62 protein-coding genes are annotated in these 44,514 nt (G+C 61.0%); 21 read left to right on the top strand and 41 right to left on the bottom strand.

Features of this window, described 5'->3' with window-relative positions:
* From Q7C30_RS00475 to Q7C30_RS00300, 36 genes are all read right to left on the bottom strand, one after another.
* A partial coding sequence (locus Q7C30_RS00475; protein WP_317870230.1) for a phage tail protein occupies positions 1–3,225 on the bottom strand: 3,225 nt, incomplete at its 3' end.
* A gap of 54 nt (positions 3,226–3,279) precedes the next feature.
* Positions 3,280–3,864 (bottom strand): tail assembly protein, encoded by a 585-nt coding sequence (locus Q7C30_RS00470; protein WP_317870229.1) that lies wholly within the window; start codon positions 3,862–3,864, stop codon positions 3,280–3,282.
* On the bottom strand, positions 3,861–4,643 hold the full coding sequence (locus tag Q7C30_RS00465) for a C40 family peptidase (protein ID WP_317870228.1): 783 nt from the start codon (positions 4,641–4,643) through the stop codon (positions 3,861–3,863). Before Q7C30_RS00465 ends, Q7C30_RS00470 begins: the two co-directional genes overlap by 4 nt.
* A gap of 3 nt (positions 4,644–4,646) precedes the next feature.
* A complete protein-coding gene (locus tag Q7C30_RS00460) occupies positions 4,647–5,348 on the bottom strand; it encodes a phage minor tail protein L (protein ID WP_317870227.1) in 702 nt (233 codons plus the stop codon).
* A 37-nt stretch (positions 5,349–5,385) separates the two neighbouring features.
* A complete protein-coding gene (locus Q7C30_RS00455; RefSeq protein ID WP_317870225.1) occupies positions 5,386–5,733 on the bottom strand; it encodes a phage tail protein in 348 nt (115 codons plus the stop codon).
* Complete coding sequence (locus tag Q7C30_RS00450; protein WP_317870224.1) at positions 5,733–8,267, bottom strand: phage tail tape measure protein; 2,535 nt, start codon at positions 8,265–8,267, stop codon at positions 5,733–5,735. Before Q7C30_RS00450 ends, Q7C30_RS00455 begins: the two co-directional genes overlap by 1 nt.
* A gap of 643 nt (positions 8,268–8,910) precedes the next feature.
* Entirely contained in the window at positions 8,911–9,378 is a 468-nt protein-coding gene (locus tag Q7C30_RS00445) for a phage tail assembly chaperone family protein, TAC (RefSeq protein WP_317870223.1), read from the bottom strand.
* 8 nt (positions 9,379–9,386) lie between these two features.
* Positions 9,387–9,875 (bottom strand): phage tail tube protein, encoded by a 489-nt coding sequence (locus tag Q7C30_RS00440; protein WP_317870221.1) that lies wholly within the window; start codon positions 9,873–9,875, stop codon positions 9,387–9,389.
* Between the two features lie 52 nt (positions 9,876–9,927).
* On the bottom strand, positions 9,928–10,296 hold the full coding sequence (locus tag Q7C30_RS00435) for a DUF3168 domain-containing protein (RefSeq protein ID WP_317870219.1): 369 nt from the start codon (positions 10,294–10,296) through the stop codon (positions 9,928–9,930).
* Complete coding sequence (locus tag Q7C30_RS00430) at positions 10,293–10,781, bottom strand: HK97-gp10 family putative phage morphogenesis protein (protein ID WP_317870218.1); 489 nt, start codon at positions 10,779–10,781, stop codon at positions 10,293–10,295. The genes Q7C30_RS00435 and Q7C30_RS00430 overlap by 4 nt, the downstream gene beginning before the upstream one ends.
* Complete coding sequence (locus Q7C30_RS00425; RefSeq protein WP_317870235.1) at positions 10,774–11,115, bottom strand: phage head closure protein; 342 nt, start codon at positions 11,113–11,115, stop codon at positions 10,774–10,776. The genes Q7C30_RS00430 and Q7C30_RS00425 overlap by 8 nt, the downstream gene beginning before the upstream one ends.
* Complete coding sequence (locus Q7C30_RS00420; protein ID WP_317870217.1) at positions 11,115–11,591, bottom strand: head-tail connector protein; 477 nt, start codon at positions 11,589–11,591, stop codon at positions 11,115–11,117. The genes Q7C30_RS00425 and Q7C30_RS00420 overlap by 1 nt, the downstream gene beginning before the upstream one ends.
* 2 nt (positions 11,592–11,593) lie before the next feature.
* Positions 11,594–11,836 carry a hypothetical protein gene (locus Q7C30_RS00415; protein ID WP_317870215.1) on the bottom strand — a complete coding sequence of 81 codons (243 nt, stop codon included), beginning with the start codon at positions 11,834–11,836 and terminating at the stop codon, positions 11,594–11,596.
* Between the two features lie 52 nt (positions 11,837–11,888).
* Positions 11,889–13,076, bottom strand: a complete 1,188-nt coding sequence (locus Q7C30_RS00410; RefSeq protein WP_317870214.1) for a phage major capsid protein — start codon at positions 13,074–13,076, stop codon at positions 11,889–11,891.
* Positions 13,073–13,930: a head maturation protease, ClpP-related gene (locus Q7C30_RS00405; protein ID WP_317870213.1), complete on the bottom strand. Its 858-nt coding sequence runs from the start codon at positions 13,928–13,930 to the stop codon at positions 13,073–13,075. The genes Q7C30_RS00410 and Q7C30_RS00405 overlap by 4 nt, the downstream gene beginning before the upstream one ends.
* 3 nt (positions 13,931–13,933) lie before the next feature.
* Positions 13,934–15,244 (bottom strand): phage portal protein, encoded by a 1,311-nt coding sequence (locus tag Q7C30_RS00400; protein ID WP_317870212.1) that lies wholly within the window; start codon positions 15,242–15,244, stop codon positions 13,934–13,936.
* The gene (locus tag Q7C30_RS00395) at positions 15,237–15,401 is read right to left on the bottom strand and encodes a hypothetical protein (protein WP_317870211.1); all 165 of its coding nucleotides are present in this window, start codon (positions 15,399–15,401) and stop codon (positions 15,237–15,239) included. The genes Q7C30_RS00400 and Q7C30_RS00395 overlap by 8 nt, the downstream gene beginning before the upstream one ends.
* Positions 15,401–17,128, bottom strand: a complete 1,728-nt coding sequence (locus tag Q7C30_RS00390; protein ID WP_317870210.1) for a terminase large subunit — start codon at positions 17,126–17,128, stop codon at positions 15,401–15,403. Before Q7C30_RS00390 ends, Q7C30_RS00395 begins: the two co-directional genes overlap by 1 nt.
* The gene (locus Q7C30_RS00385) at positions 17,128–17,607 is read right to left on the bottom strand and encodes a phage terminase small subunit P27 family (protein ID WP_317870208.1); all 480 of its coding nucleotides are present in this window, start codon (positions 17,605–17,607) and stop codon (positions 17,128–17,130) included. The genes Q7C30_RS00390 and Q7C30_RS00385 overlap by 1 nt, the downstream gene beginning before the upstream one ends.
* Positions 17,608–17,895: 288 nt before the next feature.
* A complete protein-coding gene (locus tag Q7C30_RS00380) occupies positions 17,896–18,273 on the bottom strand; it encodes an HNH endonuclease (RefSeq protein ID WP_317870207.1) in 378 nt (125 codons plus the stop codon).
* Positions 18,264–18,443, bottom strand: coding sequence for a YebO family protein (locus Q7C30_RS00375; protein ID WP_317870205.1), 180 nt, complete (start codon positions 18,441–18,443; stop codon positions 18,264–18,266). Before Q7C30_RS00375 ends, Q7C30_RS00380 begins: the two co-directional genes overlap by 10 nt.
* 61 nt (positions 18,444–18,504) lie before the next feature.
* Complete coding sequence (locus Q7C30_RS00370; protein ID WP_317870204.1) at positions 18,505–18,732, bottom strand: hypothetical protein; 228 nt, start codon at positions 18,730–18,732, stop codon at positions 18,505–18,507.
* Positions 18,732–18,962 (bottom strand): hypothetical protein, encoded by a 231-nt coding sequence (locus Q7C30_RS00365; protein ID WP_317870203.1) that lies wholly within the window; start codon positions 18,960–18,962, stop codon positions 18,732–18,734. Before Q7C30_RS00365 ends, Q7C30_RS00370 begins: the two co-directional genes overlap by 1 nt.
* Positions 18,963–19,017: 55 nt before the next feature.
* Positions 19,018–19,248: a hypothetical protein gene (locus tag Q7C30_RS00360; protein WP_317870202.1), complete on the bottom strand. Its 231-nt coding sequence runs from the start codon at positions 19,246–19,248 to the stop codon at positions 19,018–19,020.
* Between the two features lie 46 nt (positions 19,249–19,294).
* Complete coding sequence (locus Q7C30_RS00355) at positions 19,295–19,612, bottom strand: hypothetical protein (RefSeq protein ID WP_317870201.1); 318 nt, start codon at positions 19,610–19,612, stop codon at positions 19,295–19,297.
* Entirely contained in the window at positions 19,612–19,983 is a 372-nt protein-coding gene (locus Q7C30_RS00350; RefSeq protein WP_317870199.1) for a chemotaxis protein, read from the bottom strand. Before Q7C30_RS00350 ends, Q7C30_RS00355 begins: the two co-directional genes overlap by 1 nt.
* Positions 19,984–20,209: 226 nt before the next feature.
* A complete protein-coding gene (locus Q7C30_RS00345) occupies positions 20,210–20,746 on the bottom strand; it encodes a hypothetical protein (RefSeq protein WP_317870197.1) in 537 nt (178 codons plus the stop codon).
* Positions 20,743–21,321, bottom strand: a complete 579-nt coding sequence (locus Q7C30_RS00340) for a hypothetical protein (protein ID WP_317870195.1) — start codon at positions 21,319–21,321, stop codon at positions 20,743–20,745. Before Q7C30_RS00340 ends, Q7C30_RS00345 begins: the two co-directional genes overlap by 4 nt.
* An 11-nt stretch (positions 21,322–21,332) precedes the next feature.
* The gene (locus Q7C30_RS00335) at positions 21,333–21,650 is read right to left on the bottom strand and encodes a hypothetical protein (RefSeq protein ID WP_317870194.1); all 318 of its coding nucleotides are present in this window, start codon (positions 21,648–21,650) and stop codon (positions 21,333–21,335) included.
* 208 nt (positions 21,651–21,858) lie between these two features.
* On the bottom strand, positions 21,859–23,157 hold the full coding sequence (locus tag Q7C30_RS00330) for a site-specific integrase (RefSeq protein WP_317870193.1): 1,299 nt from the start codon (positions 23,155–23,157) through the stop codon (positions 21,859–21,861).
* Entirely contained in the window at positions 23,154–23,582 is a 429-nt protein-coding gene (locus Q7C30_RS00325; RefSeq protein ID WP_317870192.1) for a VRR-NUC domain-containing protein, read from the bottom strand. Before Q7C30_RS00325 ends, Q7C30_RS00330 begins: the two co-directional genes overlap by 4 nt.
* Positions 23,579–23,875, bottom strand: coding sequence for a DUF1364 domain-containing protein (locus Q7C30_RS00320; protein ID WP_116888238.1), 297 nt, complete (start codon positions 23,873–23,875; stop codon positions 23,579–23,581). The genes Q7C30_RS00325 and Q7C30_RS00320 overlap by 4 nt, the downstream gene beginning before the upstream one ends.
* Positions 23,872–24,006, bottom strand: a complete 135-nt coding sequence (locus tag Q7C30_RS00315; RefSeq protein WP_317870190.1) for a hypothetical protein — start codon at positions 24,004–24,006, stop codon at positions 23,872–23,874. Before Q7C30_RS00315 ends, Q7C30_RS00320 begins: the two co-directional genes overlap by 4 nt.
* Positions 24,003–24,812: a hypothetical protein gene (locus Q7C30_RS00310; protein WP_317870189.1), complete on the bottom strand. Its 810-nt coding sequence runs from the start codon at positions 24,810–24,812 to the stop codon at positions 24,003–24,005. The genes Q7C30_RS00315 and Q7C30_RS00310 overlap by 4 nt, the downstream gene beginning before the upstream one ends.
* On the bottom strand, positions 24,769–25,737 hold the full coding sequence (locus Q7C30_RS00305) for a phage replication protein (RefSeq protein ID WP_317870234.1): 969 nt from the start codon (positions 25,735–25,737) through the stop codon (positions 24,769–24,771). The genes Q7C30_RS00310 and Q7C30_RS00305 overlap by 44 nt, the downstream gene beginning before the upstream one ends.
* 1 nt (position 25,738) lies before the next feature.
* A complete protein-coding gene (locus Q7C30_RS00300; RefSeq protein WP_317870188.1) occupies positions 25,739–26,611 on the bottom strand; it encodes a phage regulatory protein/antirepressor Ant in 873 nt (290 codons plus the stop codon).
* A gap of 26 nt (positions 26,612–26,637) precedes the next feature.
* Between Q7C30_RS00300 and Q7C30_RS00295 the strand changes: the two genes are divergently transcribed.
* Complete coding sequence (locus Q7C30_RS00295; protein WP_317870186.1) at positions 26,638–27,066, top strand: hypothetical protein; 429 nt, start codon at positions 26,638–26,640, stop codon at positions 27,064–27,066.
* Between the two features lie 411 nt (positions 27,067–27,477).
* Here the strand turns inward: Q7C30_RS00295 and Q7C30_RS00290 are convergent, their stop codons facing one another.
* On the bottom strand, positions 27,478–27,714 hold the full coding sequence (locus Q7C30_RS00290) for a hypothetical protein (RefSeq protein ID WP_317870185.1): 237 nt from the start codon (positions 27,712–27,714) through the stop codon (positions 27,478–27,480).
* Positions 27,715–27,827: 113 nt separating this feature from the next.
* On the opposite strand from Q7C30_RS00290, the gene Q7C30_RS00285 reads away from it, so the two are divergent.
* The 3 genes from Q7C30_RS00285 (at position 27,828) to Q7C30_RS00275 (ending at position 30,277) form a co-directional block, all read left to right on the top strand.
* On the top strand, positions 27,828–28,637 hold the full coding sequence (locus Q7C30_RS00285; RefSeq protein ID WP_317870184.1) for a S24 family peptidase: 810 nt from the start codon (positions 27,828–27,830) through the stop codon (positions 28,635–28,637).
* 2 nt (positions 28,638–28,639) lie between these two features.
* Positions 28,640–28,876: a hypothetical protein gene (locus Q7C30_RS00280; protein WP_317870233.1), complete on the top strand. Its 237-nt coding sequence runs from the start codon at positions 28,640–28,642 to the stop codon at positions 28,874–28,876.
* Positions 28,877–29,659: 783 nt separating this feature from the next.
* Positions 29,660–30,277, top strand: a complete 618-nt coding sequence (locus Q7C30_RS00275; protein ID WP_317870182.1) for a type VI secretion system-associated protein TagO — start codon at positions 29,660–29,662, stop codon at positions 30,275–30,277.
* A gap of 463 nt (positions 30,278–30,740) precedes the next feature.
* Here the strand turns inward: Q7C30_RS00275 and Q7C30_RS00270 are convergent, their stop codons facing one another.
* On the bottom strand, positions 30,741–31,070 hold the full coding sequence (locus Q7C30_RS00270; protein ID WP_317870181.1) for a DUF1654 domain-containing protein: 330 nt from the start codon (positions 31,068–31,070) through the stop codon (positions 30,741–30,743).
* A 574-nt stretch (positions 31,071–31,644) separates the two neighbouring features.
* Between Q7C30_RS00270 and Q7C30_RS00265 the strand changes: the two genes are divergently transcribed.
* From Q7C30_RS00265 to Q7C30_RS00230, 8 genes are all read left to right on the top strand, one after another.
* Positions 31,645–31,824, top strand: coding sequence for a hypothetical protein (locus Q7C30_RS00265; RefSeq protein ID WP_317870180.1), 180 nt, complete (start codon positions 31,645–31,647; stop codon positions 31,822–31,824).
* Positions 31,825–31,889: 65 nt separating this feature from the next.
* Entirely contained in the window at positions 31,890–32,672 is a 783-nt protein-coding gene (locus Q7C30_RS00260; RefSeq protein WP_317870179.1) for a hypothetical protein, read from the top strand.
* Between the two features lie 26 nt (positions 32,673–32,698).
* Positions 32,699–32,878 (top strand): carbon storage regulator CsrA, encoded by a 180-nt coding sequence (gene csrA / locus Q7C30_RS00255; protein WP_029614471.1) that lies wholly within the window; start codon positions 32,699–32,701, stop codon positions 32,876–32,878.
* Between the two features lie 382 nt (positions 32,879–33,260).
* Complete coding sequence (locus tag Q7C30_RS00250) at positions 33,261–33,644, top strand: helix-turn-helix transcriptional regulator (RefSeq protein WP_317870177.1); 384 nt, start codon at positions 33,261–33,263, stop codon at positions 33,642–33,644.
* 25 nt (positions 33,645–33,669) lie between these two features.
* Positions 33,670–33,918, top strand: coding sequence for a hypothetical protein (locus Q7C30_RS00245; RefSeq protein WP_317870232.1), 249 nt, complete (start codon positions 33,670–33,672; stop codon positions 33,916–33,918).
* On the top strand, positions 33,915–34,373 hold the full coding sequence (locus Q7C30_RS00240; protein WP_317870176.1) for a hypothetical protein: 459 nt from the start codon (positions 33,915–33,917) through the stop codon (positions 34,371–34,373). The genes Q7C30_RS00245 and Q7C30_RS00240 overlap by 4 nt, the downstream gene beginning before the upstream one ends.
* An 88-nt stretch (positions 34,374–34,461) precedes the next feature.
* Entirely contained in the window at positions 34,462–34,809 is a 348-nt protein-coding gene (locus Q7C30_RS00235; protein WP_038412811.1) for a hypothetical protein, read from the top strand.
* Between the two features lie 30 nt (positions 34,810–34,839).
* Positions 34,840–35,661, top strand: coding sequence for a DUF2303 family protein (locus Q7C30_RS00230; protein WP_317870175.1), 822 nt, complete (start codon positions 34,840–34,842; stop codon positions 35,659–35,661).
* Positions 35,662–35,743: 82 nt separating this feature from the next.
* Here Q7C30_RS00230 and Q7C30_RS00225 read toward each other — a convergent pair whose 3' ends face one another.
* The gene (locus tag Q7C30_RS00225) at positions 35,744–36,451 is read right to left on the bottom strand and encodes a hypothetical protein (RefSeq protein WP_317870174.1); all 708 of its coding nucleotides are present in this window, start codon (positions 36,449–36,451) and stop codon (positions 35,744–35,746) included.
* A gap of 125 nt (positions 36,452–36,576) precedes the next feature.
* Between Q7C30_RS00225 and Q7C30_RS00220 the strand changes: the two genes are divergently transcribed.
* The gene (locus tag Q7C30_RS00220; protein WP_317870231.1) at positions 36,577–38,676 is read left to right on the top strand and encodes a DNA cytosine methyltransferase; all 2,100 of its coding nucleotides are present in this window, start codon (positions 36,577–36,579) and stop codon (positions 38,674–38,676) included.
* A 59-nt stretch (positions 38,677–38,735) separates the two neighbouring features.
* Positions 38,736–39,605 (top strand): hypothetical protein, encoded by an 870-nt coding sequence (locus Q7C30_RS00215; protein ID WP_317870173.1) that lies wholly within the window; start codon positions 38,736–38,738, stop codon positions 39,603–39,605.
* On the opposite strand, the gene Q7C30_RS00210 is transcribed toward Q7C30_RS00215, so the two are convergent.
* Positions 39,602–40,135 carry a hypothetical protein gene (locus Q7C30_RS00210; protein ID WP_317870172.1) on the bottom strand — a complete coding sequence of 178 codons (534 nt, stop codon included), beginning with the start codon at positions 40,133–40,135 and terminating at the stop codon, positions 39,602–39,604. The two genes, Q7C30_RS00215 and Q7C30_RS00210, sit on opposite strands and share 4 nt — an antisense overlap.
* Positions 40,136–40,182: 47 nt before the next feature.
* Here Q7C30_RS00210 and Q7C30_RS00205 point away from each other — a divergent pair, with 47 nt between their 5' ends.
* Both Q7C30_RS00205 and Q7C30_RS00200 read left to right on the top strand, forming a co-directional pair.
* The gene (locus tag Q7C30_RS00205; RefSeq protein ID WP_317870169.1) at positions 40,183–41,070 is read left to right on the top strand and encodes a hypothetical protein; all 888 of its coding nucleotides are present in this window, start codon (positions 40,183–40,185) and stop codon (positions 41,068–41,070) included.
* Positions 41,067–41,792, top strand: coding sequence for a hypothetical protein (locus tag Q7C30_RS00200; RefSeq protein WP_317870168.1), 726 nt, complete (start codon positions 41,067–41,069; stop codon positions 41,790–41,792). The genes Q7C30_RS00205 and Q7C30_RS00200 overlap by 4 nt, the downstream gene beginning before the upstream one ends.
* Before the next feature lie 28 nt (positions 41,793–41,820).
* Here Q7C30_RS00200 and Q7C30_RS00195 read toward each other — a convergent pair whose 3' ends face one another.
* Entirely contained in the window at positions 41,821–42,135 is a 315-nt protein-coding gene (locus Q7C30_RS00195) for a hypothetical protein (RefSeq protein ID WP_317870167.1), read from the bottom strand.
* A gap of 205 nt (positions 42,136–42,340) precedes the next feature.
* Here Q7C30_RS00195 and Q7C30_RS00190 point away from each other — a divergent pair, with 205 nt between their 5' ends.
* From Q7C30_RS00190 to Q7C30_RS00170, 5 genes are all read left to right on the top strand, one after another.
* The gene (locus Q7C30_RS00190) at positions 42,341–42,976 is read left to right on the top strand and encodes a hypothetical protein (protein ID WP_317870166.1); all 636 of its coding nucleotides are present in this window, start codon (positions 42,341–42,343) and stop codon (positions 42,974–42,976) included.
* Positions 42,973–43,335 carry a hypothetical protein gene (locus Q7C30_RS00185; protein ID WP_317870165.1) on the top strand — a complete coding sequence of 121 codons (363 nt, stop codon included), beginning with the start codon at positions 42,973–42,975 and terminating at the stop codon, positions 43,333–43,335. Before Q7C30_RS00190 ends, Q7C30_RS00185 begins: the two co-directional genes overlap by 4 nt.
* Positions 43,332–43,862 carry a hypothetical protein gene (locus tag Q7C30_RS00180; RefSeq protein WP_317870164.1) on the top strand — a complete coding sequence of 177 codons (531 nt, stop codon included), beginning with the start codon at positions 43,332–43,334 and terminating at the stop codon, positions 43,860–43,862. The genes Q7C30_RS00185 and Q7C30_RS00180 overlap by 4 nt, the downstream gene beginning before the upstream one ends.
* Entirely contained in the window at positions 43,859–44,167 is a 309-nt protein-coding gene (locus Q7C30_RS00175) for a hypothetical protein (RefSeq protein ID WP_317870162.1), read from the top strand. The genes Q7C30_RS00180 and Q7C30_RS00175 overlap by 4 nt, the downstream gene beginning before the upstream one ends.
* The coding region (locus tag Q7C30_RS00170) for a phage protein NinX family protein (protein ID WP_317870160.1) at positions 44,164–44,514 on the top strand (351 nt) is incomplete at its 3' end. The genes Q7C30_RS00175 and Q7C30_RS00170, both read left to right, overlap by 4 nt.

Below are 44,514 nucleotides of genomic sequence, written 5' to 3'. Positions count from 1 at the left end.
GTCGGACAGCGAGTCGCTGACTTCCTGAATTCGCGTCGTGTTCGCCCCGAGCGCGGTCGACACCTGGCCGAAGCGCTGTGCCGTGGCCTGCTCGTTTGTGACCACCACCTGATCGAGTTGGCTGATGCTGGACTTGTTGTCGGCCACCTGCGCGTCGAGGGTCGTCAGTCGCGTGACTGCCGCCTCGTTCTGCGTTGCGCGGACGCGGACTTCGTCTGCAAACTTCGCCGTCGCATCCCAGCTTTTCATGGCGTCGGCCAGCTCGCCCTCGCCGTTGTCATCCCGCGCAGCGGCCTGCAGCGCAGTCAGCTGGCTGGCAGAAGCGGTGACCTTGCCATCGAGGTTCGTGATGTCAGCGGTGTTGCGCCGCACTTGGCTTGCCAGCGCATTGGCGGTCTCGAGGATCGTGCCAATGTCTGCCCAGTAGTTCGCGTCCGGCGGCGCCGCGCCCGCTGGCACATCACCAATGGCCTGGAAGAGTCTCTGTCCCTGACGCACCACGTCCCCACGGGTGTAGGTCGTTTCAGGGTTGTATGCCAGTGCATCAGTAAGCTCGTCGATGCGCTCGTACAGCTCTTTCTTGGCCTCATCAATTCGATCAGACACAGAGCCAGGTCCGTCGCCGGAAATGAGCTCGATCTCCTTTCGCAACTCCGGGTACAGCGCCCCCTTGGTGATCCTTTCCTTGAAGTACTTGTCGTACTCTGACTGATCAGCGCTTGACTGACCGTTGATGCCCACGCCTGCTGGATACCACGGCCCAACGTTGCCAGAGCGGTCAATGAGGCGGGCCCAGTAGAAGAACGACACGCCAGCCGCTAGGCCATGAATCTCGTGATCTGCCTGCGGGTAGGCGAAGTCCCCCAACTTGATCGCCTGATCGCGGCTGGTTGTTGCGCTCTGCCAGATCTCCGTGCGTTGTGTGTCATCTGCGCCAGGCGGGAAGCCCCAAGCCAGGCCGGTACCGAAGACCAAAGGCGTGGCACTGAGATGTGTCACCGCCGGCGGCGGCGTGGTCTTACCGGCCACGTTCGTCAGCGTCGAGGTCGTCGGGATAGACGCAACGTCTAGCGCGTTCACGGCGCGGACGCGGGCCAAATACTGGCCGGCATACACGCCCGTCACATCGACGGACAGCTCACCGGTGCGAGGCACTTTCACCCAGTCCCGAGCGCCCCAGCGCCACTCCACCTCGTAGGCCACCGCGCCGGGCGCCGCGTCCCAGCCGATGGTCATGGTGGTAACCGCGATGCCCTGCGACACAGACGAGTGGCTGCTGATCAGCACGCGCGCCGGCGCATCTTGCACGCTGGGCGGCAGAACGCTGATCGGCCGGTCATCAATCATCGTGCCGTGGTCGATGGCGTCGAACTTGTTCGGCTCGTGCTGGATCAGGTCCAGCTGAAACCGCGTCCACTCCGGCCGCGTCACGTTGCGGACGTAGAACTGCATCAGCTTGAGGTCGTCGTAGTCGATCGCCCAGGCGCACTCTGGCTCTGGCGTTTCGCTGAAATCGGCCATGACGGTGATCGCGCGACCCACCGCCGACTTCACCCGCCGCGCTTCGGCCTTGCCGCTGGGCAGGTTGACCAGCAGGCGCGCCCCGGCCGGCACCTCAGTGTCTCGGTCCAGCGTCACGACACGGCCCGCCACGGAGGCAATGCGACCCCCGTTGCCCCGGCCCGCGAGCAGCGGGTCGGACAAGGCGATCACTTTGCCGGGCTTCGGGATGTAGCCGTCGAGGCCCACGTTGATCGTCGCGCCGCGGATCTGCAATTGCTCACTGAGCAGCGCCCAGTTGCCGGCGCGCTGGGCTTGACTGCGCGAGGTGCAGCCGACCGCCTCAACCGACAATTCGCGCACGCCGTACTCGGCAATGGCGTCGTCGTCGAACACCGGCTCCTTGTCGGTCTCGAAGCCCTGGTCAGGATCGTCGAACGACACCATCGCTTGGCTGTGGCGGTCGCGCAGCTTGCTGCCGGTGTACTTGACCATCCCATCGCCGAGGATCTGCGACAGGGTGTAGGTGTAGGCCGGATCCTGCGGCATGTCCGCGTTGACGGTGATCTGGTTGCCATCCCAGTAAGCCAAGCCGTGGAAGATCGCGGCCAGGTCTTGCAGCACCGCCCAGGCATCGGCCTGCTTCTGCAGGTATAGGTTGCAGGTGAAGCGCGGCTCCTGGCCACCCTTCCCGTCCGGCACGAACTGGTCACAGTACTGCGCGATGCGGTAGAGCGACCAGCGGTTGATCATGCTCGCGTCGACGCGATCGCCCAGGCCGTAGTACGGATGCAGCACCAGGTCGTAGAAGATCCAAGCCGGGTTGTTGGTGTAGGCCTCTTTGAACGAGCCGTCCCACACGCCATTCGTGGTACCGGCGCCAGCGGTGGCGTAGGTGCGCGTCTCGGGATCGTAGTTCATCGGCACACGCACGATGCGCCCCCGCATCAGCACCGCGATCTTGGCGATGTCCCCGCCGAATTGCTGGGCGTCGTACTCGACGCAGCCCACGGCCGTCAGCGGGTACTCCTGATCGCTGTCGACCACCTCGGCGATGGCCTCGACGACCATCGCATCCTGCACCAGCGAGCTGTTTGCATTCGGCGTGATGCGGCGCGCGCGGATCGTCCAGCGGTTGCCGGCTGGCAGTTCGATGCGGTGTGAGCGCTCGTACTTGGTGACGTTCTTGCGGCTGACGCTTGAGGTCAGCAGTTCCTGGTACGGCCCGCCATCGGTGGCCACGTCCACGGCGTAGGCGATGGTCACGCCATCGATGTTACCGCCGCTGTCCTGCGACTGTAGCTGCGGCCAGGAGAATCGAACGCGCACGGCGTCGATCATTGCGTTGTTGATGCTGTAGACCCACGGGGTGGTGCTGCGCAGCTCCTGGCCGACCTTGATTTCGTTGCTCGCCTCGGTGACGCCGACCAGGCGCTCCTGGTGCAGCTCACCGGAGCGGAACTGCCATTTGACGCCTGGGTAGTTGAGGGTGCCGTCTTCGGCCATGACCGGCGTGCCGTCGAGTTTCACCGAGCGCAGGCCATTCACCGGCCCGACGATTGGCCCCCAGCTCCAGATGTATAGCATCTGCGCGGTCGCGATCGACGGCACGCTGTTGGTCGCGATGCTCGGTTGCTTCGGCTTCTTCGCGCCGCCTTTGGCGCCCACCACGGCCCGGCGCTTGATCGGCGCGCGCCGAGACGCCTGCTTCAGTGCTTGAGCCATCCAGTCCTCCAGATACGGAAAAACCCGCCGAAGCGGGTCTGTGTGCGCCAGCCGCTACAGCTGGTCTTGTGTGAGAATGCTGCCCGACTCAACGGCACCACCGATCTCACGCTCGCCGTACAGCAGCGGATAGGGGTTGCCCTGGGCGATGGTGGTGACCGCGCTGCCGAAGCCGTAGCTGGGATTGTTGCCGTCTTCGTTGCGATCAAGACTGCCGGTCTGCGCAGTGGGCGAGAGCATCTGCACAACGCCGCCCGCCGCCAGCGCGGCGCCCCCGGCGACCATCGCCAGGCCGACACCTGAGCTCAGGCCGCCGGTAAAGAAACCTGCGACGATCAGCACAGCGCCGAGCACAACCTGGAAGATGCCGCCCTGCTTGCTCCCTTGAATGATCGGGGCGATGCGGATCTCTTCCTGGTCCGAGCCCTGCAGATCGAACTCCTCCGGACCCAAGTTGCGCTTGCCAGAGAAGATCGTGAACACAAGCCCGCGCTCCTCGCCCGTGGTCAGGAACTTCTCGAAGCCCGGCACCATCGCGCACAGCGCCTGAACCGCGTCACGGGCGCTGTTCACCTCCAGCTCATACTCGCGGCCGAAGTGCTTGCGCAGCACGCCGTACAGCTTCACGGTCCGCTTCATGGTTGGTAGTCCTTGTGTCGGAGAATGAGCCGGCAACGGTTGGCCATCGACCAGCCGTAGACCTCGCGTGTCGAGACCCTGCCGGCCATGTGGTGGTAGATGAATGGCCCAGCACCGCCCAGCGTTGGGGCGTCCTCACTGGCCAGTGCCGGCTCGCTGCCGAGGTAGATCGCCGCGTGGTTGGGGTGAAAGCACGGACGGCCCGGTGACGACACCATGAACACCAGCATGTCGCCACGCTGTGGCTCGCCCACCTGGTAGAAGCCCGCACCCTCGAAGTTGTTTTCGTAGAGGCTCGGCCCATCGGCCTCCTCCCACCACAGGTCCTTGCGCTCGAAGTTGGGCAGCACCAGCCCCGCCTCGCGGGCATACCAGTCTCGGCAGGCGCCCCAGCAGTCGAGCAGGCCATGGGAGAACTCACGGCCCAGCAACGGCGCCTGATAGCCCGAGGGCTTGAACCACTCCATGTCACCGCCGGGCCATGCGACGATGCCCCAGGGCACCTCGTGCAACTCGCAACTGACGCGGTCGGCCATGCTCGGGCGCGGGCTCGCGTCCGGGTGGCTGTGGATGATCGCCAGCAGCGTGCCCCGGTCCTCGGCGTCGGCCAGATCCTCGTGGTGCAGCGTGAACTGGTCGCGGGACGTGCGGGCCAAGTTGCGGCATGGCACGTACTCACGGCCGGCTTCGGTCTTGATCAGCACGCCGCAAGCTTCTGCCGGGTGCTCGCGTTCGGCATGCTCGCGGATCGCGGCCTGCAGTTGTTGGTTGATGCGCATGGGTTACCTCGAACTGGCGATCAGACTCGCCCCCATTGAGCCGCCGAAGCGGCGGGTGTTGCCGCGCAGCTTGCAGCTGTTCCAGCGGCCTGCGCAGCGATCGAGCGCCGGGTTGTCGGTCGGCTCGTTCTGCTTTGTGAACATCGCCGCCCCGGTGTATGCGCAGGCCTCGCCTCGGTACCCGCCGCGGCAGGCCCAGCGGCACAGCTTGGTGATCTGCTGGCTGGGCAGTTGCACACCGCCAAAGTCCAGCGGGCTCGACAGCTGGAACGTGACTTGCTCGCGGTCTTCCTCGGTCTTCTGCTCGATGTACCAGAGGTTTTCGCGCGCCTGGTTGGACGCGTTCGGATTCCCCTCGGGGAAGTTGGCGGCATCCAGGAAGTGCCGGAAGGTTTCGATCACCCTCACCTTCGCCCCGGCCATGTCCTTGAGCGCCAGGCACAGGGCGCTGACCGCGCCGCGCACGCCAGCGATCTCGTTGGCCACTTGCAAGGTCGGCGTGGCGGGCCTGCCGTCGCCACGAATGTCGAAGCCCTTGGCCTCGATCTGGATGGGCTCATACAACTGGCCCTGCCAGATGATCGGCCTGTCCTGGGCATGCCCGTGGAAGCGCATGACGTTGCCGCCCAGGCGAGTCGTGTCCACTTCGTACAGCCGGATCTGGTTGCCCGGCTCCAGCTTCTGGATGTCGGATTCGAAAGTCATCGGGGCCTCAGAAAAAGCAAACCCCGCAAGGGCGGGGTCAGTACGGGGTGAATGTCTGCTTCATGGTGAAGCTGATCTTGAATTGCCCGGCGCCCTGCGGGTCGAGCTTGTAGCCGTTGACCTTGTAGCGCCCAGGCTTGCCACCAGGTGGGGTCCAGAGAAACGAGCGGTAGCCCTCGTGCCGATCCAGGAAGTCGCGCATCTGGCGCACCTCCTGCCCGTCGTCGAGGCTGCCCACGGCCTGGTGCGTCCACTCTTCCGACTTACCGTTGATGCCGGTACCGCCGGACTGACTGTAGCCGTCGCCGAAGTCGTTCTCCCACACCCGCTGCTTGATGTCGCCAGAGGCGCCAACGCGGGTGCAGAAGGTGAATGTCTCTGCCATTACCGCCTCCAAAGCAGGCCGCCCTGCTGAGTCTCCTGATACAACACATCGCGGACCTGCTCTACGAACGCTTGCCCGAAGACTTCTCCTTGTCGGCGCGCGTCTGCATCGCTCATTCCCTGCTGGGCCTGCACGGTGACCGGCGCTTGGATTGTGATGCCTCCACCACCTCGCCCCGCGCCAGCCCCCGCCTCGTTCGCGCTGCGCAGGTAGTGCGTCAGGTCGCGGTTCTGGTTGGGGTTCAGCACTCGCTCCCCGCCATCAAGCAGCCAGGTGCCTTCGCGGGGGATGTTGTCGATACCGTCGTGGGCCATACCCATGAGGGCTGTGGACGCCACGCCGGCGACCATCGGCGCGGTTGCGGCCGCAGCGGCGGCAGCAGCAGCAGGTGCAGCTGCCGGGCCAACGACCGGGATGGCTGCGGTGGACGCGAAAGCCGCCAACTGAGCTTGGAAGGCCGTCGCCTGGGCGTTGGCCACCATCGCCATTCCGGCGGTCGACTGCGTTGTCTTGCCCACCAGCAATTGCACTGCCTGATAGACCAGCCACTGCGCGGCCATGTCGGACAGGGCGCCGACGAATGACTTGCCGAAGCCGGTGATCATGTCCATCAGCGCATCGCCGGCATCCTTCGAGCCGGTGGACACGTCGGACAGGAACGAGCTCAGTTCGCTCTTGGCGCTGCCCAACACCGACGTTGTTGCGTCGGCAGCCATGGCCGAGTAGTCCGTCGCCGCATCAGCGAAGTTCTCCCAGGCACTGGTGACGCCATCCATCCAATCCGCCCGGGCCTCGTCCACTTGGTTGTAGTAGTCCTGCTGCAGCACCAGCCGCTGGGCCAAAGCCTCGCTCAGCACCTCGGTTTCCTGCTCGTACAGCTCGGCACTGATATCGCCGCTGTTGCGCTGGAGCACCAGTTCACGCTGCTGGCGATTGAAGTCCTCCTCGATGGCCAGGCGCTCTTTCAGCCGCTCCTTGTACTTGTCGCCGCGCCCAGCGCCAGCCAGTTCCAGGTCGAAGCCGTTCTTCGCGGTCAGGTAGTCCTCATTGGCATTCGACTTGAAGGCCGCGAGCTTCTTCGCATCCTCCTCGGCCTGCTTGATCTTCTTCAGGGAGTCGAGCTCGGCGGCCAGGCCTTCCAGGCGCTTGCGCTGCTTGTCGTTGATGCCATCAAGCTTGCCGCTTGATACCTCGAATGCCAGCTTCTCAACCTCGGTTGCGTCCTTGCGCTTGTCGGTCGAGGTGTTGATCAGCTCGATCTGGCGCTTGTAGTTCTCTTCGGTCGTTTCGAATGTCTGGTTGAGCTTCTTGGCGGCGGCGGCGGCAGCTTTGGCTGCGGCCTGTTCGGCCAGCGTGATGGCTTTGAATGATCCTGGTCCGCCTGTTTTGAGTCGATCCAGAAGATCGGCCAACTCTTTCACCTGGTTCGACGTACTACCATCGCCCGAATTCTTATCGAAGCTGGCCATCAGGTCGCCATAGCCAGTGATCAGAGAATCCATCTGCTCCTTTGTGCCGCCGATCACCTTGCCCATGGCGTCGACGTTCTTGAAGGCGTTGTAGATCCTTACCGGTGGAAGATATTTGTCATACCACTTCGCGTCCTGCCCTCCGACCATGGCGTTATCAAGTTCTGACAGGGATTTCAGGCCCACACCCAGCAAGTGGATGCCTGCCACCGTACCAATTGCGAACTTGGCCAGGGCCTGAAGGCTAGCTGCCAGATCATCCGTGACTTTCTTCGCGAGGACGCCGTTAATGCTGGAATCACTCAAGCGCCCAGCGAACTCTGACATACTCGGCAGTAGCTCGGCTGTGAGCTGATTAGTTATTCCAGAAATGGATTGATCGACTAACCAGTTTGCAGCTTGAAGCTCTTTAGCTGCCTTAATGGTTTTATCATCCATGATAGATCCGGCCGCTTCTGCAGCATCGCCGAATCTTTTAAATCCCTCACTATTGTTTCGAAGAAGAGGGAGCAGCACCGTAGCATCATTTGCAATGGCTTCCATGTAGAAAGTCATGTCGCTCTGGCTGACTTTGGCTTTTTCTAGGCTGGAAACATAAAGGCCGAGAGCCTGGCTTCCGCTCAGGTTTCTGAACTGATCAGCAGTCACCCCCACCTTTGGCGCGATCTGCTCGAAGAAATCCTTCATAGCACCGCCGCCGGTATTGAGGAAATCCCCGACTTTGTCGTTTACATCCTTCAGGATGTCAGAAAGCTTGTCCTGCTCTACCCCGACAATCTTGGCACCTGAGGCGAGCTTCTGAAAATCGGTTGTGCTGACGTTTGCCACTGATGCCAGCTTCGCCACTTCAGTTGCAGACCTGATAGCCGAAACGGTTATTGCTCCAAGAGCCGTAACGCCCGCCGCAAGGCCCCCACCTACAGCCGCGCCGAGCTTGGCAGCGCTATCGCTGATCTGCTTCATTCGCTTGCTGGCTGAGCGCTCAGCCTTTTCGAGACCCTGCTCGAAACCGCCGACCTTGGCAATGAGGTCGAGCGTTAAAGTTCCTAGCGACCGGCTTGCCATTTTAGCTCCCATAAAAAAGCCCGCTGATGCGGGCTTCGATCTATTCCAATAGTCTCTTCTTCTCTATCTCGTACTCGTTTTCTGTCAGGTTTCCTGAAGACTTTAACTTTGCGAGACGTTCTAGCTCTTCGTATTTGTTAAAATTCTGCACAGGACGCGGCTTGAGCCTCTGGCCAAAAATCGCCCATATAAGGCATACCAACCAAACAACTCCTGTCCAGCCAAGAAAAAGATTCAGCATGAAAATCGAAGTATAGCTCTCGTGCCTACGATAAAAAGCAATCATCATAGGCACGAAATAGACCACTACAGATATTGCTATACCAATCAAGTGTCCAGCGTAAAATAGTTCCAACTTGGCTCCCTCCTATAAGACATGAGGGCCAATTTAACACTTGACCGGCACCCGGCCAAATCATCCTCTAGCTCCACTCCTCCATCGCCTGCTCCAAGCTGACCGGAGCGCGGTCTGCGTGAGGAGTGAAATCATCAGGGGTGAAGGGTTGCGGCCGACGCTGCGGGTCACGACCCTGGTTCGCGAGGATCGAAGCCAGCAGCGCCACGCCGCGCTCCACTCTCATGCCGAGGTGGAGCGACCCTCTCCGCTCCCTGAACTTCAGCCAGGAGTGGAACTCGCGCAGGCTCAGGTTTTCTTGCGCTTGCGCGATGGTGCGGCCCCCGACTCCGGCGAGGACGAGCTCATGCCAGAACTCGTCGAGGGCGGTGAGCTCGGCGTCTTTCCCAGGTTGTTGACCTCATGGATGGCGGTGAGCAGCGCCACGGTGAGGTTGCCGTCGAGCGCGCCCATGCGCTTGGTGCTGTCCGGATCCTTGGCCAGCTCGGCGGTATCCAGCGGGCCATGCGTGATATCCAGCGCGGTGAACACCGGGTTACCTTCCTCGTCGCAGATGGCAGCAGCGATCCGCCCGGCGATGCTGTCCTGCTTGCCGCCGGCGGCGAGCACGTCGCTGACCGCGCTCTGGTAGCCGAGCGGGCGCACAAACACGGTGGCCGTGATCATGTCATCGCCCTGGCGCCACTGGACTTCTTTCTGCACAGGCCGGCCGGTGAAGGAACCCGACTGGCGCAGGCTTTCGATGTTGAGCTTCATGGTCTACCTCACGCCGACTTCTTGATCCAGGCGGAACCGCCCGAGCGCTGGATGGATGCGGCGGTGCTGACCACAGCGTTGGCGGCGAAGTCGAACGGGAAGTCGGCAACGTAGCCCTCGAAGATGTACCAGGTGCGCGTCGCGGGCAGTTCGAAGTCATCGCCATCCGCATTCACGGTCGGCGCGGCAGTGCCGTCAGACCAGCCCACCGCCCACTTCACGGTGGAATCGCCGTCCTCCTCCGACATCTGGTGCAGGCGCACATGACTGGCGTTGTTGGGATCGGCGTTGATGGTAAGCGATGCCTGGCCAGGGGTGCGCAATCCTGGCTTGTAGGTGCGCTCCTTGGAGCTGAGGCAGGTGTCCTCGATCTGCTCCTTAGGAGAGCCGCCGGGGTTGAAAGCGGTGGCGCACTCTACTTCCAGCACGGCGAGGCCGGTTCCGGAGGCAGCTTTCACCAGGGCATAGACCTGGGTGCCTTGAGTCAAGACGGACATAGGGGTCTCCTATCGAGCAAAAAAATACCCGCATTCGGCGGGCTGGGGTTGGTCAGCGGCGGACTATCCAGTCCACGTCGAAGCTGGTTCGGTAGTTCTTGGTGGTGGGGTCTCGGCTCTCGCCGCCCCAGCGAGTGATGTTTGCCCGGAGCTCGATAGCGTCCCGGATTGCGTCTCGCACGCTCCGGACAGAGGTACCGGTGGTGCCGTAGATATCGACCTGCAGCGTGAAGCTGTCGACATCCGGCCGGCCAGCCAGGTAGTTCTCAGGATCTCCGGTGATCAACTGCCAGACCGCGTATGGCTTGGCCACGCCCTCCTCGGCCTCGCCGAACGAGTAGAGGCGCATGTCCACGCCCGCCCCGAGCAAAGCCGTCACGGCAGCACTCGCGGCGCAGGCCTCAACGATTGGTGGTGTCATGAGGATGCCGCCTTCTTCTTCGCAGCGCGCCGGATAGCGCGGTCGATTGCCTTCTCGTACTCCGTCACGAAAGTGTTGGTGACCTGGGCGATGCTGTCGGCGAGCGCCGGCCGCATGAATGGCACGGCGGCCATCTTCTCGGTACCGAACTCGAGCAGGCGCCAGTGCGGCGTCGGTGAGTTCGGACTGAGGTCACCGCCATCCTTGAGCACGGCGCCATGCAGCACGCCGATCCGGAAGCCCAGGTCGCCGGTCCGCTTGAACAGTCGCCCGTTCCAGCGCAACGCAATGTTGTCCGCGATCGAGCGCCCGGTCGCCTTGTCGTCGATGCGCTCTGCGCGCTCCTTGGCGTTCTGCACCACCACCTGGGCGGCCTTGCGTAGCGCGGCCCGGCCACCCTTGCGGCGAACGTCGTAGCTGACGGAGTCCAGCTTGCCGAGCAGGGCGTCCAGGCCCGTGATGGAGAACTCGACCCCGTCAGCCATCTTTCACCCCCTTTGCGACCAGAATTGTCAGGTAGTCCAACCCCGACTTCGGGTCCGCCAGCGGAGGGCCAACGATGCTGTAAACCTCGCCCCGATACAGGATCCTCATCGTGGCCAGCACGCCAGGCCGGTACCGAATGACGATCCGACTTGTGGCCTCGGCCTGACCCGCCTGAGCTGCGAGAAACTCGCGGGTAGACAGATCCTCGACGCTGGCCGGGCACTTGGGCCAGAGGGTCACCCAGTCCTTTTCGCCATACTCCAGTGTCACGGGATCGCGGACGGCCTTGAACTCCTGAATGTCGATGCGATGCCGGAGCTTTCCGGCCTGCATCACACACCCATCCGGATGCGGTACGGCATCAGCAGGTGCTGGGAGGCCAGCGGCAGCTCGGTGGCCGAGCCGGTCGTGACGACCTCCTCCCGGTTGGCGAACAGGTGTCCCAGCTTCAGCAGGCACGCGGCCTGGATCGCTGGATTGAGCACCATCCCATAGGCAACCGCATCGGCCCGGTCGTATGCGTCGGCCAGCGCCTGTCGGGCATGCTCGAGCAGACGGCAGCGCAAGGTGTGATCTTGCTCTGCGTCGGCGGCGGTCACCGCAGCGGCATTCGCCGCGCGGGCCTGCTGCATCACCAGTTGGACGCCTGCCCGAGCCTGATCGAGCGACACCTGATCCAGGTAGAAACGGCGATTCAGGAACTGCATCGCCGCCTCCTCTGCCGCATCGAGTTGCGACTGCACCAGCACCTGGTCTTCGGGCTCGGCCAGCAGGTGGTGCATGGCAATGTCGATATCGATCACGGACATGCTCAGACCTCCAACGGCTGGCGGGACACCAGTCCGCGCTGCTCCAGTTCTTCGGCGTGCTGTCGCAACACCAGATAGCTGGGTCCGCCACGTCGACGCAATTCGCCATCGTCCATGAACGACCGCAGGGGGTAGACCTCGATCCTCGATGGATTCAGTTCGAGCGCACTGCCCGCGTCCTCTTCGCCTGGGGGCGGGCTTTCGGCGATCGTCCCACCCTTTTCCTGTTTCTTGGGGCTAGCCATGAAATCACTCCTGTAAGGCGTCACCGCTGACGCCTTCGTTGGTGGGCTGGGTTTACTTGGTGGTCAACGGGCCGGTGACGAACGCCTCACCGCGGTAGATGGCAAACGCCAGGCGCTCTTCTGCACGCAAGGTGGCCATGTTGTTCTCGAAGTCCTTGTCGTTCTCGGTCGAGATCAGCACCTCGATTTCCATACGGTCGAATATCTGAGCGCCCAGCTTGAAGGCGCCAACCAGGAAATCGTTTTGGGTCATGGCCTGAGTCGAGACGACGGGGCGATTCCACAGGCGTGCATTGGTCCCTTCCTGAGGCTGACCAATGATGTAGCGCCCTTCCCCGTCCTTGGTCAGCTCGATGGCGGCCCAGTCGATGGGGTTCAGGACGATGCCGTCCGATGGGAACTCGGCCAGCTCGGCCTGCAACAGCGCCAGACGCAGACGGTCGATGCGCTGCTCACCGGCCACGGTCACGCCGCCAGGTGCCGCATAGATTTGTGCAACGGTCATCAAACCTTGGAGGTTCGCGCCGGTGCCGTTGCCGTAGAGCAACTGCGCCTCTTCCGCCATCGTCAAGCCGTAGCGGGCACGGCCGTCGATGTAGCTCTGCAACGCCGGGGCGTCGTCCAGCATCTGGCGGCTGGCCTTGAACAGATGCGCGATGGTGCGGACGTTGGCAGTAGCCAGGGCAAACTCGATGTCCGAGTACGGCTTGGCGGTGTTTTCGGCAACGGTACGCGCGTTGTTGGTGAAGCCGGTTTCGCGGATGTACTCAATCGAGTTCGACTCGGTGGTGCCGGGTGCGACCAGATCGCGGATGGTCAGGCGACGCGGGGGCGGCGTCACGATGCCGGGCAGTCGCTGCGCAGGGACCAGGTCGCCACCGGTAGCGGTGGTGATCGCTGCACGCGGCACCGAAACACGGCGCGACCCTCGGAAGGGCGAGCTGATGTCCTTCATTTCGTCGCTGCCGACCACCAAGGCGCCCACCGATTTTTGCGGCTCGTCTTGATGCGAGTGATCGCGGTTGGCGTTGACCAGCTTCTGCTCGGCCTCGCCCAGGCGCGCCTGCAGCTCGCCCTGCGTCACCAGCATCTCGTCGACCTTCGCTCGAGTCTCCTCGCTCATCGCACCGGAAGCTTTGATCTGCTTCTCGGTGATCTCGGCCTGGCTTTTGATTTGGTCGCCGATACCCTTGAGCGCGGCGTTGATTTCTTTGACTTGGGCTTCATAGTCCACGGTCATTTTCCTTTCAGAGAGTTCAAGAGATTGGTTGCCGCGCTCAGAGAGGCGGTGAGGTCTGGCGCGACAGCGGTCGGCTTGTCGGTCGGGGCAGCGTTATGCGTGCCCCCGCCGGTAGCGCGGGGCGTACTGGACTTGAAAGTGGCGAACAGCTCACGGCGCTGGGAACGGGGCATGCCCGCTTTTGCCAGCGCGGTGTCCATGGCTTTGAGGGCATTGGTCTGAGCGGTGTCGTCAGTCTCGCGCTCGACGATTTCATTGGCCGCCAGGAGCCCAGTGGCCAGCCCCAGCTCAACCGCTCGCTTCCCACGGATGAAGGTCTCGTCGTCCATGAGCTCGGCCATATCCTTGACTGGCTGCCCGCTGGTTTCGGCGTAGAGGTCGGCCATTGCGGCGTCAAACTCCTCCATGTCGTCCGAGACATCGCGCAGGTAGTGGCGGTTGCCAGCCAGGAAAGTCCAGCAGTTGTGAATCATCAGGAAGGCGCTACTCGCGACCTGCCTTTCAGCGCCCGCAAGGTAGATGATCGACGCGGCGCTCGCAGCCATACCGAGCACCTTCGTGGTCACCTTCTGGCTGTGCTCGCGGAGGCGGTTGTAGATGGCGATACCTTCGAACATGTCGCCACCGGGCGAGTTGATGTAGACCGTTACCTCTCGATCGCCGATCGTGCGCAACGCTGCGTCGATCCGCTTGATGGTGACACCCTCGCCGTACCAGTCCTCACCAATCACCCCGTAGATGGTGATCGTGTCCGAGGTGTTTTCAACCGCAGCCTGAATGGCCGGGTTCCATTTATCGAGCGCGCGCGGGCTCATCTCGCTGCGCAGGCCGCGAGACTGGATCTTGTGTTTCATGGGTTACTCCTGGGAGGCGTTGCCCGACTCGTCGAGCCAGTTCTTCAAGGCGTTGCGTGCCGTTTCCTGGGCGCCCGGTTTGCCGAGCTGGTCAAGCGGTACCAAGTTTGATTGCACGGTGAGTACATCGCCGCCTGGCATGCTGGGCAGGTTTTCCTTACGGCGCCCTTCGTTGCGGGTCATGTAGCCGTTCTGCCCCATCGTGCTCAGGTACGCGGCTCGGCCGGCGCTATCAGCACGCAGGAAGGCTTCGAGCGAGTACTCGGCGTAATAGTTGATGCGGTCGACTGCCGTCAGGCAGAACTTATTGATGCACTGCTCAATCGGGGCTGTGTAGGACATGATGCAGTAGGTCAGAAAGGCAATCTGCTGCTGCTCCAGACCGGTACCCCAGTTGCTACCCTTGTCGGTCTTCATCACCATCCAGGGCGGCACACCGAACCAACGGCAGATCTCCTCGACGCTGTGCCCGCGAGACTCGAGCAGTTGAGCGTCGGCTGGCTTGATACCCAGCGATTCAGGCTTCACGCCCTGCTCGAACACAGGGCTTTTTCCTGCGTTCAGTGCTCCGCTGATCGTCTTCACGTATTCGCGGAAGTCTGCTCGCTGTGCAGGAGTCATGATGCGGTCCACCGAGAAGCCCACGGTAGGCATCATGCCGTTCTTGAACGTGCTGTTCGCCGCGTCATCGGCGGCCATGGCTGCGCCGAAGACATCTGCACCGTAGCGGATTGCTGACATGCCCACCCGCCCATCTAGCGTGAAGGCTGGGATGTGCAGCATGTCCCCTCGCTGGATCTGGCGCCGTGCACCCTTCCGAGGCCTGAAGTAGTACAGGAGACGCCCGTTATCGTCGGTCTCGAGGTCCACCCTCGAAGGCAACAGGAAGTCCAAAGCGACCACCTTGCCTGCTGCGCGGTGGATCTCGCAGTAAGCGTTGCCCCACAGCAGCATCGATGCGACTACCGACTGCCAGAACTGGAACGCTGCCATGTCCTCGTTCGGGCTGGTGTGCAGCACATCGTACAAACGGAAGTCACGAGCGTTCTCACGACCCCCATCCGGCAGGCGGCGATAGATATTCAGCGGCAAACCCGCGACCGACGTTGAGATGATCCGTACGCACGCCCACACCGCCGATAGACGCATAGCCTTGTCTACCGATACCGATTTACCGCTGCTCGATTTGTTGCCAGCAAAGGCGCTCCAGAATCCTCCATCGGACAGTCTGATCTTGCTGCCCGCCCACTCGCTGATGCTCGCGGAGGGTCGAGCTGCTGCAGCGCCCAAGGCTCGAATGATTGAATTAGTCACCTACCAGACCCCGACGGATGAAGGCGGCGATGCAGAATGCGCAGAGCGCCGCGGTGATGAGGGTCCAGCCCAAACCGGTCAGGACGTATACGCCTGCGCAAAGCAGGCAGAAGCCGGCCAGCGCGGCAACCAGATAAAGGATCGTCGCTGCGTTCATCAGAAAATTGGGTTCCGTATGGCATCCATGAAGTTGTCGACGCTGTTCCCTAGCTGGGCCTGCGCCATGACTCGGCCTACCCCCATGATCAGGGCGACAGCACCGTCGATCTTGTTGTCCTCGCCCTGCTTGATCGGGCGTACCACATCGTCGTTGCCTGGCAGGTTCTTGCCGATCACGTTGCCGACACACCAGGTCATGATCGGGTTGCCATCGTGATGGAAGCGGCCCGCCTCGATCGCGGCCTCCAGCTCCTTCATGCCGTCGGACATATTGGTGTAGTTCTGGGTAATGGTGATCGGGTTGAAGCCCTCGTCGTCCAGGTCATGGCTCAGGCCCGTGGCGCCGTGGGGGTCGATCGGACATTCCCTGATTGGCGCCAGCTTGTTGGCTTCCTTGGTGTCCTCGAGGATCTCCCGATAGTCCACTTCGGCGCCGGGCGTTGCCGTGAGGTGCCCTGTGTTGACCCAGGCCTGGAAGCGCTCGGTCATGCGCTTGTTGTCCACATCGTTGGCGGTGTCTTCAGGCACCCAGAACGCCGGCGCTACGCTGTAGTAGTGGATCTTGCCGTCGATCTCCCGCCAGAACAGCCTGGCCCTTGAGTTCATGTCCAGCTTGCGCGCCAAGTCGAAGCCAGCGATCCACTCCTGCCCCTCGAACTGGTCCAGGGTCAGCGTCTTGTCCTCGCAGGCCTTCCAGCTTTCCATGTTGAAGAAGCCGGATTTAGCGCTCACCCACAGGTTTAGGTGCTTGGTCTTAAACGTGTTGGTGAACCGTGCGGAGCGGATAGCCCGCGCCAGTTGGCTCTCCAGGTACTCCTGAAACACCGAGACACCCATGCATGGGTTGGCCTTGGCCAAGTTCTTGGGGTCGGTCCAGTCGTCCCCCTCGTCCAGCGTCCAGATGTAGCCGAACAGTTCATCGTCAGGCACCGTTCCGTTCAACATCTCGATGACCTGGCGGCGCTTGTCGTAGCACGGCCCCTCGATGTTCGCGCCGGCCGTGGTGATGATGAACATCAGCGGCTGCCGACGGGCGCCCATGCCGGTAAGCATGGTGTCGTACTGAGCCGCGCTGTCGTGCTCGTGGAACTCGTCGATGATCGCGCATGAAGGCGAAGCACCGTCACCCGGGTTGCCGATCAGCGGCTCAAAGCGACTTCCATTGGACGGAATGTTCAGGTTCGAGGCGTTGACCTCGATGCCGGCAGCTTCGATCAGCATCGGCGAGCGGCTGACCATGAGGCGCGCTGGGCGGAAAACCTCCCATGCCTGTTTCTCGGTGGTGGCGCCTGAGTACACCTCGGCGCCGAACTCGTTGTCGGCGGTGAACATACTGATGCCGACGCCGGCGGCGATGACCGACTTGCCGTTCTTGCGCGGCACCTCCCAATAGCTCTCCCGGAAACGCCGGTATCCGCCCTTCTTCCTGACCCACCCGAAGGTGCAAGCCAGGCCGAAAAGCTGCCAGGGCTCCAGCGTGATCAGTTGTCGCTTGAATGCCCACTCCCCCTTCGTGTGCGGGAGCAACTGCATCAGGCGCAGCTTCTTCTCAGCCTTAGCCGGGTCGAACTTGTAGGGGTAGTTCTTCGAGCGGCTGGCCGCCACGTCCTCGAAGTGCCGCTCAATCGCTTGATGGATGTAGCGGCACGCCGGGAACTTGCCTTTCAGGACGGACCTTGCCCACGCCATCGCCTTGTCGACGTTGGTGTACTTGGCTCTGGCCATCAGGAACTCAGTAGGGCTGCGAACTCGTTGGTGGATTTCTGCTTGTTGCCGCCGATGATTCGGGTTCGGCTGGCGGGGTCCAGACCCAGCATTGAGCCGAAGGTGACCATCTGGCGCATCGCTTCGTTGGCAGCGGTGAGCGCCGGATTTTTCACCGGGCCGCCAGTTGCGCCGGCGACCACGATTCCGTGCTCTCGGACGGACTCTTGGGCCATCCGCCAGTTTCCGTAGGCGGTGCAGAACGCTTCGACGTTGTGCAGATCTGTGAGCGCGAGAACCTTGGCGCGAAGCAGCTCCGGCACCAGCATCTGCCACACGCGAGTGGCGTGCTCGCACAACCATTCCGGCGGATCGACGTTGGTCACCAGAGCGAAGTCCGGCTCATCCTTGTTCAGCTTGCGCTTGCCCGGATTCCCGGCCAGCGCCTTCTGGGCCGTGGGTTTTGGGCGACGGCCGGAGCGCCCGGCAACCCCTGGCATCGGCGCCTCCACTAAACTTTATATTTCGCGGGTGTAAAAAAACGACTGGGGGCGCGGTGTCCGAGCAAAAAGGCCTGAACTTTTGGCCCACCCCCTCCCCAAAAGCCGATTTTTTTGGCTACAGGCCTCCACATGATCGGATTTTTTCGCCACGTAACTTTCAGATGATCGGAAATTCTCACCATGAGGGTTTCGCATGATCTGAATTTCTTGCCATGACCTTTTGCCGCAAGCCGAAATTTCGACCATGAGCTTTTCTCGAAGAAAAAAGCTTGAAAAAATAAGAACCTATTGACTTCTATGAATTCTCTGATTCGACTCAGAAAGGGTCTTGGCCTTGTGACAGTCGCGATTGATCGCCCTGAGGTTGTCATCGTCATCAGTCCCGCCGTAGGCCAGGGCCACGATATGATCGACCTCGTGCGCTTCACGGATCCTTCCCAGCCTGGTGCAATCGTCACACCGGCAGAGATACTGGTCGCGCTTTAAGATCCGCTCACGAATGCGGCGCCAGGGCCGGCCGCCGCGACCTGATCCCTTGCGGGTCGCCCAAGCCTTGGCCTGCTCGGCCGCCAGTTCGGCATGACCATCGCAGTAGCCGTTGGCGTTCCGGTGCAGCGACCTGCATCCCTGGGCCCGGCATGGACGCTGAGGTCTCATCGGCATGGCGAGCCGTCCAGATAAGTGGAAGGCGGGGCGTCAGGGTCAGCACCGTCACCGTCGGCCAGGGCTTCGATCAAGGCCAGGTTCTGGCTTGCGATCGTTTCCAGCAATGCTGTTTGCTTCTGCTGCTGCTCCAAGATCTGCTGGAGCAAAGAGATTGCCTGCTCGTTCACGCGCTACCCTCATCCACTTGTTGATCCACTCGCGCCGGGCGGCGCATCCACTACAAGACATTCATCGCCTCCTGTACCAGGTCAGCTGATAGCACCGCGCATCTGGCGGCACTTCAGCGATCGGCCAGCGCAGGCAGTCCATGTGCTTGCGCTCTGGCCGGGTTCGGCTCACCCGCAGCGTCTGCACCAGGTACGCCGAACCGGCAGCGGTGGTGATGAAGTCACCAGCCGCGATGCCCTCGGCGCCGTCCACGTAGAGCTTGCAGGGGGTGTAAGGCGCCTTGGCCATCAGCTGAAGGGATCAGCAGGCTTGGCGATTGAGCGCACAAACCACATGAACCCCTGCTGCAGGTTGGTCTTGGCCAGTGCCAGAGTACGCTGGTCCACACCTTCGATCTGACCGATCTGCTTGAACAATTCCCCGGCGTCGGCCTCCAGGGCCTTGATCGAGTTCATGCCGTCGATCTCACCCTGCGTGAGGTCGCGGTAACCGGTGATCTTCTTGTGCTGGTTTTCCATAGGGTTGCCTCATTGGTGATGGTAATAATTGTGGTGAGTTGCGCCGAAGCGCCTGTTACTCGCCGCTCCAGCCCAGCAGCTTGAGCTGGTCATCAATCGCGGCCAGCTCAGCCCTGAAGTGATCTGCCAGAGGCTCGGTCACCGAGTGCAAGACAGCCTCGTTTTGGTAGTCGCCGGTGATGGCCAGTGACACACCCTTGCCGCTCAGCACAGTGTCCAGCCGGCGCTGCACTTGGTCGCGGGTAAAGAAGAGGCTGCTCGCGGTCGCGATCTGCTGTCGGTTCATCTGTGTCTCCGCGCCACGAAACGGCGCATGTCGATTCTATGGCGCCCTATGGCGATACCCTGTTCAGGGCTTCGTCGGCCTTGTCCGCCGCCTGGGTTGCCGTCGTGGCTGCCTTGGAAGCCTTGGCGGCGGCGCTATCGGTGCGGCGGGTGAGTTCGTCGAGGCGCTGGTCGCGCTGCTTCGTCGCTTCGTCGTATGCCTGACGAACCGTGGCAACCTGCTCCAAGTAGCTCTTGGCCAAGGCCCACTGCGCTAGCTGGTAGCCACAGAAGCCACCGCCGACCACCAACAGCAGCGCGATCATCCAGACCTCCACGCGGCGCCACCAGCGCCTGGCGATGTACTCGAGTACGCATCTGTCCATCACGTTGCACCTCCCAGCTTGCCGCGCAGGCGGGCGATTTCCTCGCTCTGGACTGCGACTCGATCAGTGAGCAACCCGACTTGACTTGTCAGGGCCTCGATCTTGCCCTCCAGCCTGCCAACAGTTGCGGCGAGTTCGTTGCGCTCCTTGGCGAATTGATCGGCGCGACCCTCAGCGAGCTTGCGAGCCTCGCGCTCGGAGTCGAGCAGTTCATTGAGGCGGCGGACAGTGCCGATGTCGGCATTGTCCATCGCGCGGTCAGCAGCGTCCTTTGACAGGAACTTGCGCAGCCATAGGAAGCCGCCCAGCAGGACGGTGCCCGTACCGCCCAGCCAGGTGGCTGTGCCTGGGCCGAGGTCGGTCGGGTCCATCAAGCGCTCCAGATACGAAAAAGCCCCCGGCGGGTGCCGAGGCTTGGAATGGGTGGAGATGCTAGCCCTGTCAGGCCAGTGTCGTGGCGTTTCCCTCCAGTCCCCACGCTGACTGTTACCCCTGCGCGTTTCCGCCGGGCTTTCATCATCTCCAGAGACGAAAAGCCCCAGCATTTGCCAGGGCTCGAAACGACAAAGCCCTGGCTCATAGCCGGGGTCGAAGGATTTAGTTGGAGGGCTGCTTGCTGTGATACCAGTAGAGGTACAGCAATCCCAAAGGTGCGATGAAGATCGCCAAGAACCAGCACATGAACATCGTGATCACCTTGACGAACAGCATCAACAGCGCATTTACGAAGAACACGTTGCGCCCCATGATGAAGCCCACCACGCTCTCATACACAAATCGGGAGTAGGGATAGAGCAAGGTGCTTACCACACAAATTGCAACCGTTGCGAAGTCAATCCCGTGCGGGGCGTGTGATTTCATATAAATGAAAAAGACCGCAAAGAGTGCACCGAAGAATAACTGTCGAGCGTAATAGCTAGGGGTGAGCCCGCCAAAGGTGATCGCCAGAAACTGCCGCATAAGATCCATCTCACGTTTCAAAAGGGCGAAAATTCTAGCAGCGTACCTGCATATCAAGTAAACCCCTGAAACAAAAAAACCCAGCAGTAAGCTGGGCCTTTTTTGCCAATCCTCAACAACGCGCAGGAATGACAGGATGGGGAAATAATCGGCCATGCGGCCATTTGAAGTCAAGCGGCATTTTCCATCGACAGGCCTTCGTGGTTCAGAATCTCTGCCGCCGCCTCTAGAGCCTCTTCGGTCATCTGCCCCAGCACGTCTTCAATACCCTTCCTCCAGCGGCGACGAGTGCGCTCCGGGCGGGCATCCGGGTCCCAGCGATTGATGTCGTAGAACTGAGCCGGCAGAACGATGATGTCGCACGACCGCTTTCCATCGGCGCCCTTCATCTTGGGAATAGCCCAGGCCGTCACAGCGCTGGTGATGAACAGTTTCGGCGCATGGGATGCAACCATTGGGATGAGGCGGCTAATCGACTGGACCTTTCGGCCCTTATGCGTGCTGAACTTGGCCACCAACACATCCCAGTGGCGCGGCTTCAACTGACTGTGAAGCCGGGCAAACACCCAGCAGTCAGCATCCATACGGCTGATTTCGCCGCGCTCCACCGAGCTGGTCAAGGTTGCCATGTCGTGGCCATCTTCGCTGCCGGGCTCGTATAGCTTCTGCCAGGCCTGCTTGCTAGTGTTGTCGATCGCTTCTGCAGCCAGGGCCGAGACGACCGCCGCGAGTACGCTGCTGTAAATCATTTCCTTCCCCCTCAATCCCCGGTGTAATTGGCTCCGCCGGCGCCGAGCCGGTTGCCTGCCTGGTAATGCGCACCCGGGCCAGTAGCCCGAGGATTCTTCATCTGCTCGATCTGCCGTGTCGCGGCCTGCAGCCTCATGCTGAGCTGGGTCACCAGTTCATCCAGGGCCAGGGCCTCGCCAGTTGCAGCCACTACCCAGCCCGAGGCGTTGCAGCGGTCGCATGGCAGATCGTGAAACAGGCCCTGAATGACCGCTCTCCCACGGCAAAAAGCGCACTTGTCCAGCTCGATCACGGCCTTCTTGAAGGCTGGGCCGTGCGACTTCTTCATTTGCACGAGGCCTCTTCAACGGGCCGCCACGCCACGCTGGTTCCCTGTGACAGGACCGGATCACCCGCCTGATCAACGACTCCCACCACTGCGCAAGCCCAGCATCGGATTCCATCAACCTCATAAATCTGATGGCCAGCGGGTGTCCTTGCTCCCTGGATGCGTAGAACTTCTCGGCCCCGGTGCAGCACCATCGTTGTTGATCCTGTCATTTCGAATCCTCGCTAGTAACAAATTCGGGATGGGAGCTAGAAGCCTTGTCTTCCGCCGTCTGCGCCTGAATCTGTGGGATTTCGGATAAGGCCCCATTAAGGCCGTGAATGCGCCCGAAGCCGATGCCGTCTAACCAGGCGTGCCACTTCTCCAGGGCTGCCCTGCGCTGCTGCATCGCTTGGGTATGGATGTACGTGCTGGCGATCTTCCCGAGAGAGTGGTTCAGCAGCATCTCGCCGATGTGCCCGTCGATGCCGAGATCAGTCCATGTGCTGCGCGACACTTTGCGCAGGTCGTGGCTGGTCCACTCGCCCCGGCCCAGTTCGGTGAACACAGCGCTGCCCTGGCCCTCGCTCAGGCACCCGCCGCGACGGCTGGGGAACAGATACACGCCGTCATATCCTTCGGCCTGCTGAATCGACCGGTACCGCGTCAGTAGCGCGCAGATCTGGCCTGTCAGCGGCAGGCGGTGCTCGGTCCGCGTCTTCGCATTCGCTGCCGGAATGAACCACTCGCCGGCCGTTACCGATACCTCGCTCCACCGCGCTTTGCGGGTCTCCCCGATTCGTGTGCCGTGCGCCAGCATCATCAGCGCCAGCATCGCCTTGGCGGGGGTCTCGTCGAAGGCCTGGGCGAGCTGCTGCATCACGTCCGGCAGGTGCACCGAGCGCAGACGGGAGGCCTTGGGCAGGATCTTGGCCTTGGTGAAGTCGCTGAACCGCATGCCCGCCATAGGGTCGCTGTCGATCAGGCCGAGGCGCTTTGCCTGCTTGAAGGCGGTCAGCAGCAAGGCGAACATCTGGCGCAGGTACGACAGCGACACCTCGGCCTGCGCGGGCCACATCAACCGCTTGTCCAGGGCGTCCGATGTCACGTCGGCCAGCGCCAGGTCATCGAGGCGCGGCTTCAGGTGCTGAGCGATCGCCGAGCGAGCACCCGCCTTGCGCTTGGTCGACAGGGAGCGATCTCGGCACATGCGGTCGCCGAACCAGTCCAGCAATTGCCCCACGTTGGCCATGCTGGAAGCCACAGGCGCGGTCGCGGGATCGCGCAGCAGGCGCTGGCGCAGCGCGGGCAGTTCGGCCAGCACCGCAGCAGCGCCAAGTTCCGGCCAGCGCGCGACCGGTACCCAGCGCTTGCCGCGCACCAGGTGCCAGGTAGCGCGGGTGCGGTCACTCCAGAAACGCAGATACAGGCCGGGATGGCGAGGGTCGCGCAGATCACGCACGCCCACGTCGGCAGCCTGGCGGCGAACCTCGGCGTCACTGAACTTCACTGCTCGGGTCGCACTCATGCGGCCACCGTCTGCGGCTGGAGCAGGTAGGCCCTGATCGCCTCCATCGCATCGATACGGCCACGGCAGACGATGGCCAGATAGCCTTGGCCGCTGAGCGCCTGGATGTAGGCATCTTGGTTTGGCGAGACCTCAGCGTCGAACGGCGGCATGGCCTTGAACTCGATGTACAGGCCGAAGTAGCCGCCGCGCGCCATTGGCAGCACAAGGTCAGGCACACCGGCCTTCACGCCCTGTGCCTTGAGTTTGCCGGCCACCGCTTTCACCCGGTGCCCGCCATTGGGGACGTGGTAGATCAGCTTGAAGGCTTGCGGGAACCGCAGCTGCAGCTCCTGCATCAGCGCGGCCTGCTCCTGCCCTTCCCTGTCGACAGGTTTCGCGCGGGCTTGGCGCGGCTTGAACGGGCGGATGGCCAGGGTCGTCATGCGCGCAGCACTCCCTCGCTGATCAACTGGGCCTGGGTCCGCATCACGCCCTCGGCGTGGTATTGGCGCGCTGTGTCGCGGTCTACGGCCTTGCTGCGACCGTCGCACACGTCGTGGCAGGCGCTGCAGCACCAGGCGCCCTGCAGGTCGCTCGGCTTGCTGCCCACGCCACAGGTGCCAGCCAGCCGGTAATGCGCCAGCACTACGGTTTCAGGGTTGCCGTTGCACACGCCAGGAATGCGCACCTGGCACTCGCGGCCACGCGCGGCCTTGGTCAGTTTTGTTTGCTTCATGGCTCAACCTCACAGTTCGGCCAGATCAGTCGGGCCTCGCGCAGGGCGCCGGCCATGTCTTGCGGGGCGTCCATCAGCACCATCGAGAACGGCCGGTAGCCGGGGATGAGGACGGTCCAGATTCGTTTCACTTCTGCTCGGCCAGGGCGGACAGCGCGGCGCGCGCTTGCCGCTTGCATAGGTAAGTGGTGACGCGGCGGCGCTGGGCCTCTTTCGCCAGCGCCTGATCTTTCTTCGCCTTCGAGGCCGTCAGGATTGAGCGTACCCCGGCAAGCTTCTCGCGCATGTGGGCGGTGGGTTGAGTGCGCACCTCGCCAGTGAGCAACCCGGCGATGGCCTGCCCGTCCGGGGTGATCGGCGCGATGCGCAGGTCGGCCAGGTACTTGCCTCCCGCCTCCTGGGTGATCAGTTGGGCGCGCACTGCCGCCTCGATCGCCGTCACCCGCCGCGATGGGTCAAACCCCAGGGAGACCTCCCACGCGGCAGGCCGGTCTTCAGCCCTGGCGAAGCTGACCAACCGCTCGTAGGCGCTCATGAAAGCCATCCGAGCCCCGACCTTGTCGCCGGCGTCGAGGATCGGCGCCGATGCGGCCATGGCTTGGCGAATCTCCGCAGTGACCACCACGGTCTCGTGCTCATCGCTTGCAGCCAAAGCAATCGACCATGCCTCGTCCTTTCCCGGACGGCCATCGGCCGCGTGGATGTGCTTAAGGACCATGCCCAGCGACAGACGCCCGGCGGGCTCACGCCGGCAGGCGCGCAAAGCGCCCACGATCACCTGCGCATCGTGACCGGCCAAATCTTCCGCGATGACCCGCGCACCGCCGGAACTGATCGTCTGGCCCATGGCTTCGGCGGTAGCACAGATGGCTTGGGCCAGCTCGGCAATCTCGTCAAAGGAAAGCATTGCGAGCGCCTCCCTGACTTCGAATGGCATCTGCCGCGTCCTGGGCCGCGTTCATGTTGGCCTGGGTCTGCTCCTGCTGACGCGCCGTGGTGGCGTTCATCTGGCGATTGGTCGCCCACTGGGTGTGATACGCCTCGCACTTGGCCAGCAAGTCGCCCAGGTTGTGGCAGCCGTTGATGATCTTGGCGTCGTTGATCTTCAGGAAGTAGGCCGCGACGTTGTGCGCGACATCGGCGCCCAGCCGCGTGACCAGTTGGGCAATCTGGCCCGCGACCTTGGCATTCCACACCGGCCATGTCTTGTAGCGATTGCGGTAGGCCACCGCATAGTTCGCCCAAGCCTTGAACGTTTTGCACTCAGGGTCTTTCGGACCGGGCATATCCTCGGGGATTTCGCAGCGTGGGCTAGTGGCCGGAACCAGCGCCAGCACGGCAGGCGGCGACGGCGCAGCCGGGGCACCCTGCGAACTGTGACTGGTATCCTGATTGGTATCTTGATTACTGGTATCTTGATTTGTCGGAGATTTTTCCGACCCTGGCTCGGATTTTTTTCCGACCTTGCTCGGATTTATTTCCGAGGTAGATCGGATTTTTTTCCGACCTTGGGCGCCGGCTGTCTTGGTCGGATATTTTTCCGACCCATCCTCTTTTTTGTTCCACTCGGCAGCCTTCTCTGTGAGGCGCAGCAGCGTCACGCTAGAGGTACTCGACAGCTCAATCAGGCCGGCCTGTTCGAGGACTTTCAACATGCGATACGCGGTGTCCGGCTTGTCGGTGAGCAGCGGCAATTCCTCGACGATCTTGGCTTTGCTCAGCACGAAGTAGATGCCCTCCTCCGTCTGCATGGCCTTGGCCCAACTCGGGCAGCCGTAGACGAAGGCAAACAGCAGGGCCTGCTGGGAATTCAGTCCCCACTCCAGGGCCTTGACCTGGTTGATGGTCACAGTGAATTGCATGTCAGGCCCGTCCTGGGTCTGTGAGGGCAGCGGGCACTGCGAGGAGCTCTGCCAGACGCGCCAGCCCTTTCGGGGTGACAAGCACATCAAACGCCGCTCGATCACTGCCGGTTTCCGGATCTGGCTTGAGGCCTGTCACCTTGTGCTTGAGCAGGCCGGCGCTGATGCGGGGCTGATAGGCGATCCATCGCTTGGAGCCGCGACGGCGATAGATCCACCGGTTTTCCTCCAGCCAGCCGAACAGCTTCGATGGCGCCAGCTCGAGCTGCTTCGCCGCGTCAGTGACGCAGATCGCGCCGCCTGCACCGGCCAGGCGCACGATCGCCGCGACCTTGGGGGCTTGCTTGGCCAGCGCATCTTGGAGACGCTGGTTCTCCTCGGCCTTGTCGGCTGCCAGGCGCAGAGCCTCGGCAAAGTTGCTCGGCACCTGCAGGTGCGCCAGCACTCGGGATTCCAGTTCCTGCCAGCGATCAATGATCCGGGCGCGCAGCGTGGCGTTGTAGCCGGACACCAGCACCAGGGCATCACGTTGATCGAGAAGGAATTCAGGGTAGGCCTGGCCGTTTTGAGGGTGAACGTAGAGGGTCTCCTCAGATTTGAGGACACCCTTCTTGGCCAGCGCCCGCGCGTCACGCAGCACGTTGTCGTGGCTCTTGCCGGTGAGTTCTGCAATCTCACGGGTCGACATCAAGTGACGTGGCTGCGTACCGCCTGCAATCGCCATGGCGGTGTGGGTGTTGCTTGCATCGATCGCTCTATGCATAATCGACCTCGAAAAGTTGTTGAAGAAACCGCCCCGCCAGGCGGTTTTTTTGTGCCTGGAATTCAGGCGTTGTGGGTGTCCGGCGCATCCGTGGTAGCTTTTTGCGTCCACACGAAAAGGCCTAGGAGGCCGGACATATGAGCGAACGCATTGATCATCAATGGGACTGGACAAGTGCCCTTGATTTCTGTGTGTCCTACCTGAGGGAGAATCCTCAGGAGCGAATCGGGCGCGACCATCAGCAGCAGGAAGCACGCATGGCCCTGGGCCTGTACAAGCTCCGCTGCTTTGCCAATCGGATTCGATCCGACCAGCGATCGACCTGGCGCCAGCTCTCGGTCGAGCAGGCCCTGCATCTGTACCTGATCAACAAGCACCACTGGACACTCACCCAGGCCATTGAAGCGGCGAAAACCGAATTCGATTTGCTCTATCTGCTTCATCACGAACTGCTCGACTTCAAGCTGAACGAGGCTGAGTCGCAGCCGCCGAAGCAGTGGGCGCATCGGTTTGCTCCAGAGTCGGAGCTGTATCAGCACTTTGAGCAGCAGGACCCGGCTGGCTAAGTACTGCTGAGTAGCGAGCGGCCGACTCACGCCAGTAGGTCGCTTCGGCTTCGTGCCAAGCGGTCCTCTGCTCCCGGCTGGATTCCGTCGGCCAGATCACCATCGGCGCGCCAGGACCTGCGTCCAGCGCTTCAATGCCCGCCAGAATCTGGTAAGCGGCCTCAACGGGAGTACCACGCGCCAGCGCTGCGATGGCTCGGATAGCGATCTCTCGGTCCAGGCCTGTGAGGCGGCTCTGTTTGTTCTCGGCGTCGTCGGTGTTCAATAGGTATCTCCGGGTTACTGGATGAATTCACAGCTAGTTCGCTGCACTACTGGCAGGGTGCTGGCAAGGTGATAATTCGCTCTGCCTGAACACGTGGCTGTGCGGGCACAGGCTATACGGGTACTCCTGCCCGCCGTCTAAGGCAGCTAGGCGGCGCCTTTCAGCGCTTTGCGGGCAAATGCGATCAGATCGGGACGCAGCCCGGCGATAGTGATCTCGCCATCACTAGCGTCCTGAAGTCGTTCGGCAAGCTCGGTGGAGGCCTTACGGTGACCACCTGCGAGCTGCCACATATGGCCAACAGTGGTCTTCGCGTCGGCTGCGACCTGCTGCCGGCGCTCATTTGTGGCCCTGCCCAACCAATCACGGAGGTGATCATTCATGAGGGTTCTCCTTACACATAGGTCAAAATTTAGCTTAAGGCTAATTTTCGAGCAAGGATAATTTAGCTTTGCGCACATTTAGCATAGAGCTAAACACTGGCATTCTTCGCCGCATGGATATCTACGAGATTCGTAAACACAATCTGGTGAAGCTAATTGGCAGCCAGAGGAAAGGGGCCTGTGCCGAGCGCTGGGAGATGTCGGCTGCGCACTTGAGCCAGATCCTTTCTGACAAGACGGTCAAGAACCTTGGCGATGACGTAGCTCGGCGTATTGAAGTGATTGAAGGCCTACCCCGCGGATGGTTCGACTCAATACCGGACGATACGCAAGAGTTAGAAACCGGTCCGGCGTCAGCAGCCGAGCTGGTAAAGCAGATGCTGGCAAAGAGCGGAAAAGGATTATCTGACGCAACGCGCCAGCGGCTGATGGCTGCTGCAGCAGAAGAATCCCACGAGAACGTCATCACGGTGGACGTCTCCCGCCCAGGCCTGGTCGGGGATGAGGTGTGGATTGCCCACTACGACGTCCGAGCTGCGATGGGTGGCGGGCAGATCCCACACGACTATCCCGAGATGCTCCAGGACATTCGTGTCAGTCCTACGCATTTGCGCGAGATGGGCGTGAAGTTCAAGGACCACTTCCATCTAAAAATGATTACAGGCTGGGGTCAGTCAATGGCCCCGACCATCAAGGATCGAGACCCTTTGCTGGTCGACATCACGATTCGCGAGTTCACCGGAGATGGTATCTACCTCTTTTCCCATGACGAGATGCTGTACGTGAAGCGCTTGCAAAAGAAAGGCAAGGGTCGATTCAAGATGATCTCGGACAACAAGCACCACGAGCCCGAGGAAATTCGCGTGGATGACACGCATATCCTGGCCAGGGTGCTTTACGTATGGAATGGGAATCCGGTGTAACCATGCCCCTAGCCAAACCCAACCAAGACCTCCCGCGCGACCTCCAGGGCCTGGCCTCCGATCTCAAGTGGTCAGCGGTCGAACTGATGCGGATTGCCGAGCGGCTGAGCCAGGCCGGCAATGAACCAGATGCCCAGGCAGTGATCAGGATCTGCCAGGTGATGCAGGCTGGGGAGGATCGGTTGGTGAGGTATGTGGATGAGGTGAAGGCTGGACTGATTGAGCGGGCTCGAGAGTGACGGAGACATCCCGAGCGACAGCCCGCCTCTGCGGGCTTTTTCATGCCTGCGCACCAGTCGCACACATCTGCATCTCAGCCAGGCCCAGCGCCGGGCCTCTTGTATCTGCGTCCTGAGTTGATAAAATCCGACCCCCTCTCGAACGGACTCGTTTTCATGCGCCTATCCCCGATGCCGCTGGCCCTCTTCGCCATCTTCGCTAGCATTTCTTTAGCGACCCAAGCCGATACTCGATATGACAGAGACATCCACTGCGCAGCCTACTACGAAGTGCTTTCAGTAGCTGGCGACCAGCCCGATATAAGCCGCAAGCAGTCCTCGAAAGCCTCCTATGCGCTTTTAGTACATGCAGGCTCTACACCCAAGGCTCAGGATGACGTTGCACAGAAAATGGTGGACTTACACAAAGAGACGCCAGGGCCAATGACGCCAGCTAGCACTGCTAAGCTACGCGAAAAATACGACGCGGAATGCAGGGTCCTTTTGAAGGCCGCATGGTGCGAAGCATATAAAGATCCTGGTGCGTGCGAGTCGTAACGTATTTGTGCTAATAGAAAATACGTCCATCATGGAGCCCGGCCCAGCGCCGGGCTTCCTGTATCTGACCAGCCCGCCTCGGCGGTTTTTTTCATGCCTTCACGCTTTTTTCACGCCCCCCCCTCGCACAGTGAACGCTCATCCGATCCTTACGTTAGCCCGCATAGCAGTGCGGGCTTTTCTTTGGGTGCGTGATGGCTGATGGCCAGAGTGATAGAATTGGGACTTTCTTCCGGAGGGATCCAAGTGAAAATCGCCATTCAAGCTATCGCGCTTTCCCTAGCGCTTGCGACTGCAAGCCCCACGTTCGCAGATGTTTCAGAAAAAGAAATGATGAGATGCGCAGCCCTAGATAACTCTGTCGAGCGCCTGTCGTGCTTCGACACGCTGGCGGAAAGCAACGGGCTAACCACTAAAACCGTGCCTACCTCATCCGCAAACAAAGGCAAGTGGTCTACCTCAACCACCACCGACCCGATGACAGACAAATCGATTTATCTTGCTCGGCTCGATGCGAGCAGCGGCAGAGGACGCCTTGGGGAAGGGATTGATCTCGTCGTTCGATGTGCTCTGAACAAAACCGAGCTTTACATCAACTGGAAATCCTTCTTGGGAACTGACTCGGCGCGGGTAACGCACCGAATTGGCAAATCCAAGGCTGAGACGCATACCTGGGATGTATCCACTGACCACACTTCGTCTTTCTATCCCGGTTCTCCGGTTGCTGCGCTCAAGGAAATGATCAAAACCACTTCGTTCGTAGCCAACGTAACGCCATACAGCGAGAGCCCTGTTACGGCCACATTCGACATTTCGGGGGCTGAAGCCGCATTCGCCGACATCAGAAAAGGTTGTTCTTGGTGAAATGTCTGGCTCTCCAGAGGCCACATGGCCAAACCTAGTCCCAGAGAGTGACTGAACCGCGTCCATGGAGCCCGCTTAGCACGGGCTTTTCCACGCCCGCTTGCTCAAGGAGCACGAATGTACTCCATCCAGTATTGCCAGCTGCCTCCAGATAAATCACTGTCCATCCATACAGTATTGGAGATTCAGCCATGGCAAAGCAGAGAGCAAAATCCAAAGCCCCTGCCCCGCCGACGCCCTACGAAATGATCGGCGCACGCATCCAGAAGATCATGAACTCGCATGCCGCGCAAAAAGATTGATCGGTCTCTATCGGCAGGGAGCAGCACGGAGCGAGCGAGAATGACAACGTTGCGCTTGAGCACCGCACTGTCGGATCGGTGCTGCTGAGCTCGACTGTGCCTGCCGAGGACTGAACTCAGATTCCTTCATTTACCCGCCTGGAGCTGGACCTTTGTGCTGGTCAGAAAGGCACCTCCGCCTCCAGTCCCTCATCCTTCTGGCTTCTCTCCACTACCAGGTCGTCTCGATCTTCAGCTTTCACCCTCTCCCAACGAACTGTCACGCTTTCATCGTCGTTGAACGTCAGGTCCAACTCAGGCGTCTCCGCCAGTAAACCCATAACCTCTTCCCACTCCATATCACCGTCTGTGTCTAAGCGATGAATCGTCACCCAGCGCTGCAACTGCGCGATGGGGTGATTGATCATCGAAGACACTCGCAGGCCTAGCCGCTCAATCCCAGACAGCTCCTCCCGCACAGGGAATGAATTTTCCTGAAGTACCGCTCCCATGCTCCCACTCTCCATAACTGTATATTCGTACAGGTGATGAGGAATCATAGCGGACTGCTAAATCGGGCGTAAAGGGTCCGGACATTATTGAGTCCAGAAGCCGTTTCGGCGCTCAGCGAAAATAGTTTAGCTCGGAGCTATTGACGAGAATTTAGCCCGAGGCTAAATTTCATTCCACGCAGTTGCCGATTAGGGCCTGCCCAGGCCCCAAAGCCGAGCGCTCTTTAACTCAGTTGGGAACCTCGCGGATCGATCCCCGGTTAAGGGAGCCCCCTAGCGGGCATCGCTGAAAAGCGAACAGCGCGAGCAATAAATTCGATCCCCATGCCAGCTCTGGAACTGGTGAACAGACCGCTTTGCCTCTACCGGCGACCGGCGATCAGACAGCCCCGAAAGGCTGCCCACGGCAGGAACACCCTGCACGGCTGACCGAGAGCGAAAGGCTCGAACCGCGCGAATGACCCGGGTATGCAATGCGCCCCGCCAGCCCGGCGGTAATGAGGGAAACGATTTCACTGATGCAGCTTGGCGACAGGCTGCATTTGGAAATCAACCCAAACCCAAGGAGCTCACCATGAGCGAATTCAAGAAAGGCCAGGCCGTCATCTTCACCAACCCACGCGGTGCCGAGTGCCCAGGCAAATATGTGGGTACCACCAACCTGGGCCAGGGCAAAGGTGGCGGCGAGTACCTGGTAGTTGAGGTTGGCGGCGTCGAGAAGAAGGCGCGAGCCAGCAAAGTGCGAGCAGCCTGACGGTTTCACTTGCAGCCCTTCCAGCGAGGGGCTGACGGGAAACCAACCCCAAGGATGAATTGATTATGTCCCAACAGACCCTACAGGAACTGCTGACCGAACGTGTCGGCATCTACGCCCAGTCTGAGCGAGCACGCGAGCTGATCGACCAAGGCATTGAGAGCATGTTCAAGGAGGTCGTGGCCGACACCTTCCGGTCTTATGGCACGTTCGGCAAGGCGGTCAAAGAGGCGGTCAGCGCAGCACTTCCTGCCAATGTCACCGATATGTTCGAGCTGCAGCGCTACAACGCACTGGTTGCGAACGCGCTCCGCGAGCGTTGGGAGGCTGCAGCCTTGCAGTCCACTGTCTTGGATCGAGCCGAGAAAGCGATCGCGGAAGTAATGGATGGTGAAGGCCTGCTGAGCGGCGAAGTATCGCTCAAGGATCTGCTTACCGAGTTTGTGAGCGCGCACCGGGAGCGAGCCGCCGAGGAACACTGGAACAATCCCGAGATCCGCTTCGAAGAAACCATGAGTGGTCGGTCCGAGTTCATCTACATCGGGTTCGATCCAGAACCGGAAGAAAGCCGCAACGTCTCGTCATGGCGCGAAGAGCGGAGAGGGACGTACAGCCTCAAGAATTCTCTGCACCTCCACATCGTGGGCGAACGGGAAACAGGGGACACCTTCCGCCCGACCGAGCAGTTGGCCGAGGTGCTGAGCGCGAAGCTCGATGACAAGCGGATCGCTGTGAACATGCGGATCCGTACCAAGTGGGAACGCATGCTCGCTTCGCTCTATTTCGGCAATGCGATCTTGGTCATTGACTGTGACGCAGACGACTTCAGCTACGGGTTCGACGACTGACCGCAAATCAACAAAGGAGCAGGACCATGCTGATACTGACCCGCAAGGCAAGCGAAACCATTGTGATCAACGACAACATCCGCGTGACGGTGCTGCAAGTCAGCGGCGGACAGGTCCGGATCGGCGTCGATGCGCCGGCCGAGGTGGCTGTTCACCGTAGCGAGATTCATGAACGGATCAAGGCGGAAGCTGACGCTGCGGCCTGAAGCGATTTCACTGGCTGGCCTTCCAGACTGAGGGCCAGACGGGAAATCAACCGCCCAGGAGCACCGCAGCCATGAAGCAGTAACGCAATGCCTCACCCCACCATGGGTCATGGCAGCTAACCGGGCGCTACAGCCCCGGTCGATGGCAGGCCGAGAGAATAGCCGCCCGGAGCGCGCCGGTTTGCCACCGGCCCCGATAGCGGTCAGAGACCAAGCGGGCTGTCGATGGCATCGACGCCGGATCAGTAACCGGCCCGATTCACCTGGTTCCCCATCACCAGGCTGCATCGGAGAGCGTTCCCGACTCGACATCAAGCATGTTCAGGGAGACAGGCGGGTTCGCTCTCCAATGCTGCTTCCCCTCCCCCGAGAACAATCAATCATGGACACGATCACCACTGGCGCCTGGATGGGCCACCTTGGGCGCGGGCTTGCGCCCCGTGAGCTGCAATGCGTGCTCAAGGTAGCGCAGGGCCTCACAACGAAGCAGATCGCACAGCGCATCGCGATTGCGCCGGGCACGGTCGAGAAGCGACTGGCCTCGGCCATGTTCAAGCTCGATGTGCCGCGCCGCGCGGCCTTGGTAGCCGAAGCGATGCGGCGCAACATCATCAGCCCCCTCTGTATCGCTCTCGCCGGCCTGATCGCAATGCACGCGGTCATCGACGACACCGATCCGATACGCCGCGACCGCCGCGCGCCGGAGCGGCGCACCGCTCAAGTACGAATCGTCCGCAGGGCAGACGCCCTCGAGCTCTACGCTTGACCCCATTGAGGATCACACCATGCACATGCATACTGCGTTTCAGGAAAAATTGACCGTGCTCGCCGCTCTACTCGAGCGCAGCCAAGTGGTGCGCGCAGAAACTCGCGAGAAGATCGGCGCTCCACGCTTCCAGGTCGCGAGCCAGGGCCAGGCCTGGGATGTAGTCGACGCGGTGACCGGTGCGGTCCAGGGCTATGCGTTCACCTATCAAGCCGCGTTGCGTTTCGCATCGGCGATGGAGGCTGGCACTGCTTCCAAAGGCACACGCCAATGAGCAAGCGCAAGCACCACAACATGCGGGCGCGACTGGAGCGCACGTGCCGGGCGCTGGTGTCGGCCAACCACGCAGCCGTGGTCAACATCGACCCCAGCGGCCAGCAGGTGCTGATCAACTGGAAGAACCTCAAGCAGATCCGCATTCGCCAGATCGTCGACGCGGTCTGCGACATCCCACACCGCTGGACCATCTACGTCAGCGTGCTTTGCCGAACTGAGTTCGGCGAGCGGTACCACAAGTCAATCGAGGTCGCGCCACAGGGCAACTACCGCGCCGAGCACCTGACCGATGTGATTGAGATGACTTACAGCGATCTACGGGCCAAGGCCAACCCGAATCACTTTGTGGCATCCGGCTGGATCGCCATCCCTACCGACACAACCCTCGATGAGGCAGAGGCCGCCAAGATCTTTGCGGCGGTCGGCGCCTGGAATCAGCAGAAAGCAGCGTGAAACGAATCCACAACCGCACCCGGCACGGCCGGCGCCAGCAGCACATCAACTTGCCGCCCAGCGGCATCGTCCATCAGGAGACGCAGCAATGTCCAAGCCCACCGACACAACCGAGTTCCTGCAGGAACTCAACGGCGGCGCCTTCGCCAGCCAGATCGGCCACGCCCTCTCGGAAGTAGCGGCCGGCGTGGTCGATCACGGCAAGGCCGGCAAGATCACCATCACCCTGGACTTCACCCAGATCGGCGATTCGCACCAGGTGAAGATCAAGCACAAGCTCGCTTACAAGGTGCCGACCAAGCGCGGCGACCGCAGCGAAAACACCTGCCTCGACACCCCGATGTACGTAGGCACCGGCGGCAACATCTCGCTGTTCCCAGAAAAGCACGACCAGCTCTTCACTCGCGATGAAGCCCCGGTCCATCCCCGCAAGTAACACCACTCCACCCGCACAAGGAACCACCGCATGTCCCTCACCAAAGAAGCGCTCGAGCTCATCCAAGAAACCACCATCGCAGCCGCCGGGCGCGACCTGCCCGCCCTAGGTCCGGTCGTTGTTGTGCCGCAGCATTTCAACGTGGTTGATCTGGAACGGTACCAAGAAGGCCGTAACCGTTTCCGTGGCACCTATTCCACGCATTCACTGGCCGACTTCGGCGCCTACGTCGTCGAGCGCGCAGCGCCAGACGCCCGAGGCTTCATCGATCAGGACGTCATGAGCTGTGTGTTGCTGTTCAACTTGGGTACGCCGAATCACCCTGGCCATGCTGACGACCGTGCCGTGCTGCGCCTGAAGCCCTCCGCTGCATTCGCGGCTGTCCAGGCTGTGTGTGGCCAGGCGCTGGTGCAGAAGGCCATGAGCGACTGGATCGAAGACTGGCACCAGCACCTGACAGCCACTGACGAGAACGGCGCCGGCATGTCGATCGCCAAGGCCATTGCCGCCGTGCGCACTATCACCGTCAAGGCGTCGTCCGAGAGCGATCACGCCGTCAGCGAGACGCGCGCCAGCCGCAGCGCCATGGACTCGATCGAGGCCAGCAGCAAAGAAACGCTGCCTGCCTGGCTCGACTTCAAAGTCATCCCGTTCGAAGGCCTGGGCGAGCAGGTGATCCGCTTGCGTGTTTCTGTCATCACCAGTGGTTCGCAGCCGGTGTTGAAGCTGCGCTGGTTGGGGGAGGAAGCGCAGCGCGAGGCGATTGCTCAGGAGTTCAAGCAGGTGCTCGGGGAAAAGGTCGGCGTTGCTGCCAAGTTGGTATTGGGCAGCTTCGACTCAAAATCGCAGTGATTTATGGGCTGGCTGTGGCCTCAGTCAGCCCCGCACACAAAAACCGAAACCATCTTGCAGCGTCAAGTTATGCTCAGCTTAATTACTGGCAAGCGTCTTGACGACTGCGAGAAACCGCCCATTCGTCTGTATTAGAGATCAATCGATAAGAACCGTCCGTGCCGCACCATCTAACAAGAAACTTTCCAGAGACTGCGGAAATCAACGCAGCATGCTCACCGCTGTTACTCTCCACTAACTTGAATCGCCCTTTATCGTTCAGAGATTGAAAGCTCTCATCACCATAGAGTTGGTATCCTGCAAATATAGCTGATACAAGAAAAGCGCCTATCATTGGAGGAAGATATTTATATGTTTTGTAATCAATGGAATGCAATGCAGTACCTGCTGCCGCCACACCAAGGAAGCCATACCAGCATAGGTAAATAATCAAATCATGTAGACGGTAGTCGAACCTATAGCCCAGCAAGTGCGCCAGCCCTACAGCAGCTATCAGGCCAATCAGGACCATTCCGACAATCTTGCGGCCTGCGTTATCCGCATCCACAGCTCTTCTATATGAAAAGACTAGGGGAAGCGCGATCACCGAAATTATAAAAATGCTCATCACGCCTTCATAGGCAACATCCTGAAAGCTATGGAATGGCAAGACCCATAGGCAGCCCAACGACTTGTAGATCATAAACAATCTTGCGTATCCACATCCATAAGCTAGGAAAGCCAGAAAACCCAGCACCCCTGCCAACTTTCCGCCCAACTCTAGAAAGTTAATCTCTTTGGCATTCGCCATTACCCGTTACCTTTGTTATCTAGATCGCACTAAATTTTTTTTAGAAAACTCTTCTTCCTCACACCGCCGCACTAACTCAAACATTGCAAGACTTTTCCTCCACTTGCCATGCAAAGGATATCAACATGCCTGCATTTCCTAGGCGTAAAGATTTTGACTTTAAGACGCAGTACGGTCTAGGTCTCAACCCCCAAGATGATGAGATAATTGTCGACTTCTTCTGCGGTGGGGGAGGTGCCGGTACCGGCCTGGAGATTGGCTTGGGCCGGCCAGTTGACGTGGCAAAGAACCATAGCCCGTCCGCGATCAGCATGCACACCGTCAACCACCCGCACGCCCGGCACTTCACCACAGACGTCTTCGACGGCGACCCCGACGCCGAGTGCCAAGAGCGCGCGGTCGGCTGGTTCCACATGTCGCCTGACTGCACCCATCACAGCCAGGCCGCCGGCGGTCAGCCGCGCAAGCGCGAGATCCGCAACCTGTCTTGGATCGGGTTGAAGTGGGCCGGGAAGAAGCGCCCGCGGGTCATCAGCCTGGAGAACGTGAAGCAGATCCTGCAGTGGGATCGGCTGATCGCCAAGCGCGACAAGGCCACCGGCCGGGTTGTTACCCTGGACTTGGTACCGCACCCGACCAAGCCGAACAGCATGGTCAACCGCGTGGCGGACCCAGGCGAGCGTGTGCCGGTGCACAACCAGTTCCTGGTGCCCGATCCCAAGCGCCGCGGCACCACCTGGCGCCGGTTTGTGCAGTTGCTTGAAGGGATGGGCTACCAGGTCGAGTGGCGAATCCTCAAGGCCTGCGACTATGGAGCGCCCACCAGCCGCGAGCGCCTGTTCATGATCGCCCGCTGCGACGGCCAGCCCATCGTTTGGCCGGAGCCGACACACGCCAAGAATCCGGCCAAGGGACAGCAGAAGTGGCGCACCGCCGCCGACTGCATCGATTGGAGCGCGCCGAGCAAGAGCATCTTCGGCCGCAAAAAGGCGCTAGCAGATGCCACACTGCGCCGGGTGGCCAAGGGAATGCACAAGTTCGTTCTGGACAATCCTGCGCCCTTCATTGTGCCGATCGCCAACTGGTCCGGCGAACTCGCCCAGTCCGCGAATGAGCCGTTGCGCACCATCACTTCCTGGCCGCGCGGCGGGTCATTCTCTATCGCCAGCCCGACCCTGGTGCAGTCGGGATACGGCGAGCGGTCCGGGCAGGCACCGCGTGTACCTGGCCTGGATCAGCCGCTTGGCACCGTGGTCGCCGGTGGTGTGAAGCACGCGCTGTCGAGCGCGGTGATCATGCCAGCCACGCACCAAGGCGCCGACCGCGTGAATGATCCAGCAGAGCCGTTGCCGACGGTCACCGCGGCCAACCGCGGCGAACTGATGGTCGCCAGCCCGGTGATGATTACCGCCGCACATGGCGAAGGCCGGCCAGGAGGGCCGCAGCGGTGGGGAGAAGGTTGCAAGGACACCAAGCAGCCGCTGGGCACGGTTACCGCCAGCAATGGGCACGCATTGGCCTCGGCCGTGATGGTGGGCACCGGCGGCCCGGAATACTCCGGCAAGCCTACAGCGGTTGATCAGCCAGTCGGCACACTCATGACCCAAAACCATCGTGCGCTGGTAACTGCGTTCATCGAGCAAGCCAACGGCGGATTCAACACCACCTGCGGTCGAGCGATGGACGAACCGATGAGCACGGTGACGAACACCGGCAGCCAACAACGATTGGCGACGGCGCACCTGGCCACCCTGCGCAGAAACTGCACCGGCCGCGGCGCTGATGAGCCGGTACCGACCATAACTGCCGGTGCCGAGCATCACGCCCTGGTCGAATACAAACTCTCGCCTGAACACGAAGAGGGCGCGCTGCGAGTGGCCGCGTTCCTGATCCGCTACTACGGCACGCACAACGTCAGCGCGTGCGACGAGCCGCTGTCGACCATCACCACCAAGGATCGCTTGGCGCTGGTGACTGTTTACGTCAAGGGGACGCCCTACGTGATCGTCGACATCTGCCTACGCATGCTTCAGCCCCATGAACTGTATCGCGCCCAGGGCTTCCCGGCCGACTACGTGATCGACCGCGGCGCCGACGGCAAGCCCTTCACTAAGACCGAGCAGGTGCACATGTGCGGCAACAGCGTGAGCCCGCCACCGATGGCTGCCCTTGCCCGCGCAAATGACCCCTGGCGTGTGCCCCAGCACCAAACCCAAGCCGCCTGAGGTCCACCGATCAAATTAGCGCTGTTCTGCTGGGGCGGTGCATCCTATGGAGATTGCCCATGAACCCCTACCAGATCACTGGGCCGGCGCAGATCGGCGTCAGTGGAGGCCGCACTAGCGGACACATGCTCTGGAAAATCCTTGAGGCCCACGGCGGCAAACTACCGGCAGACGTGCACGCCTTCTTCCAAAACACCGGCAAAGAGCGCGAGGAGACGCTGGTATTCATCGAGGCCATGGCCAAGCACTGGGGCGTCAACATCGTCTGGATGGAGTGGTGCAGGGTGTACGGCCAGCCGGCCGACGCGCCCTGGTACAAGATCGTCGACTTCGAGACGGCCAGTCGCAACGGCGAGCCCTTCACCATGATGCTCGAGTACTACGAGGCCTACCGGAAGGCCGAAAAGAATTTGCCGGCCGTGCTGCCAAACTTCAGCAACAACATGTGCACCGCCTACCTCAAGGTGAAGATCGGCGAGAAGCACATGCGCGCCCTCGGCTACGACGAATGGGACTGCATAGTCGGCATCCGCTATGACGAGCCTCGTCGCTACAGCCGAATGATGACCGCCAACGAGCGCGGCAGTGCACGCTGGGACAGTGTCTGCCCGTCCTACGTCGCCGGCATCATCAAGGAGGACGTGGCCGAATTCTGGGCCGAGCAGCCTTTCGATCTGGGCATGGACTCGGAATATGGCAACTGCGACCTGTGCTGGAAGAAGAACGAGCCCAAGCTGATCAGGACCATTCAGGAAGACCCGTCGCGGGTCATCTGGTGGTCTGGTACCGAAGAGCGGTTCGGCCAGGTGTTCCGGCAGGACCGGCCCAATTACCGGTCGCTAGCCTGGTCAGCAGACCAGCGCGCCAGGCAGACGGATTTAGATTTCGACTACCTGGGAGAAGACATCGACTGCTTCTGTGGAGATTAACCGCCGACATCCACCAATCCTGCTCTCAGCAGGTTCATATACGTCTGAAGAAGAGCTGAATCTTGCGATATTTCATTGTAAGTCAGTGCAATCTCCTGATCGGCAAATGCACCTCGACCTAGAGCGCTTCTAGTTTTCGACGAAATGACGACAAGAACGCTCATCACTCCATTGAACGCGTTGATCAACTCCACCTTCCTTAGTTGATGCGCGGGCACCTGCTTCATAGTGTGGACTGATGCTTCAATTACATCAGCAAAGGATCTCGTCCAAAAAATGCGAAAGTCATGGGACGAAGGCCGCTTACGTACAAAGTCACACCACATCTCACCATAGTGACCAGCTCCAATACCAACTGCCAAAATGGCTTGGACTTGGTCTTCGCTTTCCTGCTTGCTGGCCTCTGCAACTTTTGCCAGCTGGCGGTTGCTAACTCTTAGGGCGGCCCATATCGCCCCGATTGATCCTACAGCCTGTATCCAGGCTGGGCCAGACGGTCCGTTCAGCCAGTCGATTATGGATTGAATCATCAAACGCCTCCCACTCGAGAACGCGAATATACCCCCGAGGTATCCCCATGCCCACAGAAAACCTATCCAGCAATACAGAGAATGCGCCGTGCCCGTTCTGCGGCGGCCAGGTTGACCCCGAGTGCTGGCTGCGAGGCGACGGCTCGCGCGGCCCGGAGTGCGAGAGCTGCGGTGCAACGGCTTCGAACCTGGAACTCTGTAATAGCGCACAGCCAGCCCAGCAGCACCAGGACGAGCCGATCATGCTCACGGCAGTGGCCACGCTGGTCGATGACGGCGATGGTGGCCTTGAGCCGGACTGGCTGTTCGAGGGCGGCACCGCCGAACTGTTCGCGGGAATGACGCTGTTGGTCGCTGAGAATGCCCCTGACCTGTGCAGCGAGGACGGCAGCGCGCAGGTCTACACGCATCCATCGCCAGTAGACACTGCCGAGGTTGAGCGGCTGCGCGCTGAGGTCAAGCGTCTACAGCACACTAGCGTGAAAGAAGAAGTCTTCGATATCGTCTGCAAGGAACGCGACACCCTGCGCGCGCAGATGGCCGAGCAGGCAACACTGGTCAAATGGTGGAAAGACCACCTCGCCGTTCATATCGCGATCCTTTTCGGAACCTCGGGACATTCTCCGGAGGACGCCGAAAAAAATGCTGACGATGTCATAAAGCGAGCGGAGCGCCTTGCTCCAACGGTATCCGCCAGCGCAGAGCCTGGCGAGATTGAGCGGCTGCGCGCTGCGCTGAAGTTCTACGCAGACCGCGAGCACTTCCACTTCGAAAGCGGAAACTGGGACACAGTGAGCGGGGAGCCGCTGAACATCCTGTGGTGCGGCGACGAGCCGGACTTCATCGAGGATGGCACTGTCGCGCGCAACGCACTGTCCGCCAGCGCAGAGCCGAGCGCGCCGGTCGACCTGGAAAAATCGAGACTTATCGGATGATCCACTACCACGGCACGCCTATCGGCGGCTCACGGCAAGACGCGGCCCGGATGTTGGCCGGCCGGCACGCCCTGGTTCCGTTCCCGCGGCCGGACGACATTGGGATCGTCGCTGAGGCCTGCCAGTCTTTTGTCTTCGACAACGGCGCGTTTAGTGTGTGGAAGAAAGGCGGCCAGGTCGATGTCGACGGATACACACGCTGGGTGGATGACTGGCACCGGCACCCGGGCTTCGACTGGGCGCTGATCCCTGACGTGATCGACGGGGACGAAGACGCCAATGACCGACTGCTCGAACAATGGCCTGGCCACCTGGTCGGCGTCCCGGTCTGGCACATGCACGAATCTATCGAACGCCTGCAGCACCTGGCCCAAACCTGGCGGACGGTTGCCCTGGGCAGTTCAGGCCAGTGGCGTTCGCCGGGAACAGCCGCTTGGTGGAAGCGTATGGGCGCGGCAATGGACGCCATCTGCGACGACCAAGGGCGCCCGCTATGCCGGCTCCACGGCTTACGGATGCTTGACCCGGCAATATTCCAGAGCCTGCCGTTGGCGTCGGCTGATAGCACGAACGCCGCTGTGAACGGAGGCAGCATCAGCCGGTTCGGCATGTACACCCCGCCATCGGCCGGCCAGCGCGCCAGCGTGATCGCTGATCGTATCGAGGCGCACACCAGCGCACCGATTTGGCAGCGCGAGGCGCAGACCGAGCTAGCGCTCTAAAGTGATATGCGCCCTGGGCGGGAGGCTATTAGATGCTAAACGTATGGTCGCAATTGTTGCAAAGATGGTTGTCCAGAATTGTTTCGTCGACGACCTTACCTGCTGCTGCACCAACTGCGGCCCCAGCGGTTAATCCACCGAGGAAGCCAAGAACGCCGCCGACCAACGTGCCGACCCCTGGGAATAGAGCGCTGCCAATAGCGGCACCCATGGCAGCCCCTTCGCCTCCTCCAGCGACAGCACCGACCCCTCCTGCCACGGCGCCAACACCTGCTGCTACTTTCGTTCCAGTATTTCTTTTTTGAGTTTTATCGGAACCACATTTGGGACAGGTGACAGCCATAGATCTTCCTTAATGTGTAGGACAATTATGTATCAAAAGGTATCAATATGATATCACATCTGTCCAATATTGATGCCTCTCGCTTGAAATAGCGCCGAGCGCCCCTCCGATAGCTCAGATTAAATTAGGAGTACATTCGTACTCTTTCTGCTGTAACCCCTCTCCCCTCTATTCACTGCCGCGATATGGCGGCAAAGGCGAAGCTATGTCTCAAGCAAAGGAACGCCCGATCCTGTTCAGCGGGCCGATGGTCCGAGCCATCCTGGAAGGACGGAAGACAGTCACCCGACGCCCGGTTAAGCCAGGCTTTCCCTCTTCAGTCACCGAAGTGTTCCCTTACGCGGGCGCGCCGCATGTATGGATGCCAGCATTGCAGTCGGGCGAGCCTTGGTACGAACAGGTGCGCGAGTGCCCATACGGCCGACCAGGCGACCGACTGTGGGTGCGCGAGGCGTGGCTAGCAGATGCTCAACTCGATTCGATAGCACCGCGCGACCTGAGCCAGGGCGAGCCCATCATGTACCCTGCCGATGGAAGTTTCCGGCAGACAGGTTGCGCAATGATCTCGCAGGGCCGAGGGCGCCCCTCAATCCACATGCCGCGCTGGGCTAGCCGAATCCTGCTGGAAATCACCGCAGTGCGAGTCGAGCTGCTGCAGGACATCAGTGAGGAGCAGGCCGAGGCCGAAGGTGTTGGCTTTCTCCGCCGCGCGCCAGACGCCGACGAGACGCTGACTGCCGCCCAGCTGTTCGAATGCCTCTGGAGCAGCATCAACGGTGATGAATCATGGAGCGGAAACCCCTGGGTCTGGGTCGTCGAATTCAGGAGGATCGAGCCATGACCCGCCTCGCCCTCTGCCTTCCTCTGCTCTTCATCCTGGTCGGCTGCAAGCCCTCCTGCTGGAGCAGCGACCCTGCCCAATGCCGTCTCGAAATGGAAAGGGCAAGCAATGTAGACGCTGAGGAAAAGCTGAAGACCCCATTCCAAGGAACGACCGTGGATCACGACGACGCTCGTGGCGTGACCTGCTGGACGAGATCGGCGGGTACCGCTATCGGATTGTCCTGCCTCCCTGATTGGATGTTGCGATCTGACATGCAGGCCGGCAACGAGCGCCAGCTCTCACCGCACGAAACCCAACCCGAACCTACACCCGCTCTGGCGCATGGGCGCTGGATTGATGAGAGGTATGAGCTGTGAGCAAGATCGATTGGAGTAAGGCGCCCGAATGGGCGGATGGGCACGGCCTGATCGCCCACCATGGCATCATCAGGGTGTGGATCAACATGGACCAGTACGCCGTAGTAGGCGCTGAGGATCGGGTCTATCCCTATGGCGGCGGGACCAGCGAGACGCGGCAAAACTTCACTCGGGGTCAGGTGCAGTACATCACGCCGAGGCCGGCGCGCTGGGATGGCGATGGCCTTCCGCAGGTCGGTGGCAAATGCGAGTTGAGGATTGGGACACAGAACAGTTGGCGCGAGACAACAATCAAGTTCATTGGCGATGAGATCTTGGTTGCGCAGGTCGGCGATCGTGAACTCTGTTGGCGCCTTGAATACTGCACTTTCCGCCCAATACCCACGCCCGAGCAAATCGCAGCGGCCGAACGAGAGCAGGCCGTCGCCGAAATGTGGTCGACCTACTGGCAACCGAGCGTTTCCACAGCCATGGAAGGCTTGGGCCTGCTGTACGACGCCGGCTACCGCAAGCAGGTGACCCCATGAGTAAATATCGCAAGGGCCAGCTGTACGTTCGCCGCATGCGCCCATCGGACAACAGCGACAGCTGGCGCCTGGCGATGCGCCTGTCGTTCTACACCGTGATGATGAGCAGCGGTGAGTACAAGGGCGCCTACGTGCTATGCCGGCACGGCATGAAAGGCATCATGGAGGTGGGCCGCACGCGCCGCGAGCTGACTTCCACCCTGTTCATGTCCGGCTGCCGCAACTTCAAGGAGATCCAGCGCAAGAGCAAGCACGGGAACATTGAGCGCGCCAGGGCGGCCAAGACCAAGCAGGGGCAGCAATGACCGACCTGATCGAAGCGAAGACGGCGGATCTGTCGGGCGAGGCCCTGGGCTGGGCGGTGGGGGTGGCCGAGGGTTTGACTCTTCACCTAGAACCCCCGATATACGGCAACGGCTGGCGCGTGTTCGCAATCTACAAGGGTGAGGCGACTGAGCGCTGCAAGCGATACAACCCTTGGGAAGACTGGGCACTGGGCGGGCCGCTGATATCGAAGTACCAGGTGGCGCTTGTTCCCGAGGCTCACGATGGCCATGAGGGAACTGAATGCTCTGAGCGATGGTACGCAGATGTCTACTTCAAGGGGGGAGATCAATACACCACGGAGCATTGCGACAGCGCTCTCATGGCT

The sequence above is a fragment of the Pseudomonas sp. RAC1 genome (assembly GCF_030658255.1).
GTDB classification, from domain to species: Bacteria; Pseudomonadota; Gammaproteobacteria; order Pseudomonadales; family Pseudomonadaceae; genus Aquipseudomonas; species Aquipseudomonas boreofloridensis.
Note: the sequence above shows the minus strand (reverse complement) of the source record. Positions and strands in the feature narration are given on the sequence as shown.

Excerpts from the sequence above, each read along its gene's own strand:
- Q7C30_RS00360 (WP_317870202.1), bottom strand. The coding sequence starts at position 19,248 with ATGAACCGACAGCAGATCGCGACCGCGAGCAGCCTCTTCTTTACCCGC.
- Q7C30_RS00230 (WP_317870175.1), top strand. The coding sequence starts at position 34,840 with ATGTCCCTCACCAAAGAAGCGCTCGAGCTCATCCAAGAAACCACCATC.
- Q7C30_RS00175 (WP_317870162.1), top strand. The coding sequence starts at position 43,859 with ATGAGTAAATATCGCAAGGGCCAGCTGTACGTTCGCCGCATGCGCCCA.
- Q7C30_RS00225 (WP_317870174.1), bottom strand. The coding sequence starts at position 36,451 with ATGGCGAATGCCAAAGAGATTAACTTTCTAGAGTTGGGCGGAAAGTTG.
- Q7C30_RS00320 (WP_116888238.1), bottom strand. The coding sequence starts at position 23,875 with ATGAAGCAAACAAAACTGACCAAGGCCGCGCGTGGCCGCGAGTGCCAG.
- csrA (WP_029614471.1), top strand. The coding sequence starts at position 32,699 with ATGCTGATACTGACCCGCAAGGCAAGCGAAACCATTGTGATCAACGAC.
- Q7C30_RS00405 (WP_317870213.1), bottom strand. The coding sequence starts at position 13,930 with ATGAAACACAAGATCCAGTCTCGCGGCCTGCGCAGCGAGATGAGCCCG.
- Q7C30_RS00440 (WP_317870221.1), bottom strand. The coding sequence starts at position 9,875 with ATGTCCGTCTTGACTCAAGGCACCCAGGTCTATGCCCTGGTGAAAGCT.
- Q7C30_RS00410 (WP_317870214.1), bottom strand. The coding sequence starts at position 13,076 with ATGACCGTGGACTATGAAGCCCAAGTCAAAGAAATCAACGCCGCGCTC.
- Q7C30_RS00295 (WP_317870186.1), top strand. The coding sequence starts at position 26,638 with ATGAGCGAACGCATTGATCATCAATGGGACTGGACAAGTGCCCTTGAT.
- Q7C30_RS00245 (WP_317870232.1), top strand. The coding sequence starts at position 33,670 with ATGCATACTGCGTTTCAGGAAAAATTGACCGTGCTCGCCGCTCTACTC.
- Q7C30_RS00420 (WP_317870217.1), bottom strand. The coding sequence starts at position 11,591 with ATGTCCGTGATCGATATCGACATTGCCATGCACCACCTGCTGGCCGAG.
- Q7C30_RS00470 (WP_317870229.1), bottom strand. The coding sequence starts at position 3,864 with ATGAAGCGGACCGTGAAGCTGTACGGCGTGCTGCGCAAGCACTTCGGC.
- Q7C30_RS00325 (WP_317870192.1), bottom strand. The coding sequence starts at position 23,582 with ATGACGACCCTGGCCATCCGCCCGTTCAAGCCGCGCCAAGCCCGCGCG.
- Q7C30_RS00210 (WP_317870172.1), bottom strand. The coding sequence starts at position 40,135 with ATGATTCAATCCATAATCGACTGGCTGAACGGACCGTCTGGCCCAGCC.
- Q7C30_RS00350 (WP_317870199.1), bottom strand. The coding sequence starts at position 19,983 with ATGGACCCGACCGACCTCGGCCCAGGCACAGCCACCTGGCTGGGCGGT.
- Q7C30_RS00365 (WP_317870203.1), bottom strand. The coding sequence starts at position 18,962 with ATGGAAAACCAGCACAAGAAGATCACCGGTTACCGCGACCTCACGCAG.
- Q7C30_RS00335 (WP_317870194.1), bottom strand. The coding sequence starts at position 21,650 with ATGAAGAAGTCGCACGGCCCAGCCTTCAAGAAGGCCGTGATCGAGCTG.
- Q7C30_RS00310 (WP_317870189.1), bottom strand. The coding sequence starts at position 24,812 with ATGCCATTCGAAGTCAGGGAGGCGCTCGCAATGCTTTCCTTTGACGAG.
- Q7C30_RS00200 (WP_317870168.1), top strand. The coding sequence starts at position 41,067 with ATGATCCACTACCACGGCACGCCTATCGGCGGCTCACGGCAAGACGCG.
- Q7C30_RS00395 (WP_317870211.1), bottom strand. The coding sequence starts at position 15,401 with ATGAACGCAGCGACGATCCTTTATCTGGTTGCCGCGCTGGCCGGCTTC.
- Q7C30_RS00265 (WP_317870180.1), top strand. The coding sequence starts at position 31,645 with ATGAGCGAATTCAAGAAAGGCCAGGCCGTCATCTTCACCAACCCACGC.
- Q7C30_RS00290 (WP_317870185.1), bottom strand. The coding sequence starts at position 27,714 with ATGAATGATCACCTCCGTGATTGGTTGGGCAGGGCCACAAATGAGCGC.
- Q7C30_RS00280 (WP_317870233.1), top strand. The coding sequence starts at position 28,640 with ATGCCCCTAGCCAAACCCAACCAAGACCTCCCGCGCGACCTCCAGGGC.
- Q7C30_RS00285 (WP_317870184.1), top strand. The coding sequence starts at position 27,828 with ATGGATATCTACGAGATTCGTAAACACAATCTGGTGAAGCTAATTGGC.
- Q7C30_RS00190 (WP_317870166.1), top strand. The coding sequence starts at position 42,341 with ATGTCTCAAGCAAAGGAACGCCCGATCCTGTTCAGCGGGCCGATGGTC.
- Q7C30_RS00260 (WP_317870179.1), top strand. The coding sequence starts at position 31,890 with ATGTCCCAACAGACCCTACAGGAACTGCTGACCGAACGTGTCGGCATC.
- Q7C30_RS00430 (WP_317870218.1), bottom strand. The coding sequence starts at position 10,781 with ATGGCTGACGGGGTCGAGTTCTCCATCACGGGCCTGGACGCCCTGCTC.
- Q7C30_RS00330 (WP_317870193.1), bottom strand. The coding sequence starts at position 23,157 with ATGAGTGCGACCCGAGCAGTGAAGTTCAGTGACGCCGAGGTTCGCCGC.
- Q7C30_RS00205 (WP_317870169.1), top strand. The coding sequence starts at position 40,183 with ATGCCCACAGAAAACCTATCCAGCAATACAGAGAATGCGCCGTGCCCG.
- Q7C30_RS00305 (WP_317870234.1), bottom strand. The coding sequence starts at position 25,737 with ATGCAATTCACTGTGACCATCAACCAGGTCAAGGCCCTGGAGTGGGGA.
- Q7C30_RS00445 (WP_317870223.1), bottom strand. The coding sequence starts at position 9,378 with ATGAAGCTCAACATCGAAAGCCTGCGCCAGTCGGGTTCCTTCACCGGC.
- Q7C30_RS00390 (WP_317870210.1), bottom strand. The coding sequence starts at position 17,128 with ATGGCCAGAGCCAAGTACACCAACGTCGACAAGGCGATGGCGTGGGCA.
- Q7C30_RS00240 (WP_317870176.1), top strand. The coding sequence starts at position 33,915 with ATGAGCAAGCGCAAGCACCACAACATGCGGGCGCGACTGGAGCGCACG.
- Q7C30_RS00250 (WP_317870177.1), top strand. The coding sequence starts at position 33,261 with ATGGACACGATCACCACTGGCGCCTGGATGGGCCACCTTGGGCGCGGG.
- Q7C30_RS00415 (WP_317870215.1), bottom strand. The coding sequence starts at position 11,836 with ATGGCTAGCCCCAAGAAACAGGAAAAGGGTGGGACGATCGCCGAAAGC.
- Q7C30_RS00465 (WP_317870228.1), bottom strand. The coding sequence starts at position 4,643 with ATGCGCATCAACCAACAACTGCAGGCCGCGATCCGCGAGCATGCCGAA.
- Q7C30_RS00270 (WP_317870181.1), bottom strand. The coding sequence starts at position 31,070 with ATGGGAGCGGTACTTCAGGAAAATTCATTCCCTGTGCGGGAGGAGCTG.
- Q7C30_RS00220 (WP_317870231.1), top strand. The coding sequence starts at position 36,577 with ATGCCTGCATTTCCTAGGCGTAAAGATTTTGACTTTAAGACGCAGTAC.
- Q7C30_RS00455 (WP_317870225.1), bottom strand. The coding sequence starts at position 5,733 with ATGGCAGAGACATTCACCTTCTGCACCCGCGTTGGCGCCTCTGGCGAC.
- Q7C30_RS00380 (WP_317870207.1), bottom strand. The coding sequence starts at position 18,273 with ATGCCGATGAGACCTCAGCGTCCATGCCGGGCCCAGGGATGCAGGTCG.
- Q7C30_RS00370 (WP_317870204.1), bottom strand. The coding sequence starts at position 18,732 with ATGGCCAAGGCGCCTTACACCCCCTGCAAGCTCTACGTGGACGGCGCC.
- Q7C30_RS00195 (WP_317870167.1), bottom strand. The coding sequence starts at position 42,135 with ATGGCTGTCACCTGTCCCAAATGTGGTTCCGATAAAACTCAAAAAAGA.
- Q7C30_RS00215 (WP_317870173.1), top strand. The coding sequence starts at position 38,736 with ATGAACCCCTACCAGATCACTGGGCCGGCGCAGATCGGCGTCAGTGGA.
- Q7C30_RS00185 (WP_317870165.1), top strand. The coding sequence starts at position 42,973 with ATGACCCGCCTCGCCCTCTGCCTTCCTCTGCTCTTCATCCTGGTCGGC.
- Q7C30_RS00460 (WP_317870227.1), bottom strand. The coding sequence starts at position 5,348 with ATGACTTTCGAATCCGACATCCAGAAGCTGGAGCCGGGCAACCAGATC.
- Q7C30_RS00425 (WP_317870235.1), bottom strand. The coding sequence starts at position 11,115 with ATGCAGGCCGGAAAGCTCCGGCATCGCATCGACATTCAGGAGTTCAAG.
- Q7C30_RS00235 (WP_038412811.1), top strand. The coding sequence starts at position 34,462 with ATGTCCAAGCCCACCGACACAACCGAGTTCCTGCAGGAACTCAACGGC.
- Q7C30_RS00355 (WP_317870201.1), bottom strand. The coding sequence starts at position 19,612 with ATGGACAGATGCGTACTCGAGTACATCGCCAGGCGCTGGTGGCGCCGC.
- Q7C30_RS00450 (WP_317870224.1), bottom strand. The coding sequence starts at position 8,267 with ATGGCAAGCCGGTCGCTAGGAACTTTAACGCTCGACCTCATTGCCAAG.
- Q7C30_RS00435 (WP_317870219.1), bottom strand. The coding sequence starts at position 10,296 with ATGACACCACCAATCGTTGAGGCCTGCGCCGCGAGTGCTGCCGTGACG.
- Q7C30_RS00385 (WP_317870208.1), bottom strand. The coding sequence starts at position 17,607 with ATGCCAGGGGTTGCCGGGCGCTCCGGCCGTCGCCCAAAACCCACGGCC.
- Q7C30_RS00340 (WP_317870195.1), bottom strand. The coding sequence starts at position 21,321 with ATGATTTACAGCAGCGTACTCGCGGCGGTCGTCTCGGCCCTGGCTGCA.